General features: G+C 38.3%; 53 protein-coding genes and 3 pseudogenes (2 of these 56 cut by a window edge). 19 read left to right on the plus strand and 37 right to left on the minus strand.

What is annotated here, in order from left to right; genetic code table 11:
• Positions 1 to 422, plus strand: partial view of a lysophospholipid acyltransferase family protein gene (locus HV560_RS05435; RefSeq protein ID WP_176808044.1) — the 3' portion only. It extends 205 nt beyond the left edge of the window; the window shows 422 of its 627 coding nt (coding positions 206–627); its start codon lies beyond the left edge, outside the window; it ends in the stop codon at positions 420 to 422.
• Between the two features lie 3 nt (positions 423 to 425).
• Positions 426 to 1,349 carry a phosphatidate cytidylyltransferase gene (locus HV560_RS05440; protein ID WP_176812327.1) on the plus strand — a complete coding sequence of 308 codons (924 nt, stop codon included), beginning with the start codon at positions 426 to 428 and terminating at the stop codon, positions 1,347 to 1,349.
• 71 nt (positions 1,350 to 1,420) lie between these two features.
• Here HV560_RS05440 and ruvB read toward each other — a convergent pair whose 3' ends face one another.
• The 11 genes from ruvB to HV560_RS05495 all read right to left on the minus strand — a co-directional run bounded on the left by ruvB (position 1,421) and on the right by HV560_RS05495 (position 9,265).
• Positions 1,421 to 2,425 carry a Holliday junction branch migration DNA helicase RuvB gene (gene ruvB, locus HV560_RS05445; RefSeq protein ID WP_176812328.1) on the minus strand — a complete coding sequence of 335 codons (1,005 nt, stop codon included), beginning with the start codon at positions 2,423 to 2,425 and terminating at the stop codon, positions 1,421 to 1,423.
• 10 nt (positions 2,426 to 2,435) lie between these two features.
• On the minus strand, positions 2,436 to 3,038 hold the full coding sequence (gene ruvA / locus HV560_RS05450; RefSeq protein WP_176812329.1) for a Holliday junction branch migration protein RuvA: 603 nt from the start codon (positions 3,036 to 3,038) through the stop codon (positions 2,436 to 2,438).
• Positions 3,039 to 3,146: 108 nt separating this feature from the next.
• Entirely contained in the window at positions 3,147 to 3,773 is a 627-nt protein-coding gene (locus HV560_RS05455; protein ID WP_159629280.1) for a LysE family transporter, read from the minus strand.
• Positions 3,767 to 4,249 (minus strand): phosphatidylglycerophosphatase A family protein, encoded by a 483-nt coding sequence (locus HV560_RS05460; protein WP_176808048.1) that lies wholly within the window; start codon positions 4,247 to 4,249, stop codon positions 3,767 to 3,769. The genes HV560_RS05455 and HV560_RS05460 overlap by 7 nt, the downstream gene beginning before the upstream one ends.
• Positions 4,250 to 4,254: 5 nt before the next feature.
• Positions 4,255 to 5,235, minus strand: coding sequence for a thiamine-phosphate kinase (gene thiL, locus HV560_RS05465; protein WP_176812330.1), 981 nt, complete (start codon positions 5,233 to 5,235; stop codon positions 4,255 to 4,257).
• 63 nt (positions 5,236 to 5,298) lie between these two features.
• Positions 5,299 to 5,712, minus strand: coding sequence for a transcription antitermination factor NusB (gene nusB, locus HV560_RS05470; RefSeq protein ID WP_176812331.1), 414 nt, complete (start codon positions 5,710 to 5,712; stop codon positions 5,299 to 5,301).
• A gap of 79 nt (positions 5,713 to 5,791) precedes the next feature.
• Positions 5,792 to 7,105 (minus strand): type IV pilus secretin PilQ, encoded by a 1,314-nt coding sequence (pilQ, locus tag HV560_RS05475; protein WP_176812332.1) that lies wholly within the window; start codon positions 7,103 to 7,105, stop codon positions 5,792 to 5,794.
• Between the two features lie 8 nt (positions 7,106 to 7,113).
• A complete protein-coding gene (locus tag HV560_RS05480) occupies positions 7,114 to 7,524 on the minus strand; it encodes a hypothetical protein (protein ID WP_176812333.1) in 411 nt (136 codons plus the stop codon).
• Between the two features lies 1 nt (position 7,525).
• Positions 7,526 to 8,059 carry a hypothetical protein gene (locus tag HV560_RS05485; RefSeq protein ID WP_176812334.1) on the minus strand — a complete coding sequence of 178 codons (534 nt, stop codon included), beginning with the start codon at positions 8,057 to 8,059 and terminating at the stop codon, positions 7,526 to 7,528.
• Position 8,060: 1 nt separating this feature from the next.
• Positions 8,061 to 8,582, minus strand: coding sequence for a hypothetical protein (locus HV560_RS05490; RefSeq protein ID WP_176812335.1), 522 nt, complete (start codon positions 8,580 to 8,582; stop codon positions 8,061 to 8,063).
• Positions 8,558 to 9,265, minus strand: a complete 708-nt coding sequence (locus HV560_RS05495) for a competence protein ComA (RefSeq protein WP_176812336.1) — start codon at positions 9,263 to 9,265, stop codon at positions 8,558 to 8,560. Before HV560_RS05495 ends, HV560_RS05490 begins: the two co-directional genes overlap by 25 nt.
• A 126-nt stretch (positions 9,266 to 9,391) precedes the next feature.
• On the opposite strand from HV560_RS05495, the gene HV560_RS05500 reads away from it, so the two are divergent.
• From HV560_RS05500 to HV560_RS05525, 6 genes are all read left to right on the plus strand, one after another.
• Positions 9,392 to 11,941 (plus strand): penicillin-binding protein 1A, encoded by a 2,550-nt coding sequence (locus HV560_RS05500; RefSeq protein WP_176812337.1) that lies wholly within the window; start codon positions 9,392 to 9,394, stop codon positions 11,939 to 11,941.
• Positions 11,942 to 12,173: 232 nt separating this feature from the next.
• Positions 12,174 to 12,695 carry a shikimate kinase AroK gene (aroK, locus tag HV560_RS05505; protein WP_159629290.1) on the plus strand — a complete coding sequence of 174 codons (522 nt, stop codon included), beginning with the start codon at positions 12,174 to 12,176 and terminating at the stop codon, positions 12,693 to 12,695.
• Between the two features lie 28 nt (positions 12,696 to 12,723).
• Positions 12,724 to 13,815, plus strand: a complete 1,092-nt coding sequence (gene aroB / locus HV560_RS05510) for a 3-dehydroquinate synthase (RefSeq protein WP_176812338.1) — start codon at positions 12,724 to 12,726, stop codon at positions 13,813 to 13,815.
• On the plus strand, positions 13,816 to 14,643 hold the full coding sequence (locus HV560_RS05515) for a Dam family site-specific DNA-(adenine-N6)-methyltransferase (protein WP_176808057.1): 828 nt from the start codon (positions 13,816 to 13,818) through the stop codon (positions 14,641 to 14,643).
• 136 nt (positions 14,644 to 14,779) lie between these two features.
• Entirely contained in the window at positions 14,780 to 15,895 is a 1,116-nt protein-coding gene (gene asd / locus HV560_RS05520) for an aspartate-semialdehyde dehydrogenase (protein ID WP_176812339.1), read from the plus strand.
• Positions 15,896 to 16,006: 111 nt separating this feature from the next.
• On the plus strand, positions 16,007 to 16,933 hold the full coding sequence (locus HV560_RS05525; RefSeq protein WP_176809733.1) for a LysR family transcriptional regulator: 927 nt from the start codon (positions 16,007 to 16,009) through the stop codon (positions 16,931 to 16,933).
• Positions 16,934 to 17,002: 69 nt separating this feature from the next.
• On the opposite strand, the gene ftsX is transcribed toward HV560_RS05525, so the two are convergent.
• Genes ftsX through ftsY form a run of 3 tightly spaced genes read right to left on the minus strand, consistent with a single transcriptional unit; the run spans position 17,003 to position 19,985 of the window.
• A complete protein-coding gene (ftsX, locus tag HV560_RS05530; protein WP_176809734.1) occupies positions 17,003 to 17,935 on the minus strand; it encodes a permease-like cell division protein FtsX in 933 nt (310 codons plus the stop codon).
• Between the two features lie 9 nt (positions 17,936 to 17,944).
• A complete protein-coding gene (gene ftsE / locus HV560_RS05535) occupies positions 17,945 to 18,598 on the minus strand; it encodes a cell division ATP-binding protein FtsE (RefSeq protein WP_176812340.1) in 654 nt (217 codons plus the stop codon).
• Positions 18,591 to 19,985 (minus strand): signal recognition particle-docking protein FtsY, encoded by a 1,395-nt coding sequence (gene ftsY, locus HV560_RS05540; RefSeq protein ID WP_176812341.1) that lies wholly within the window; start codon positions 19,983 to 19,985, stop codon positions 18,591 to 18,593. Before ftsY ends, ftsE begins: the two co-directional genes overlap by 8 nt.
• Before the next feature lie 79 nt (positions 19,986 to 20,064).
• Between ftsY and rsmD the strand changes: the two genes are divergently transcribed.
• The 5 genes from rsmD (at position 20,065) to purM (ending at position 23,749) form a co-directional block, all read left to right on the plus strand.
• Entirely contained in the window at positions 20,065 to 20,655 is a 591-nt protein-coding gene (gene rsmD, locus HV560_RS05545; RefSeq protein WP_159629298.1) for a 16S rRNA (guanine(966)-N(2))-methyltransferase RsmD, read from the plus strand.
• Positions 20,656 to 20,734: 79 nt separating this feature from the next.
• Positions 20,735 to 21,046 carry an HI1450 family dsDNA-mimic protein gene (locus tag HV560_RS05550; RefSeq protein WP_176812342.1) on the plus strand — a complete coding sequence of 104 codons (312 nt, stop codon included), beginning with the start codon at positions 20,735 to 20,737 and terminating at the stop codon, positions 21,044 to 21,046.
• A 15-nt stretch (positions 21,047 to 21,061) separates the two neighbouring features.
• Positions 21,062 to 21,574: a 4-hydroxyphenylacetate 3-monooxygenase, reductase component gene (gene hpaC / locus HV560_RS05555; protein ID WP_176809737.1), complete on the plus strand. Its 513-nt coding sequence runs from the start codon at positions 21,062 to 21,064 to the stop codon at positions 21,572 to 21,574.
• 120 nt (positions 21,575 to 21,694) lie between these two features.
• Positions 21,695 to 22,567 carry an SAM-dependent methyltransferase TehB gene (gene tehB, locus HV560_RS05560; RefSeq protein WP_176808064.1) on the plus strand — a complete coding sequence of 291 codons (873 nt, stop codon included), beginning with the start codon at positions 21,695 to 21,697 and terminating at the stop codon, positions 22,565 to 22,567.
• Positions 22,568 to 22,711: 144 nt separating this feature from the next.
• Positions 22,712 to 23,749, plus strand: a complete 1,038-nt coding sequence (gene purM / locus HV560_RS05565; RefSeq protein ID WP_159629301.1) for a phosphoribosylformylglycinamidine cyclo-ligase — start codon at positions 22,712 to 22,714, stop codon at positions 23,747 to 23,749.
• Between the two features lie 101 nt (positions 23,750 to 23,850).
• Here purM and HV560_RS05570 read toward each other — a convergent pair whose 3' ends face one another.
• Positions 23,851 to 24,645, minus strand: coding sequence for a peptide ABC transporter ATP-binding protein (locus HV560_RS05570; RefSeq protein ID WP_176812343.1), 795 nt, complete (start codon positions 24,643 to 24,645; stop codon positions 23,851 to 23,853).
• A 263-nt stretch (positions 24,646 to 24,908) separates the two neighbouring features.
• Between HV560_RS05570 and HV560_RS05575 the strand changes: the two genes are divergently transcribed.
• Positions 24,909 to 26,084: a phosphoglycerate kinase gene (locus HV560_RS05575; RefSeq protein WP_176812344.1), complete on the plus strand. Its 1,176-nt coding sequence runs from the start codon at positions 24,909 to 24,911 to the stop codon at positions 26,082 to 26,084.
• 102 nt (positions 26,085 to 26,186) lie between these two features.
• Positions 26,187 to 27,263, plus strand: coding sequence for a class II fructose-bisphosphate aldolase (fbaA, locus tag HV560_RS05580; protein WP_159629304.1), 1,077 nt, complete (start codon positions 26,187 to 26,189; stop codon positions 27,261 to 27,263).
• Between the two features lie 20 nt (positions 27,264 to 27,283).
• Here fbaA and HV560_RS10525 read toward each other — a convergent pair whose 3' ends face one another.
• On the minus strand, positions 27,284 to 27,409 hold the full coding sequence (locus HV560_RS10525) for an IS3 family transposase (RefSeq protein WP_159629305.1): 126 nt from the start codon (positions 27,407 to 27,409) through the stop codon (positions 27,284 to 27,286).
• Positions 27,410 to 27,629: 220 nt separating this feature from the next.
• Between HV560_RS10525 and HV560_RS05590 the strand changes: the two genes are divergently transcribed.
• Positions 27,630 to 27,923 carry a hypothetical protein gene (locus HV560_RS05590; RefSeq protein WP_176812346.1) on the plus strand — a complete coding sequence of 98 codons (294 nt, stop codon included), beginning with the start codon at positions 27,630 to 27,632 and terminating at the stop codon, positions 27,921 to 27,923.
• Between the two features lie 145 nt (positions 27,924 to 28,068).
• Here HV560_RS05590 and potC read toward each other — a convergent pair whose 3' ends face one another.
• The 3 genes from potC to potA are packed head-to-tail and all read right to left on the minus strand — an operon-like array spanning position 28,069 to position 30,801.
• Positions 28,069 to 28,836: a spermidine/putrescine ABC transporter permease PotC gene (gene potC, locus HV560_RS05595; protein ID WP_176808068.1), complete on the minus strand. Its 768-nt coding sequence runs from the start codon at positions 28,834 to 28,836 to the stop codon at positions 28,069 to 28,071.
• Positions 28,836 to 29,699: a spermidine/putrescine ABC transporter permease PotB gene (gene potB, locus HV560_RS05600; protein WP_159629308.1), complete on the minus strand. Its 864-nt coding sequence runs from the start codon at positions 29,697 to 29,699 to the stop codon at positions 28,836 to 28,838. The genes potC and potB overlap by 1 nt, the downstream gene beginning before the upstream one ends.
• Positions 29,686 to 30,801 (minus strand): spermidine/putrescine ABC transporter ATP-binding protein PotA, encoded by a 1,116-nt coding sequence (potA, locus tag HV560_RS05605; protein WP_176812347.1) that lies wholly within the window; start codon positions 30,799 to 30,801, stop codon positions 29,686 to 29,688. The genes potB and potA overlap by 14 nt, the downstream gene beginning before the upstream one ends.
• Before the next feature lie 198 nt (positions 30,802 to 30,999).
• Between potA and HV560_RS05610 the strand changes: the two genes are divergently transcribed.
• The 3 genes from HV560_RS05610 to HV560_RS05620 are packed head-to-tail and all read left to right on the plus strand — an operon-like array spanning position 31,000 to position 32,097.
• On the plus strand, positions 31,000 to 31,257 hold the full coding sequence (locus tag HV560_RS05610) for a transposase (RefSeq protein WP_238348703.1): 258 nt from the start codon (positions 31,000 to 31,002) through the stop codon (positions 31,255 to 31,257).
• Between the two features lie 8 nt (positions 31,258 to 31,265).
• Positions 31,266 to 31,877: a DDE-type integrase/transposase/recombinase gene (locus tag HV560_RS05615; protein ID WP_238348704.1), complete on the plus strand. Its 612-nt coding sequence runs from the start codon at positions 31,266 to 31,268 to the stop codon at positions 31,875 to 31,877.
• The gene (locus HV560_RS05620) at positions 31,867 to 32,097 is read left to right on the plus strand and encodes an integrase core domain-containing protein (protein WP_176812349.1); all 231 of its coding nucleotides are present in this window, start codon (positions 31,867 to 31,869) and stop codon (positions 32,095 to 32,097) included. Before HV560_RS05615 ends, HV560_RS05620 begins: the two co-directional genes overlap by 11 nt.
• Before the next feature lie 44 nt (positions 32,098 to 32,141).
• On the opposite strand, the pseudogene HV560_RS10530 reads toward HV560_RS05620, so the two are convergent.
• The 18 genes and pseudogenes from HV560_RS10530 to HV560_RS05700 all read right to left on the minus strand — a co-directional run.
• Positions 32,142 to 32,357, minus strand: a pseudogene (locus HV560_RS10530) (hypothetical protein); the annotation flags it as partial.
• An 84-nt stretch (positions 32,358 to 32,441) separates the two neighbouring features.
• A pseudogene (locus HV560_RS10535) lies at positions 32,442 to 32,552 on the minus strand (ESPR domain-containing protein); the annotation flags it as partial.
• A gap of 144 nt (positions 32,553 to 32,696) precedes the next feature.
• Positions 32,697 to 33,077 carry a hypothetical protein gene (locus tag HV560_RS05630; RefSeq protein WP_176812351.1) on the minus strand — a complete coding sequence of 127 codons (381 nt, stop codon included), beginning with the start codon at positions 33,075 to 33,077 and terminating at the stop codon, positions 32,697 to 32,699.
• Between the two features lies 1 nt (position 33,078).
• A pseudogene (locus HV560_RS10540) lies at positions 33,079 to 33,168 on the minus strand (HNH endonuclease); the annotation flags it as partial.
• Positions 33,169 to 33,177: 9 nt separating this feature from the next.
• Positions 33,178 to 33,525 (minus strand): HNH endonuclease family protein, encoded by a 348-nt coding sequence (locus tag HV560_RS10545; RefSeq protein WP_202880332.1) that lies wholly within the window; start codon positions 33,523 to 33,525, stop codon positions 33,178 to 33,180.
• A gap of 142 nt (positions 33,526 to 33,667) precedes the next feature.
• Positions 33,668 to 34,021 carry a hypothetical protein gene (locus HV560_RS05640; protein ID WP_176812352.1) on the minus strand — a complete coding sequence of 118 codons (354 nt, stop codon included), beginning with the start codon at positions 34,019 to 34,021 and terminating at the stop codon, positions 33,668 to 33,670.
• On the minus strand, positions 34,018 to 36,411 hold the full coding sequence (locus HV560_RS05645) for a VENN motif pre-toxin domain-containing protein (RefSeq protein ID WP_176812353.1): 2,394 nt from the start codon (positions 36,409 to 36,411) through the stop codon (positions 34,018 to 34,020). Before HV560_RS05645 ends, HV560_RS05640 begins: the two co-directional genes overlap by 4 nt.
• A gap of 43 nt (positions 36,412 to 36,454) precedes the next feature.
• Complete coding sequence (locus tag HV560_RS05650; RefSeq protein WP_176812354.1) at positions 36,455 to 36,964, minus strand: contact-dependent growth inhibition system immunity protein; 510 nt, start codon at positions 36,962 to 36,964, stop codon at positions 36,455 to 36,457.
• A gap of 1 nt (position 36,965) precedes the next feature.
• Positions 36,966 to 38,096: an endonuclease toxin domain-containing protein gene (locus HV560_RS05655; protein ID WP_337790453.1), complete on the minus strand. Its 1,131-nt coding sequence runs from the start codon at positions 38,094 to 38,096 to the stop codon at positions 36,966 to 36,968.
• A gap of 135 nt (positions 38,097 to 38,231) precedes the next feature.
• Positions 38,232 to 38,525, minus strand: coding sequence for a contact-dependent growth inhibition system immunity protein (locus HV560_RS05660; protein WP_176812356.1), 294 nt, complete (start codon positions 38,523 to 38,525; stop codon positions 38,232 to 38,234).
• Between the two features lie 9 nt (positions 38,526 to 38,534).
• Positions 38,535 to 40,622: an RNase A-like domain-containing protein gene (locus HV560_RS05665; RefSeq protein ID WP_176812357.1), complete on the minus strand. Its 2,088-nt coding sequence runs from the start codon at positions 40,620 to 40,622 to the stop codon at positions 38,535 to 38,537.
• Positions 40,588 to 41,076, minus strand: a complete 489-nt coding sequence (locus HV560_RS05670) for a hemagglutinin repeat-containing protein (protein WP_176812841.1) — start codon at positions 41,074 to 41,076, stop codon at positions 40,588 to 40,590. Before HV560_RS05670 ends, HV560_RS05665 begins: the two co-directional genes overlap by 35 nt.
• A 114-nt stretch (positions 41,077 to 41,190) precedes the next feature.
• Complete coding sequence (locus tag HV560_RS05675) at positions 41,191 to 41,535, minus strand: hypothetical protein (RefSeq protein ID WP_176812358.1); 345 nt, start codon at positions 41,533 to 41,535, stop codon at positions 41,191 to 41,193.
• Positions 41,536 to 41,719: 184 nt separating this feature from the next.
• Positions 41,720 to 42,322, minus strand: coding sequence for a hypothetical protein (locus HV560_RS05680; RefSeq protein WP_176812359.1), 603 nt, complete (start codon positions 42,320 to 42,322; stop codon positions 41,720 to 41,722).
• Positions 42,312 to 44,543 carry a VENN motif pre-toxin domain-containing protein gene (locus HV560_RS05685; RefSeq protein WP_176812360.1) on the minus strand — a complete coding sequence of 744 codons (2,232 nt, stop codon included), beginning with the start codon at positions 44,541 to 44,543 and terminating at the stop codon, positions 42,312 to 42,314. Before HV560_RS05685 ends, HV560_RS05680 begins: the two co-directional genes overlap by 11 nt.
• A 57-nt stretch (positions 44,544 to 44,600) precedes the next feature.
• Positions 44,601 to 44,885 carry a MafI family immunity protein gene (locus tag HV560_RS05690; RefSeq protein ID WP_238348705.1) on the minus strand — a complete coding sequence of 95 codons (285 nt, stop codon included), beginning with the start codon at positions 44,883 to 44,885 and terminating at the stop codon, positions 44,601 to 44,603.
• Positions 44,886 to 44,894: 9 nt separating this feature from the next.
• A complete protein-coding gene (locus tag HV560_RS05695) occupies positions 44,895 to 56,375 on the minus strand; it encodes a two-partner secretion domain-containing protein (protein ID WP_176812361.1) in 11,481 nt (3,826 codons plus the stop codon).
• A 69-nt stretch (positions 56,376 to 56,444) separates the two neighbouring features.
• A protein-coding gene (locus HV560_RS05700; protein WP_176812362.1) for a ShlB/FhaC/HecB family hemolysin secretion/activation protein crosses the window boundary here: on the minus strand, positions 56,445 to 57,671 show its 3' portion. The gene runs 531 nt beyond the window's last position; 1,227 of the gene's 1,758 nt are visible here — the last part of the coding sequence; the start codon falls outside the window, past its right edge; its stop codon occupies positions 56,445 to 56,447.

The following is a 57,671-nucleotide window of genomic DNA, read 5'->3' on the forward strand; positions in this document are numbered from 1 at the left end:
ATTATTGGCAGAAAGGAGCTATTCGCCGTTTTATTGCGAATGCTGTTTTTAATGTATTGTTGGTAGAACGTAACAGTGATAATCCGCAACTTGCGATTGAAAATATGGCTAACCAGCTTTCAACAGGTGAAAATCTGATTATTTTCCCGGAAGGTACACGTAATTTAAGTGAAGAAGTACTACAACCTTTTAAAAGTGGGATTTATCATCTCGCCAAACAACAAGCTAATATTCAATTTGTACCGGTCTGGATTGATAATATGAAACAAGTTTTACCAAAAGGAACAATTTTGCCTATTCCGCTAATGTGCCAGGTTCGTTTTGGTGAAGCAATTTCATTGCAAGAAGGCGAAGAAAAAGCCGATTTTATCGAACGCACACGCCAAGCGTTGCTTGCTCTTTCCCCAACGCATAAGGAGTAAATAATGACAATGAGTACAATTTTTCTCTCTTTTTTCGGGATTTTAGTGCTAGCTTCGGCAATTGGCTTTATGCTTAAAAAACACAAGGGCAATACGAATACTATTGAGAATTTAAATGCTCGTATCTATGCCTGGTGGGTAATGCTTTTTGTGTTGTTATTTGCTTTTGCATTCGGGCAAAACGGCACAATTTTGCTCTTTTTCCTTATCTCTTTTGCGGCATTGCGAGAGTTTATGACGCTGGTCTATCAAGACAGGCACGACTATTACGCCTTAGTAGTCTGTTTCTATTTACTACTACCGATACAATACTATTTTGTGTGGACAGAATGGTATGGAATGTTCTCTATTTTTATTCCTGTTTATGGCTTTTTATTATTGCCGATTGTAGGGAGCTTAACAGGCAAAACCGAGCATTTTTTAGGGCGTTCAGCCAAAATTCAATGGGCGGTGATGATTAGTATTTTCTGTCTTTCGCACGTTCCAGCATTGCTTACCTTAAATGTTCAAGGATTAGATAAACATCAAAATATCCAACTGCTGATTTTCTTAATTGCAATTGTTCAATTAAGTGATGTATTGCAGTACATTTGGGGCAAATTAGTCGGTAAACGTAAAATTATGCCAAGTCTATCGCCATCTAAAACAGTTGCCGGCACAGTAGGGGGTATTTTAAGTGCAACTGCTATTGCAATCTTGCTTGCTCCTATTACACCATTCTCAACGTTACAAGCAGGTGTTATTGGTTTTGTGATTTGTTTAATGGGCTTTTTTGGCGGATTGGTGATGTCTGCAATTAAACGAGATTATGGCGTAAAAGATTGGGGCAGAATGATTAAAGGACACGGCGGAATGTTAGATAGAGTAGATTCAATTTGTTTTTCTGCTCCTGTGTTCTTCCATATTGTGAGGTATTATTGGGCATAGAGAACAATTTACAAGCGGTCGTTTTTGCCTAAAATTTTGCAAATTTTTACACAAAAATAACCGCTTGTGAGTTAATCAATTTTAGTCATACCAAGGTGTGCATAAGTTCTATTCGTCGCAATTCTGCCTCTTGGTGTGCGTTGTAGAAAGCCTTGTTGAATGAGATAAGGCTCTAGCACATCTTCTATTGTATCTCGCTCTTCGCCAATCGCTGCTGCAAGGTTATCCAAACCAACAGGTCCGCCGTCAAAACGCTCTACAATCGCTTGCAAGAGTTTGATATCCATAAAATCAAAACCTTCAGAATCCACATCAAGCATTGCTAAGGCTTGCTTTGCAATATCAGACGTAATAATACCGTTATTGCGAACATCGGCATAATCTCGCACACGGCGAAGTAGGCGGTTAGCAATACGAGGTGTGCCACGAGAGCGGCGAGCGACTTCATAAGCGCCATCTGCTGATAAATTTAGATTGAGGCAGTCGGCACTGCGTTTAACAATTAACGTGAGATCGTCGACTGAATAAAACTCCAATCGTTGTACAATACCAAAACGATCTCGTAATGGTGAGGTGAGTGATCCAGCACGCGTAGTTGCCCCCACTAAGGTAAAAGGGGGTAAGTCGAGCTTAATTGAGCGTGCGGCGGGGCCTTCGCCAATCATAATATCAAGTTGATAATCTTCCATTGCGGGGTAAAGCACTTCCTCAATAGCGGGCGAGAGGCGGTGGATTTCATCAATGAAAAGAACATCGTAGGGCTCAAGATTAGTCAGCATTGCAGCTAAGTCGCCAGCTTTCTCTAACACTGGACCAGAAGTGGTTCGGATATTCACGCCCATTTCATTTGCCACAATATTGGCAAGGGTTGTTTTACCTAAACCAGGTGGCCCGAAAATAAGTAAATGATCGAGAGCTTCATCACGCAATTTAGCGGCTTTAATAAAGATTTCCATCTGATCACGGACAGAAGTCTGCCCAACATAATTAGCGAGCAATTTAGGGCGAATTGCACGGTCGATGACTTCTTCCTCACGTTTTGGTGAGGCACTGATGATTCTATCTGCTTCAATCATAATTTAATGTTTATAACGAATTTTTTAATGCCTCACGAATGAGCTGTTCACTTGTTGCGTCAGATTTATTGACTTTCTTAATCATTTTTTCTGCATCGGATGGTTTATAACCTAACGAAATGAGAGCATCAAGGGCTTCATTCGCTGGATCTGGCGTATGATTTACTATAGTGTGATCTGAAGCTTCAACAAAGAAGTCAGTTTGCTCAATGCCTTTAAATTTTCCTTTTAGCTCAACAAGTAAACGCTCGGCGGTTTTTCGTCCAATTCCTGGAATTTTAGTTAATTTTGTTAACTCTTCCTGTTCAATGGCGGTCACAAATTGTGAAACTGACATTGCTGAAAGAATAGCGAGTGCAAGTTTTGGACCGACTCCATTAGTTTTAATCAGTTCACGAAATAACGATCTATCTTGTTTTTGCGAAAAACCAAAGAGCAAGTGAGCATCTTCACGCACTACTAAATGAGTAAAAATAGCGGTTTCATCACCTATTTGTGGCAGGTTGTAAAAACTCGTCATTGGGAGCAGTAGCTCGTAGCCTACACCCTGCACATCGAGTAAAATTTCTGGTGGCTGTTTTTCAATAATTTTGCCCTGTAATCGTCCTATCATTGTTTTATCCGAAAGTTAGAGTTGGCAGTAGCATAGCAGAAACTGTATAAAATAACACTGTTTTTTCTGTGCGGATTTTGCAAATTTTTTGTCAAAAACGACCGCTTGTTATTTAATGAGATGGGTAAATCCTTCATAAATCAACATCAGCCCAAACAGCATAAAAATTATGCCTGAGATGTTATCAATATAGCGGCTATATTTGGCATAGAATTGTCTTATTGGGCGGCGAGAAAAGAGCAGTGCAACCACACAAAAATAAGCCAATGTGCTGATAACAAATAAAAAGAGTAACTCAAACATTTGTGATGTTTTTGTAAAATTGCCTAAATAAGCAGAAATAACGCTGGTAAAGTAAATTCCTGCTTTAGCATTGAAAATGTTGATGAATAGGCCTTTTCGGATTTCTTCACAGTTCTTTAGCGGTGTGAGTGTGGTTTTATGTTCTGTAAAAGTAATGCTTGCAGTTACTCTTACCATTTTTGAGCCTATATAAATAAGGTAGCAGCCACCTATCAGCATAATGCTATATTGGAAAATTTCGCCGATATTTTTGCTTAACCAACTTAATCCGAAAATGGCGAAACTTGCCCAGAAAATAATGCCAAGAGAAATGCCGATTGCGGCTAAAAAGCCTTTTTTAATTGAATGGCTTGCAGATTGCCTTACAACATAAAAGAAATCAGGGCCAGGGCTTACTAGCCCTGCTAAGTGAATAAATAAAATCGTCAGCATAGTGAGATAAAATAGTACAAAATATACAGTGAAGCGAGTGCGAAAATAGCGGCGAGAATATCATCTAACATAATGCCTAAGCCGCCTTTTAATTTTTCGTCGAAATAGCGGATTGGGAACGGTTTGATAATATCAAATATTCGGAAACTGATAAAAGCCAGTACATAGCTTAATAGATTATATTCAGGTAAATAAGCGAACATTAGAAAGATAGCCGTAATTTCGTCCCAAACAATTCGCCCATCATCGTGAATATTGAGGTCTTGGCTGGCTGTTGTACAAATATAGCAACCCGCAATAAAACTAACCAGCGTTAGAAAAATAAAAAATAAGCTAGATTGAGCGATTGTCCATAAGATAATGGAAAGTATTATGCCGACAAGGCTTCCCCAAGTTCCTGGAGCAGGCGTTAGCAAGCCTGAGCCAAATCCAAAGGCAATAAAATGAATGGGATTTTTAAGATCAATTGGTTTCATTGTATTTATTTTTTGAAATGGTCAAATCCACTTTTAGCGGGCAATCTTACTGCTTCATTATGACGTAATAAGGTTAATCCTTCTTTGGCTGAGCGAATTTGCCCGATGCAAGTATAATTTACACCGATGTTAGTTAAGGCTTTTTCTAATTTTTGTTTGTTATCGTTATGAACAGTAAAGCAAAGCTCGTAATCTTCTCCACCACTTAATGCAAACTGTTCGGCTTTTTCTTTTGAGTAGCAATTTAATAGCGATTCAGAAAGTGGCAAATCATCGAGGTTTATGATGGCACCACAGCGACTGCGTTTTAGAATATGGCCTAAATCAGAGAGTAAGCCATCTGAAATATCAATTGCTGCATTAGCAATAGAGGCAATAGTCAGACCAAGCAATACTCTAGGTGTTGGACGTAAATGACGTTGAATAAGGTAGCTTTCATCTTTATTCCAATTTACGTTGTCTGTTTTTTGATTGAGTAATAATTGTAAACCACCTGCACTGTCACCAAGTGTTCCTGAGACATAGATCCAATCGCCAATTTTGGCATTATGGCGAAATAACGCTTTATCTTGTGGCACAATCCCTTGTGCGGTAAGAGTTAAGGATAAATGCCCTTTAGTGGTGTCGCCACCAATCAAGTCAACATTATAATGATCTAAAATATTAAAGAGATGTTTACTAAATTCAGCAAGCCAGTTATGATTAATTTCAGGTAAGGTTAAGGCTAAAGAGATCCAAGCAGGTTCTGCACCCATTGAAGCAAGATCGCTTAAATTTACCGCTACACATTTATAAGCAAGATCGGCTGCTGAAATTGTAGGGAGAAAATGAGTGCCACAAACTAAAGTATCTGTTGTGATTGCAAGTTGTTGATTTAGTTTAAGTGAAGTAACAGCACAGTCATCGCCAATAGCCAGCACCACATCTCTACGGGCTGGGCGTTGAGACGCATTGAAATAACGTTCGATAATATCAAATTCACCCATAAAATATCCTTAAATTTTATGCTCAACAAAATCCCCAATTTTAGCTAAAAATTGGGGAATATTTTATTTCCTACCGAGTGCGGGTGCTAATTTATCTAAAATACCGTTGATATATTTGTGGCTGTCATCGGAACCGAATACTTTTGCCACCTCAATACCTTCATTGATTGCCACACGGAAAGGCACATCCTCTTCAAATTTCAGTTCATAGCCAGATAGGCGAAGAATGGAACGCTCGATAGGATCAATGTCGTTCTCGTGACGATCTAAAAAAGGACGCAATGCCTCATCAATTGCCTCAACATTATTTACAACACCACGAAAAAGTTTACGGAAATAAGGCATATCCACACCTTTCATATCCTGATCGGCAATAAACGCTAATTCCACTTCTTCAACTGTATTTTTAGAAATATACCAAGAATAAATGGCTTGTATTGCACACTCTCTTGCACGACGACGTGGGGAAACTTTCATAAAACCTCTAAATCTGTAACACAAAAAATGACGGCTGATTTTATCACAGTTCCCCTATTTTTGCTCACGTTTATCTTGGCTATTTTGATTTTTTCACACCACCTAATTTTTCATTTGATTGAATAATGTAAGGGGTAACAAAAATCACAAGTTCTCTTTTGCTAATTTTATCTCGAGTTTGGCTGAATAAGCGTTTGATAAACGGAATTGAACCTAAAATAGGTACTTTATCTTCTCCTTTTTGCGTTAAATGTTGGAAAACTCCGCCTAAAACGATCGTTTCGCCGTGTTTCGCAAAAACTTGTGTATTCAATTCTTGTTTATCAATAGTCACTAAGCCACTACTGCCTGATTGCGAATTAGGAGAATTTTGAGTAACAATCAGATCGAGTAATATTTGATTTTCAGTCGAAAGATGAGGAATAACTTCTAAGCCCAGCACGGCTTCTTTAAATTCCACATTAGTAGCTTCCGATTTTTTATTGTACATCACATAAGGAATTTCTGTACCTTGTTTGATACTCGCTGGTTTTTTATTCGTAGTCAAAAGGCGAGGGCTGGCGATAATTTCTACACTATTTTCTTGCTCTAAGGCACTCAATTCCAGATCCAGTACTCGGCTATTAATAGAAGCGACTTGTAAAACTGCTGAAGCACCATTCGTAACAGGAAAACTCACATTGAGATTATTAGCAACATTGCTTAATCCGTTACTTTCAAGTCGCCCACCAAATTTATAGTGATCAGCCCCTTTTGAGAACATTCCCCAACGCACCCCCAATTCTTGTAAATGTTCACTGCTGATTGTGACAATGCGTGCTTCAATTGCAATTTGCTCAGTTGGTTGGTCAAGCTGTTTAACTAACTTTTCTATGTGTTGAAGTGATTTTGTACTGTCTTTGATAATTAAACTATTACTTCGCTCATCAAAATGGATATAGCCATTTTCAGATAAAAAAGTACCGCTGCCTTTTGTTAAAGATTCAATCACTTCTGAGGCTTTAGCATAATGTAGTTTTATTGTTTTAGTAATGAGTTTGGGTGTGGTAACAAGCGGTGTATTTTCTATATTATTTTGCAAATGAGCGATTGGAATTGTTTTTAAATCGGTCAATTTTTCTTCTTTTTTACTGATATAAATAACATCACCTTCTTGATGTAGCGATAATTTATTCATTGTGCTTATTACTTTGAATATATCGTCAATGGATTTATTTTCTAATCTTAATGTTGATTTTGTTTGAATATTATCATCTAAAACAATATTTTTTCCTATTTCTTCGGATAAATAAGTCAAAATGGTTGCAGTGGGTGCATTTTTCACAGCAAGAGAAATTGTGTTAGCAAATGCTAATGAGGAGCTAATAAATAAAAAAAGAAAAATTCTAAACATACTAACCTCTATAATTTTAAGGTGATTTCGTAAGGCATATTACAATCTTGAGTTAATTTCCAATTAATATAAGTTATTGATTTAAGATTAATATTTTTTATTTCAATTTCTTTATTAACTAAATCCGTTTCTTTAAATTCAAATAACTGCTCTTTTTCATCAATAAATAAGGCACTAAAATTTTGATTGATCTTAATTATTCCAATAAGTTTCAGCTTCTCAAAATCTGCCTCTAAATTTAAGTGAGATTTTCTTTCTAGAGGCTGACAAGCGGTTAATTTTTCCAAATTTTTTGTAATTTCCAACGTCGTGTTAATTGTATCGGATTCATTTTTTATATGAGATTGTTCACCGAAAAATGGATCTATAGCTAATACACTCGAACTAATAAATAAAAAAGAGAGTAAATAGTTACGCATATTATTCCTTATTTGTTACAACCACTAATATGGCATTTAATTCAATTTTTTTGTTTTGAGTAGATTTGGTTAAAGTGAGTAAGTTATATTTCAAATAGTTGGTTTTATTTATTTCATTAATAAAGCTAAACAGTAAATGACTATTGCCAACTATTTTTAACTCAATGCTTTTCCCTTGTTCTAAATTCCAATTTAGGCTATCAATGTTAAGTTGATGTTTTTGAGCAATTTTCTTTATTGTATTATTAATGGTGGTTAAGTTATAGTCTGTTTTTTCACTTTTGCCTTTATTAAATAAACTCTTGTATGAGGTCTTCTGATACTCAAGTTCTTTATTTTGGATTTCTATTTTTTCTAATAAATTATTAATTTCTAAGTGATTTTTTATTATGTAAGTGATTGGTAGTACTATAAATGTAATAAATATAGATAATTGTATGATTTTCTGATATTTCTTAATGAGATATATAGCTTTAAAAAGGTTACTGCTTGGGTTGGAGTAAATATCGTTAATTTTATTTTTAATTAAGATCATATTAGTTCGCTTTATACTTTATGTTAAAAATAAAGGTGATTTCATTTTTATGATTTACACTCACGGATTCTGTTTTTGTTTCAACAAAATCTTGGTTATATAGATATTGTTCTAACTTTTTAAAATCATCTTCCTCACTTAAATTGCCACTCATTTTTAAATGTAGCTCGTTTTCTTGATGGATTTGTATTACTTCTATCCCCCCTCTTTTTAATGGTAATTTATTAATGAGTGTTAGTAATTTTGCTAGTTTATTATTTTCAGCAAAAGATAAACTATTATTTTCTCCACTTTGCAGAAGTAAGATTTTATTTTTAAATTCTAATACCTCATTCTTTTTCTGCTCTAACTGTTGTGTGAGAATATTCATATCTTTATCTTGCCTTGAACCATAAAAGATAAGGTATAAGCTGATAATGCCCGTGAATAACACAATGTAAGTGATATTTTTGATACTGCTATAAGCAATGTGTATCCATTTTCGTTTTTTATTATCGCTTAAATCAATACCTTGCCATTCCATAAACTTGCTCCAAGTGCGAGACAATAAAGTTGTTTATCATCATCAGATTGTATATCAATATCAGTAATGGAAATGTTAGATAAATAAATACAATCTTCAGGTGCTATTTCATAAAAATAGAGCTCTGTTTCAGTAAATTGGCATATTTTTTCCTTAAAAGAGAAACTAAAAGATTTTTTAGTGTCATATTCACTCATTAAATAAAAAAGACCTCTCATATAACAATGAAGCTCGCAATCTAATATACTGCTAAATTGGTTTAAACTTTCGGCATACTTTTTATTTATTGCATAGATGATAATTCTATCAAGATTGTTATTACTACTCGGAAATCGCTGATAATCAAAATTAAGTAATTCAATAGCAAGCGGCTGTTCATTTTTTAAAATCAGAATAATTTGTCGATGTAATTGGATCTCATCAAGATTTTTCGACATAAAAACAGTTTTTCTCCAAATGTATTGGTAGGGAATAGCACGTACGAGGCTAAAATTTTTACCGGATTTTGCCATATCTTTTTGCATTATTGTTTGAATAGAAGATTCAAGTCCTTCTCTCTTTTTCTGCCAAAATACATTGAATGTATTTTCCTCATTTTTGACTAAACAATAATATTGTTCATTTTCGCTTAAGCCAATAATAGTAGGCTGTAAAGGCTTTTTTGATGATTTAAGTAATTTCATAATCGCTACAGTTAAGTAAAATTTATGGTAATTTAGTTAGGCTAAATCAGCGTTTTCGCTTATACTTAGTAACTTAATATTCGCTTTAAATTTATATTTAGTCATTAACCAAAAGAGATTTTTTCGATGCGGATCGCAAAAATAATATTTAGTGCTTTACTTTCACTGCTAATTTTAGGTGGGGTAATTGGCGGTTTACTTTATATGCACATCAAGTCTGATTTGCCTGATGTGGCAACACTTAAGAATGTTCAGTTGCAGCAACCAATGCAGATTTTTACCTTAGATGGTAAATTAATTGGTGAAGTAGGGGAAGAACGCCGTATTCCTGTCAATCTTGAAGAGGTGCCTCCAATGCTGATAAAAGCGATTTTAGCTACAGAGGATGCGCGTTTTTATGAACATAAAGGGATAGATCCTAAAGGTATTATGCGTGCAGTTTGGCGTATCAGTCAGGGTGACAGACAAGGTGCGAGTACTATTACTCAGCAGTTAGCGAAAAACTTTTTCTTAACACCTGAGCGTAGCCTTGAGCGTAAAGTGAAAGAGGCTATTCTTGCATTAGAAATTGAGCAAGTGCTAACGAAAGACGAAATTTTAGAGCTTTACTTAAATAAGATTTATTTGGGATATCGCTCATATGGTGTTGTTGCAGCAGCAAAAACCTATTTCAATAAAGCGTTGAAAGATTTAACACTTTCTGAAATTGCAATTATTGCAGGTTTGCCAAAAGCACCATCAACGATGAACCCGCTTTATTCCGTAAAACGTGCTGAAGAGCGTCGTAATATCGTTTTAGGACGAATGCTTGAAACCAGAGATATTACCAGAGATGAATACGAAAAAGCGAAAGCAGAGCCGATTGTTGCTAATTATTATGGTGCAGCGTTAGAGTTTCGTGCTGATTATGTTACAGAGATGGTTCGTCAAGAAATTGTAAAACGTTATGGTGAAAATATTGCTTACAATAAAGGCTTAAAAGTTTATGCAACGGTGCTTTCAGCTGATCAAAAAGCGGCACAAGATGCATTACGTGATAACTTGATTGATTATGATCGTAAACATGGCTGGCGTGGTGCTGAAAAATTATGGACAGGAAGTGAAGCTTGGGATGATGAGAAAATTATCGAGTATTTAAGTAAATTGCCAAAATCAGAGCCTTTTACGCCAGCGGTAGTAATGCAAGCAGATAAATCGAAGTATGCTATTTTATTAGCAAATGGAGATACGTCCACTTTAAAACGTACTAATGCTTCTTTTGCTCCTAAAGGGCTAAAAGTGGGTGAACAAATTTGGGTGAGACAAAATAAAAACAAAGAGTGGGCTTTAGGTCAAATTCCAGAAGTAAACTCTGCTTTAGTTTCAATTAATAGTGAAAATGGAGCCATTGAAGCTATTGTTGGTGGTTTTAGTTTTGAGCAGAGCCGTTTTAATCGTGCAACTCAATCTGTAGTGCAAGTGGGATCTGCGATTAAGCCATTTATTTATACAGCAGCAATGAATAAAGGTTTAAGTCTTTCTACTACAATCAGCGATGGTCAGATTGTCATTAAAAAGAAAGGACAGAAAGAATGGAGACCTAAAAATGCCGATGGAGTTTATGGTGGACCAGTAAGGGTAAGAGTTGCGTTAGGTAAGTCTAGAAATATGGTGGCAATTCGCGTGTTACAAATGGCTGGAATTGATTATGTCGCCGACTATTTACAACGTTTTGGCTTTAACCCTAATCAATATGTAGCGACAGAATCTCTGGCATTAGGTGCCGCTTCTTTCACGCCATTAGAAATGGCCCGAGCTTATGCCGTATTTAATAATGGTGGTTATTTAATTGAACCATATATTATTGATCGCATTATTGATGCTCAAGGCTATGAGCTTTATCAAGCGAATCCTGTTGTCGCTTGTTTACTTTGTAATCATCCTGTTATTTATTCTGAACCGCAATATTTCGATTCCGTAAAAATTCACGATGAAACACAGGTTGGCACTATGCCTACAACAACATCTAATAACAATGAAGAGGTTGTTGAAGATATCACTGATATAGAACCTGAATTACAAGCCGATAACGCTGAAAAAAGTGCACCTAGTTTAATGGCAGAGTCTTCTCACCACATTAAAGGATTACGCTATGCACCGCATGTTATTAGTAATGAATTAGCATTTTTAATGCGTAGTGCTTTAGCTACCGCTGTTACTGGCGAGCCTGAATATGGTTGGAGAGGGACGAGTTATAAAATGTTAAACACAATTAAGCGTGCTGATGTAGGTGGTAAAACAGGTACAACTAATAATGCAAAAGCAACCTGGTATGCTGGCTTTGGTGCAGATATTTCAACCGTAGTTTATGTTGGCTTTGATAATAATAAACGTTTAGGTAAAGGCGCTTCAGGCTCAGCCACAGCATTGCCAGCTTGGACGAACTATATGAAAGTTGCATTAGCGGATAAAAAGGTTGAAAAAGAGATTGTGCCAAAAAATATTGTTGAGGTGAAAATTGATCCTAGCAGTGGTTTTTTAGGCGATGGTCGTAAAGAGTTCTTTATTAAAGGAACTGAGCCCACAAAACGCTATGTGATTGAAAGAGGTTATACGGAAAAACCTCCAATGCAAACTTCTCCAGATCAATTAGGGCTTCCGCCGTCGGGTGGAGCACAAAGTGGTGAGTTATTCTAAAAATTACAAGGAATATGCTCTTAAAAGTTGAAAAATAGGGGTGTTTTTTGCGATAATAACGACCAATTTTACTTTGGGCGATTTGTGAGTTTATTTGTATATTCTTTAGTCAATAAATCAATTTTATTGCAATTTTTATAAGAAATCAGACCGCTTGTATAACAAGCGGTCATTTTTTCTTTTAATTTCACAAATCAGATGTTTATAAATTTTAATAATAGAAGAAGAAATAATGGCTGAAAAACGTAATATTTTTTTAATTGGGCCGATGGGTGCTGGAAAAAGCACAATTGGTCGTCAGCTTGCTCAAACATTGGGTATGGAATTTTTAGATTCTGACAGTATTATCGAAGAAAGAGCTGGTGCAGATATTGATTGGATTTTTGATGTTGAGGGAGAAGCTGGTTTTCGAAAACGTGAAGAGCGTATTCTAAATGAATTAACGCAAAATTATGGTATTGTGCTTTCAACGGGCGGTGGTTCTATTTTATCAAAAGATAACCGCAATGTGTTATCAGCTCGTGGGATTGTAATCTATCTAGAAACAACAGTAGATAAACAATTCGAGCGTACTCAGCGTGATAAAAAACGCCCGTTATTGCAAACCGAAGATCCACGTAAAACCCTTGAAGATCTGGCAGCGATTCGTAACCCTCTTTATGAAGAAATTGCAGATATTACTATCCACACGGATGAACAAAGTGCAAAAGTAGTCGCAAACCAAATTATTGATATGATGGATAATTTACAGTAAATAAGGCTTGAAAAGCAGGAGCTAAGTTATGTTACAAGTTAATGTTGAACTGAAAGAACGAGGTTATCCAATTACTATTGGTGAAGGGTTACTCAAGAATCCTAATAGCTATAGCCCTTTAAAAGCAGGCGATAAAGTGATGATTGTCTCCAATCCAACGGTTGCTGAGTATTATCTTAGTCTTGTTACTGAAGCTTTAACTAAATTAGGCTGCAAAGTAGATTCTGTATTAATTCCGGATGGTGAAGAACATAAAACGCTTGATTCATTGAACCTAATTTTTACTGCATTGTTAGAAAAAAATCACAACCGTGATAGCACTTTAATTGCTTTAGGTGGCGGAGTCATTGGTGATGTGGCGGGCTATGTGGCGGCTTCTTATCAGCGTGGCATTCGTTTTATTCAAATCCCTACTACTTTATTAGCACAAGTTGATTCCTCGGTTGGCGGTAAAACAGCCGTTAATCATCCTCTTGGCAAAAATATGATTGGTGCTTTCTATCAGCCTGTTTCGGTGATTATTGATACCAACACACTTCACACCTTACCAAAAAGAGAAGTGAGTGCAGGTTTAGCAGAAGTTATTAAATATGGTGCCATTTTTGATATTGCTTTTTTTGAATGGCTAGAAAGCCATATTGATGGTTTAGTTAGCTTAAAACAAGATGATCTTGAATATTGTATTCAACGTTGTTGTCAATTAAAAGCAGATGTTGTTGCTCGTGATGAAACAGAAAAAGGTGAGCGTGCTTTACTTAATCTTGGGCATACTTTCGGTCATGCTATTGAAGCTCGAATGGGCTATGGTGTATGGCTACATGGTGAGGCCGTCGCTGTTGGAATGCTTGAAGCTGCTGCTTTATCGCATATTCTTGGTGATTTAACAGAGGTAGATGTCGCTCGTTTAGAAAAATTACTGGCGAGATCAAATTTACCCACCATTTCGCCAGATGGTATGGAGCCTATGGAGTACTTGCCTTATATGTGGCGGGATAAGAAAGTGCAATGTGGTCAATTGCGTTTAGTTTTACTGAAATCGCTAGGGCAAGCGTATGTTTTTGCAAAAGCAACGGAAGAGCAAGTATTAGCAGCTATTGAGCGTTTTACTCAGCGAAATTAAATGAGCCATTCTAAACACCGAGCCTTTTTAAAATGGGCTGGCGGTAAATATCGCCTAATTCCAGATATTCAGACACATTTGCCCCAAAAGGCTTGCTTGGTAGAGCCCTTTGTTGGTGCTGGCTCGGTGTTTCTTAATACTGACTTTGAACACTATATTTTAGCTGATATTAATCCTGACTTAATCAATCTATTTAATGTAGTAAAAGCAGATATTGAGCATTATATCGCTCAAGCAAAATTACTTTTTCTACACCCTCAAGCAAATACAGAAGCCTTTTATAAAGCACGTCGTGCCGAGTTTAATCGTTCTAAAGATATTTTTCGCCGCTCGGTGATTTTTCTCTACTTAAATCGTTTTGGTTATAATGGGCTTTGTCGTTATAACCAAAAGAAAAGGTATAATGTGCCATTCGGGCGTTATAAAACACATTATTTCCCTGAAAAAGAATTACATTTTTTTGCAGAAAAAGCACAGAAAGCAACTTTTATTTGTGCAGATTTTGAACAGGTTTTTGAGATGGTAAAAAATAGCTTAATAGATTGTGCTATCTATTGTGATCCTCCTTATGCTCCTTTATTGCAAGAGAGCAATTTTACCCAATATGCAGGCGGGGGATTTAGCTTATTACAGCAAACTCGTTTGGCAAATTTAGCTCAAGAAATGAAAGATCAGGGAATTCCTGTATTGATTTCAAATCACGATACTGATTTTACTCGCTTGCTCTATCAATCGGCGAAAATTACGGAAGTACAAGTTCAACGCTCAATTGGGCAGAAAGTAGATTCTAGGATTAAAGTCGGTGAATTATTTGCGTTGTTTAATTAAGTGATTGCAAATTTTTTTAAAAATATGACCGCTTGTACAGCGATATAAAACGTGGTCAATAAAAATATTGATTTTTAAGTTAAAATCCTGTATCTATTCGAGTTTTAATAACAATAACTTTTTAGGAGCAAACACAATGCAAAACGTAGGTTTTATCGGCTGGCGTGGAATGGTCGGTTCAGTATTAATGGATCGTATGGTAGAAGAAAATAATTTTGCCAATATCAATCCAATTTTTTTTACAACATCGCAAGCAGGTCAAAAAGCCCCTGTATTTGGTGGTAAAGAGGCAGGTGAATTAAAAAACGCCTTTGATATTGAAGAACTAAAAAAATTAGACATCATTGTAACCTGCCAAGGTGGTGATTATACAACTGAAGTGTATCCAAAGTTAAAAGAGAGTGGCTGGAATGGATATTGGATTGATGCAGCCTCCACTTTACGAATGAAAGATGATGCAATTATCGTATTAGATCCCGTAAACCAGCACGTTATCGCTGAAGGCTTAAAAAACGGTATTAAAACTTTCGTAGGGGGTAACTGTACCGTTAGTTTAATGCTAATGGCAATTGGTGGCTTATTTGAAAAAGATCTAGTGGAGTGGGTTTCTGTTGCAACCTATCAAGCTGCTTCTGGTGCTGGTGCGAAAAATATGCGTGAATTACTTTCACAAATGGGTGAATTGCGTGATTCTGTTGAGACTGAATTAGCAAATCCTGCTTCTTCAATTTTGGAGATTGAACGTAAAGTCACGGAAAAAATGCGCTCTTGCGATTTCCCAACAGAAAATTTTGGTGCAGCATTAGGCGGTAGCTTAATTCCTTGGATTGACAAATTATTACCTGAAACAGGGCAAACAAAAGAAGAATGGAAAGGCTATGCCGAAACCAACAAAATTTTAGGTTTAAGTGATAACCCTATTCCAGTTGATGGTTTGTGCGTGCGTATTGGTGCATTGCGTTGCCACAGTCAAGCCTTCACGATTAAGCTGAAAAAAAATCTGCCACTAGCGGAAATTGAGCAAATTATTGCTGCGCATAATGAGTGGGTTAAAGTTATTTCAAACGATAAAGAAGCTACATTACGTGAATTAACACCAGCTAAAGTAACGGGGACATTAAATGTGCCAGTAGGGCGTTTACGCAAATTAGCGATGGGAGATGAGTACTTGGCGGCATTCACAGTAGGTGACCAATTATTATGGGGGGCCGCTGAGCCTGTACGCCGTATTTTAGTGCAATTAACTCAATAGTTTATTTTAAGAATTTATACAAGCGGTCTGATTTTGTCATTTTTTTGCAGAATTTGACCGCTTGTTTGTTATAATTATTTTCATCTTATTTGACTTTTAGATGAATAAATTATGAAACCCATTTTCCTCGAAATCCGCCATTTACGAACATTAGTTGCTTTAAAAGAAAGCGGTAGCGTATCCCTTGCGGCAAAGCGTGTGCATTTAACCCAATCGGCACTTTCACATCAAATTAAATTATTAGAAGATCAGTACGATCTTACCTTGTTTGAACGTAAAAGCTCACCTATTCGTTTCACTCAAGCGGGAGAACGCTTAATTAAACTTGCCTATGATATTTTGCCACAGGTTATTGAGGCGGATTTAGATCTGGCTCGTGTGAAACAAGGTGAGGTTGGGGAAGTGCGTGTTGCAGTGGAATGCCATACCTGTTTTGACTGGTTAATGCCTGCAATGGACACTTTCCGCCAGCACTGGCCTTTGGTAGAGTTGGATATTGTATCGGGCTTTCATACCGATACAGTGGGGTTATTGATGAGCCATCGGGCTGATCTCGCAATTGTAGCGGAAGAAGAAGATAATGCAGGCATTATCTATAAACCGCTGTTCTCTTATGAAATGGTGGCGATTTGTTCGAAAGATCATCGACTTGCAGCAAAAGAAGTTTGGGAAGCAGAAGATTTTAAAGACGAAACTCTCATTACTTACCCTGTACCTGATGATATGCTGGATTTATTGCGTAAAGTGTTAAATCCTGCTGGAATTAAAGTTACTCGCCGTAATAGTGAATTAACGATTGCGATTATTCAGCTTGTAGCAAGCCGTCGTGGCATTGCTGCTTTGCCTTATTGGGCAGTGAAACCTTATTTGGATAGAGGTTATGTAGTGGCAAGAAAGATTACTCAAAAGGGTTTATATAGCAAACTCTATGGTGCAATTCGTGAAACAGATGCCGCTCTTGCTTATCTAGATGATTTTAATGAAACCATAAAAACGCAAAGTTTCGCGACTCTGCCAGGCTTAATGGTATTGGAATAAATAACAAGCGGTCTATTTTATCTATTATTTTGCTATTTGAGAAAATAGGCCGCTTTGATTTTAAAAAGATTATCGACTACCGATTCTTAAAATATTTCGCATAGTTGCAATTTTGGCAGATAACCAACCAATAAATATGCAAAGTACGATTAAGAAAAACGCTTCGCTAAAATTTAAATTACTCAATTCAAATTGAACTACAAAGATATCCGTAACATATTTAACCACACCTGTAAAATAGCTAATCGTTACGGCACTAAATAATACTGCTAATAGACTGCCGAAGAACCCGTAAATCATTCCTGTATAAAGAAATGGTCGGGCAATAAAGTGATCAGTTGCTCCTAGAATTTGTTGAACTTCAATCATTGCTTTGCTGGTTGCGACATCGGTTCTTACACTATTGCCAATCACTAAAAAGACAGCTAACAGCATTAATAATCCACAAACAATGGCCACTCTTGCGATTAGCCAGGTTAAGGCTGTTAATTTCTCTAACCAGCTGTTATCTAAACGGACTTCCTGAACACCTTTGATCTGTTGTAAACCGTTGCGTAATTCAATCATCGCCTCATTATGATTAAAATTCGCTTTCGGTTTTAGCGTTACTACTGCAGGTAGTGGATTTTCATCTAAAATATCTAACGCTTCTTGAAAACCCGACCAAGAACGAAATTCTTCTAAGCTTTGTTGGCGAGAAATATAATGAAACGAAGCAATTTTATCTGATTCATAAGCACGAATTCGATCCACAACCGTATTTGCACTATGCTCTGTCAAGTTTTTATGTAAATAAACCGTTAATTGTGGTTCAGGATAAAATTGCGTTGCAGCAATGTGAGTGTTTTTCCAGAGTAAATAGCTTATCGTTGGAATGGTAAGAGAGACGGCAATCACTAACACCGTCAAAAAAGTACCTAGCTTACGTTTCATTAAATCTTGCCAAGCTGCTCTTAACGAGTAGCTAGTTTGAGCACTTAATTTAGTAAATGAACGAATCATAATCTTTCCTTAAAATTTAAGATGTCCTTGTTCCAACACTAAACACGGCTGTGGGCGTTTTGAGATAATATTCGTATCGTGAGTCGCAATCAGTATTGTTGTGCCTGTTTGATTAAACTCCTCGAATAAACGAAAAATTTCAAATGAGAGCTTTTCATCTAAATTGCCTGTTGGTTCATCTGCTAGTAAAAGAGTTGGGCGATGTACAATTGCTCTGGCAATATCTACACGTTGCTGTTCGCCACCAGAGAGATGTAATGGACGATAATTTGCTTTATCTGCCAAGCCTACACGCTCTAGTGCAATTCGAGCTTCACGTTCTACAATTGCTTTATTCATACCTAAAATAATCAAGGGTAGTGCAACGTTATCTAAAATAGTTCTATCTGTTAATAGGCGATAATCTTGATGCACCATACCGATTTGACGGCGTAAAAACGGCAATTCGTGATGAGAAAGTCGTGTAATATCATATCCGTTAAACAAAATTTGTCCGCCATTAGCTCGCTCAATGCCCATAATTAATTTCAGTAGCGTACTTTTACCCGCACCAGAGTGCCCTGTAATATAAGCCATTTTTCCAGCGGGTAGGTGGAAATCAATGCCCTGTAAAGCCGGTTGACCACCTTTGTAAACCTTGTTCACGTTGGTGAATTTAATCATTGTATTCGTCCTCGTGACTAAATAAGGCTTCGATAAATTCTTCGGCATTGAATGGACGTAAATCTTCGATTTTCTCGCCTACGCCAATAAAGCGGATAGGAATATTGAACTGATCCGCAATAGCAAAAATGACTCCTCCTTTGGCAGTACCATCTAATTTAGTTAAAGTAATACCAGTTAAACCGACTGCTTCGTTAAATAATTTTGCTTGGCTAATGGCATTTTGACCTGTGCCTGCATCAAGGGTAAGCATAATTTCGTGCGGTGCGGTTTCATCATATTTTTTCATCACACGCACGATTTTCTTTAATTCATCCATTAAGTTATTTTTGTTTTGTAACCTACCTGCCGTATCCGCAATTAATATCTCAATCCCTTTTGCTGCTGCAGATTGCATCGCATCAAAAATCACAGAGGCTGAATCTGAACCTGTATTTTGTGCTACCACTGGAATATTATTTCTCTCGCCCCATACTTGTAATTGCTCCACAGCAGCAGCACGGAAAGTATCGCCAGCAGCTAACATAACTGACTTACCTTCATCTTGGAATTTGCGGGCGAGCTTACCAATTGTTGTCGTTTTGCCTACACCATTTACCCCAACCATTAAAATCACATACGGTTTTTTCTCTTCAAGTACTAAAGGCTGAGCCACGGGTTTTAAAACGTCACTTAACTCCACTTTTAACTGTTGATAGAGCAAATCAGCATCGTTTAACTGCTTTTTCGTGGCGTGTTGGGTTAAATTATGGATGATTTTTTGCGTTGTTGGCATACCTAAATCTGCCACCAGCAACTGCTCCTCTAGCTCTTCAAACAACGCATCATCAATTTTTTTTCCGCTAAAGAAATGACGGAAACCTGAACCAATATTTTGCTTGGTTTTAATTAAGCCTTGAATTAAACGGCTAAAAAAACCGCCCTGACTTGGTTTTTCTTGGTATTTGGTTTGAATGGTTGGCGTTTGTTGAATTTGCACATCGGTAGGCATTTCCTCAATAGCAACTTCTTCTACTTGGTAGATGACTTGTTCTTGTTCGTTGAGATCTAATTGCTCAGTGGCAATATTTTGTAGATTTTCGACCGCTTGTTCAGCTTTATCTTCTTCTTCAAATGTTTGTTCAATTTTGTCTTCCACATCATCAAAGAATGATTTTATATCTTCAACTTTATCTTCAACAAATTCTTTGAAATCTTCAGCTTTTTGCTCAATGTTATGTTCAAGATCATCTAACTTTTTAGAAAATGATTTCTCAGCTTCCCGTTCGACAGCTTCGGGCTCTTCTGGTTGAATAATTTCTTGTGTATGTGGAACCTCTTCCTGTTTTGCTTCTTCTTTCTTACCGAATCCAAGCCAAGACCAAAACCCTTTTTTATTCTCTGACATATTTTTCTCTCATTTATAATGAAAATAGACTAAACTTATATAGTCTATCAAAAAAATCCTTTATTTTCCTTTAGTGAGTATGAAAAAAAATCGAAATTCTCCGCAATCGGTGCATCAAATGGGTGAGGTGCGTATTATTGCGGGTCTGTGGCGGGGTAGAAAATTGCCTGTATTAAATGCACAGGGGCTGCGTCCAACGACAGATCGTGTGAAAGAAACCCTATTTAACTGGTTAATGCACGACATTCCCTATTCTCGCTGTTTGGATTGTTTTGCAGGTAGCGGCTCTCTAGGTTTTGAGGCACTCTCTCGTCAAGCACAAGCGGTTATTTTTTTGGAAAAATTTGCAAATGCGGCTAATCAATTAAAAAAAAATCTGCAAACGCTAAAAACAGAAAACAGCACAGTTATTCAGACCGATACCTTGCAATATCTCGCAAATAAAAATAGTGGCAAGTTGTTTGATATTGTATTTATCGATCCGCCTTTTCATCAAAATTTAGTGCCACAAGTATTAAATTTATTAAAAGAAAACAATTGGTTGGCAGAAAATGCGATTTTGTATGTGGAAACCGAGAAAAACCATAGCCCGTTAGATTTGCCTGAAGATTGGCAGATTTTAAAAGAGAAAGTATCTGGAATGGTCGTAAGTCGCCTAATTCAAACATAATCTTTTTGTTTTTTATAACTAAAAGATATAGAATAAAGGCTGTCTATATAACATTTTTGTAACAATACAAAGAATTAATATGAAAAAATTAACACCTGATGAAGCAATTGATATTGCTTACGATATCTTCTTAGAAATGGCGGGCGAAAATTTAGATCCTGCTGATATTTTTCTGTTCAACCTCCAGTTTGAAGAGAGAGGTGCAGTTGAAATGGTCGAAACCTCGGAAGATTGGGATCAGGAAATCGGTACATTAATTGACCCAGATGCTTTTGCTGAAGTCTGGGTTGGTTTAGTTAATGAGCAAGATGAAATGGACGATGTGTTTGCCCGTTTTTTAATTTCTCACGATGAAGAAAATCGTGAATATCACGTTGTTTGGAAAGAATAAATAATAAGGAAAAATATGTCGAACATTGATATTTCTCAACCAATAGAAGCTTCATTACAATTTCGTGAAGCAATGGCTCATTTATCATCAGCGGTCAGTATTGTGACGACTAATGGCGTGGCAGGCAAAGCAGGGCTTACGGTGTCGTCTGTTAGCTCAGTAACGGATGCTCCACCAACAATTTTGTTTTGCATTAATAAAAATAGTCACGTACACGATATTATCAAACAAAATGGGAAGGTTTGCATTAATGTATTAAGCCACGAACAAGCCGATATTGCTAAGCATTTTGCGTCAATTCTTGAAAGCACGATGGAAGAACGTTTTAGCTGGGATATTTGGGATAATGGCTTTGATGATCAGCCTGTTTTACGCAGTGCGATTTCTGCTTTGCAAGGTAATATTATTGATGCTCATGCAGTTGGAACGCACACTATTTTTGTCGTTGAGATAAGCCATATTGATGTAAAACCAAACCATAGTCTCATTTATTTCGCTCGTCAGTTTAGATGTGTGAATATTGATTAATAAAATATATTTCATATAAATTTGATCAAATCCGACTTTTTTAGTCGGATTTTTTATTGTCTGTTATTTAAAAGTGGTAAAATTTCGACCGTTTATATTTTAACGAGAAAGGAAAACGCAATGGAAAACTTAATTTGCTATAAACAAATGCCAGTGTGGACAAAAGAGACCTTACCACAAATGTTTCAAGAAAAACACAACACTAAAGTAGGTACTTGGGCAAAGCTTACCATTTTAAAAGGCTCACTTAAATACTATGAATTAACTGAAGAGGGTGAGGTAATTAAAGAAGATATTTTTGATGTCAATCACCAACGTCCAATGGTTGAGCCACAATTATGGCATAAAGTGGAAGCTCTATCTGATGATCTAGAATGCCAGCTCGCTTTTTATTGTAAGCCTGAAGATTATTTTGCCAAAAAATACAATCTCACCGCCACCCACTCTGAAGTATTAAATGCCGTCAATTATGTGAAAGGTGGAAAAGCCCTAGATTTAGGTTGCGGACGAGGGCGTAACTCTCTTTACCTAAATTTATTAGGCTTTGATGTTAGGGCAGTTGATCAAAATCAGGAAAGCATTGATTTTCTCAATTATATGATAGAAAAAGAGCACGCTCAGCACATTACGGCAGATATTTATGATATTAATGAGGCGACGATTGGCAATCAAAATGGCGAATATGATCTTGTTATTTCAACTGTGGTAATGATGTTTTTAAATCGTGATCGTATTCCCGCGATTATCGAAAATATGCAGAAAAATACTAAAGTAGGTGGTTATAATCTCATTGTTTGTGCGATGAGCACTGAGGATTATCCTTGTCCATTGCCGTTCTCTTTTACTCTTGCCGAAGGCGAGTTAGCAAATTATTACAAAGGTTGGGAATTGGTAAAATACAATGAAGATTTAGGACATTTGCACAAAACTGATGAGCACGGCAATCGTATTCAGCTTCGTTTCACAACAATGCTTGCGAAGAAATTAGTTTAAAATCCTTTATCAGACGGGGTAAATGATAATTTGCCCCTAAATTCATATTATCAATAATGACATTTCTTTTAAAATCCGCGTTTCGCAAACGTTTGCTTATGCTATAATACACTCGTTTTTTATTCATTTACTGTTGAGGTTAAAGTGAACAACACACAACTTAGTTACAAAGATGCCGGCGTTGATATCCACGCAGGAAACGAATTAGTAGAGCGAATTAAAGCTGATGTTAAACGAACTCGTCGCCCTGAAGTAATGGGAGGATTAGGTGGGTTTGGTGCATTATGTGCTTTACCAACCAAATACAAAGAGCCAATTTTAGTTTCAGGCACAGATGGTGTTGGCACAAAACTGCGTTTAGCGATTGATTTGAACAAACATAATACTATCGGTCAAGATTTAGTTGCTATGTGTGTAAATGATTTAGTAGTACAAGGTGCCGAGCCCCTTTTCTTTCTAGACTATTACGCAACAGGCAAGTTAGATGTTGATGTTGCTGCAAGCGTTGTAAAAGGCATTGCTGATGGTTGTGAAATATCAGGTTGTGCATTAGTGGGTGGCGAAACTGCAGAAATGCCAGGAATGTATCACGAAGGCGATTACGATTTAGCGGGTTTTTGCGTTGGCGTAGTTGAAAAATCAGATATTATTGATGGTTCTGCAGTAAAAGCAGGTGATGTGTTAATCGCATTAGCTTCAAGCGGCCCACACTCAAATGGATATTCATTGATTCGTAAAGTGCTAGAAGTAAGCAAAACCGATGCCGCAACTGAATTATTAGACGGTAAACGACTTAGCGAACATTTACTTGCACCAACCAAAATCTATGTAAAATCGGTTTTAAAATTAGTAGAAGAAGTGGATGTCCACGCTATTGCTCACTTAACTGGTGGTGGTTTTTGGGAAAATATTCCACGCGTATTGCCAGAATCGGCCAAAGCAGTCATTGATGAATCAAGTTGGCAATGGCCTGCGGTGTTTAAATGGTTACAAGAAAAAGGTAATATCAGCCGTTATGAAATGTATCGTACCTTTAACTGTGGTGTTGGAATGGTGATTGCCTTATCTGATACTGATGCAGAAAAAGCCTTAAAGATTCTCGGAGACGCTGGCGAGAATGCTTGGATTATTGGCAAAATTGAAGAATTAGGTGCAGAAAAAGAGCAGGTAGAAATCAACTAATTTGCAAAATAAATCACTTTTTTGACCGCTTGTAGACAAATTACAAGCGGTATTATTTTTATCAGAGAGCGTTATTTAACGCTTCTCTTTTAATTTAACGTTTAACCAAGCCACGCCGATTGGGTGAGTGGTTTACCAAAGTGGCTTTCAATCAGCCTTTTTGTAATTTGATGCTCAGGATTGAGTAGCACCTCTTTTGTTTTACCATATTCTACTACTTCTCCATTTTGCATAACCATAATTTTATCTGCAATATGCTTAATCAGCCCAATATTTTGCCCAACATAGATGTAAGCGACTCTTTGCTTTTGCTGTACATTGAGCATTAAATTAAGCAGCTGAGTTTTTACTGAGAAATCGAATGAGTTAATTGTATCATCAGCAATAATAATTTCTGGTTCTAAAATTAACGCTCTGGCAAATGCAATACGCTGTTTTTGCCCGCTCGAGGTGTCAGAAATTGGAATAAGTGCGTGCTCGGGGTACATACCAACCAATTTTAGCGTATTAAAAATACGCTCATTTCTTTCCTGCTCGTTTAAATCCGTGGCTAATCGCAACGGGGCATCTAAAATTTGTCCAATATTATAGCTTGGATCAAAGGCATCATTTGGGTCTTGAAACATCATTCGGATATGCTTCGCCCGATATTTGTAATCGCCAAAGCGGAGTGGAGTGCCTCTAAAAATCATTTCTCCTGAAGTTAGTTCAACCATACCCGCAATCATTTTTGCCAGCGTGGATTTACCTGCCCCATTTTCGCCGATAATGGCTAATGTTTCTTTCTGGTTGAGGGTAAAGTAAACTTTTTTTACCGCATAGAAATCTTGTTTATGAAACAGGCTGGTTCGTTCAACAAAACGCTTGCTCAGATTCTGAACTTCAAGTAATGCCATAATATTTAATAGAGAGAAATAAAGTCATAGTGTACCGTAAAAAATAAATAAAAAAAGACCGCTTGTATGATCTGCCCCAAAACCTAGGTACCTAATTTTTCAAATTGAGACATAACCTAGAAAGGCGTCGTGTTCTCTAGCGGCTATTTTCCTTAGAATAAAAATAATCAATTTATTTGATCTAGGTTAGACCAAAATGATTAGAAGCTGATATAATCCAAGCGTTATCACGTTTTAAATTCTAATCAAAAGAGGAACAAACTATGTCTGTTATTAAAATGACTGATCTTGATTTAGCAGGTAAACGCTTATTTATTAGAGCTGATCTTAATGTACCCGTAAAAGATGGCAAAGTAACATCCGATGCTCGCATTGTAGCAACCATTCCAACGTTAAAATTAGCGCTTCAAAAAGGAGCAAAAGTAATGGTGACTTCACACTTAGGTCGTCCGACAGAGGGCGTTTTCGAGGAGTCTAACTCATTACAACCTGTAGTAGATTATTTGAACGCATCAGATTTAGGTGTTCCTGTGCGTTTAGTCCGTGATTATTTAGACGGCGTTGAGGTAAACGAAAATGAAGTTGTTGTACTTGAAAATGTGCGTATTAATAAAGGTGAGAAGAAAAATGATCCTGAACTTGCGAAAAAATATGCAGCATTATGCGATGTATTCGTAATGGATGCATTTGGTACCGCTCACCGTGCAGAAGGCTCAACTTACGGTGTGGCAGAGTATGCCCCTGTTGCCTGTGCAGGTCCATTATTAGCCGCTGAATTAGAGGCTTTGGGTAAAGCATTAAAAGAGCCACAACGCCCAATGTTAGCAATTGTAGGTGGTTCAAAAGTATCCACTAAATTAACTGTTCTTGACTCTCTCTCAAAAATTGCCGACCAATTAATCGTTGGTGGCGGCATTGCAAATACCTTTATCGCAGCAGAAGGGCACGCGGTTGGTAAATCATTATACGAAGAAGATTTAATCCCTGAAGCAAAACGTTTAGCACAAGCAACTAATATTCCTGTTCCAGTTGATGTGCGTGTCGGTACCGAATTCTCTGAAACTGCACCAGCAACAGAAAAAGTGGTAAGTGAAGTGCAAGCAGAAGAATCTATTTTCGATATTGGTGAAAAATCGGCAGAACAATTAGCAGACATTATCCGCAATTCAAAAACAATTCTTTGGAATGGCCCAGTAGGCGTGTTTGAATTCCCTAACTTCCGTAAAGGAACTGAAGTGATTTCAAATGCGATTGCTGAAGCAACCGCAAACGGTGCATTCTCTATTGCAGGCGGTGGCGATACCTTAGCAGCAATTGATTTATTCGGCATTAAAGATAAAATTTCTTATATTTCAACTGGCGGTGGAGCATTCCTAGAATTCGTTGAAGGTAAGGTATTACCAGCGGTCGAAATTTTAGAGAAACGTGCAAACGGCTAATGAGTTACAAGCGGTTGAAATTGCAAAAAATTTTGCAAATTTGACCGCTATTTATTATTTATTTTAACAGTGTGTTTCACACTTTATATAAGGAAGCAAAAAATGTCATTATTAAATATCGTAAAACCAGGTGTTGTTACAGGCGACGATGTACAAAAAGTTTTCGCTTATGCTAAAGAGCACAATTTCGCAATCCCTGCGGTAAACTGCGTAGGTTCAGACTCGGTAAATGCTGTATTAGAAACAGCCGCTCGAGTGAAATCGCCAGTGATTGTCCAATTCTCAAATGGTGGTGCACAATTTTATGCAGGTAAAGGCATTAAACCCACTTCAGGTGCTCGACCTGACGTATTAGGGGCAATTGCAGGTGCAAAACACGTTCATCAATTAGCTGAAGAATACGGTGTGCCTGTTATCCTTCATACTGACCACGCAGCAAAAAATTTACTTCCGTGGATTGATGGCTTACTCGAAGCGGGCGAAAAACACTTTGCGGAAACGGGCCGTCCGTTATTTTCATCGCATATGATCGATTTATCAGAAGAACCAATCGAAGAAAATATGGAAATCTGCCGTGAATACTTAGCGCGTATGGATAAAATCGGTATGACCCTTGAAATTGAAATCGGTGTAACTGGTGGTGAAGAAGATGGCGTTGATAACTCAGATGTAGATGAATCCAAACTTTATACCCAACCGTCTGAAGTATTATATGTTTACGACCAATTAAGCCCAATCAGTAATCGTTTCACGATTGCAGCAGCATTTGGTAACGTACACGGTGTTTATAAACCAGGTAATGTAAAATTAAAGCCATCAATTTTAGGCGCATCGCAAGAGTTTGTATCTGCTGAGCGTAATCTTCCAGCGAAATCATTGGACTTCGTGTTCCACGGTGGCTCAGGTTCAAGCCGTGAAGAAATACGTGAAGCAATCAGCTACGGTGCAATCAAAATGAATATTGACACAGACACCCAATGGGCAGCTTGGGACGGTATTCTTCAATTTTACAAAGCAAATGAAGCATACTTACAAGGTCAATTAGGCAATCCATCAGGCCCAGATGCACCAAACAAAAAATACTACGATCCGCGTGTTTGGTTACGCAAAATGGAAGAATCTATGTCTAAACGCTTAGAGCAATCTTTTGAAGACTTAAACTGTGTGAACGTATTATAATTGGTAAAAAATGAACAAATTCATACCGCTTGCGTATGATTTACCACAAAGTTAGACAGTTTATTAACTAAATATTGAGCTCGGTATTGTACTGGGCTCAATCCTTTTAAATCGCATTTAATGCGTTTTTGCTTGTTAAACCACATATTCTTCAATTTCTGCCTGTAATTCGGCGATGGAAGTATAAGTGCGTGAGTATTGCGAGAAGTTTATTGTGCATTTTATAATGATAAAAATGAGAATGCCTAAGAGAGATAAAATAAAATTTGATTTAGGTTATAAAGTGTTGGTTTTAAATATTATGCCAACACTTTTTTATTTCTAGCCATTACAATATAATGATATTCTCTTTAAAGGAGATAGATTATGTCAATCAAAATACAAAATACACCTCGTAAAATTGTTCCAGAACAAGTAACTTTTTCTAAAAATTCGCCAGTCTATATTCCTCTTTTTTTCTCAGATAAAACCATAAAAGTGCAATCGGTTTGGGAGTTAGAACTTGAAAATGGTGAGCGTGATGCAGGCAAGGTAAAGCGTAATCGTATTCAATTTAACTGTTTACCTGTAGGTTGTCATAAATTAACCGTTATTAGTGGAACCCCTCTTTTAGGGCAAGGCACAAAGATTTGTGAGTGTTTATTATATATTAATGAATAGTAATGAACCGTGAATTTAAGTATAAAATGTGAATGGCTAAAGCGGTCATATTTTCTAATTAATTTGCAAATTATGTAAAGACAAATAATAAAAAAACCTGATTTGCTAAGATAGCTAGTCAGGTTTTTATTTTAGTCAAATGAGTTTATGCTTTTTTTCTTACTACTAACTGGCTTAATAATACAAGCGTTAATGAGAATATAATCATAATTGTTGCTAATGCATTTACCTCTGGGGTTACTCCTGTTTTAACCAATGAGAAAATCTTCAATGGTAAGACTTCGTAACTTGGGCTTGTTACAAATGAGGATACGATAACGTCATCTAATGAAATCGTAAAACTCAGTAACCAGCCTGAAATAATTGAAGGTAATGCCAGTGGTAAAATAATTTTGCGTAAAATCGTTACTTCGCTTGCACCTAAATCTTTCGCTGCTTCTAACATTTTTCCATCAAAGTCGCTTAAACGTGATGAAATTGCAATCACGACATAAGGTAAACAGAACGTAATATGAGCAATTAAGAGCGAAATAAAACCTAGTTTAATACCTAAGATCATAAATAATACAAGCATAGCTACTGCCATTACGATATCAGGCGACATCATTACCACAAACAACATACCGCCTACTAATTTTTTACCACGGAAACGGTAACGATAAAGTGCAATTGAGGTTAGTGCACCTAAAATTGTAGAGAGTGTTGCGGCAAAGAACGCAATCGTTAATGAGTTCAGTGTCGCTTGTACCAGGGTGTCGTTGTTGAATAAACGCTCATACCAATTCCAAGTAAAGCCTTTCCAGTTCAAACCAAAGCGGTCTGCATTAAAGGAATTTAGCACTAAAATAATAATTGGAATATATAGATACGCAAACACCGCTAACATAAAAAGGTTTTTAAACATCTTTTTCATTATTCAAGCTCCACCTTTTTATTTAACAATTTATTCGCACGGTAGTAAACATAGAGCATTAATGCCATTAAAAGAGTTAAGGCAATACTGACTGCAGAGCCTAAAGCAAACTGATTAGTATTTAAGAACAAGCTCTTAATAATATTCCCTACCAATGGAGTTTTACCACCGCCTAATAAGTCTGCTACGTAGAACATTCCCATTGCCGGGAGTAAGACTAATAAGCAACCAGCTACAATTCCTGGCATTGTAAGTGGAATAGTAATTCGAACAAAACGTTGGAATGCATTTGCTCCTAAGTCTTTTGCAGCTTCTAATAAGCGATGATCAATTTTCTCAATTGATGAATAAAGTGGCAAAATCATAAATGGTAATAGGATATAAACTAAACCAATAATAATGGCAATTTCTGAGTTTAATAAACGCAGAGGTTCATTGATTAGCCCAATTGCTAGCAAGGTTTCATTTAAAACCCCTTTCACACCTAAGAAAATTTTAATACCGTAAATACGAATGAGTGAGTTAGTCCAGAAAGGTAACACTACTAAGAAAAGTAAAAACGGACGCAATTTTGCAGGCATTTTTGCGATGAACAACGCAAAAGGATAACCAATAATTAAACAGAAAAACGTTGCAGTACCTGCCATATAAAGCGAGTTCCACAATACGGTTGCGTAAGTATCATTAAATAATGATTTATACGCATCTAAACTAAACGCAAAATCAACAAAGTATTGGCTTTGACGATTTTCTGTTAAGAAACTGATAATTAAAACGAGTACGTTCGGTACTAATACGAAAAGTAATAACCAACCGAAAATAGTTGCGACCGCACCATTTTGGAATTTGTTATTCGCCTTCATCGTTTAACACAACCTCCCAGCCTTCATACCAAGTTAGAGCCACTTTTTGACCAACCTCGTGGTCAATATTGGGGTCATCTTCATTGAAGAACTCACTGACTAATACATTCATACCGTTATGATCTAACCTCACGCTAGACTCTAACGTCATACCTTTATAGTTACGATCGATAATATGGCCGATAATCGCTTTAGAGCTTTCGTTTTCATCTAACTCTTCAATTAAGATATCTTCAGGGCGTAATAATACTTTTAATTTTTGGTTCGGATGAACTTCCAAATCTTCAACTTTAATGTTGCAAATTCTACCTTCTACATTTGCTTTTACATTTTTTGCATCAACTCGTTCAATTACTGTTGCATCAAATACGTTAATTTCACCGATGAAGCGAGCGACGAATAAGTTGCTTGGTTCCTCATAAATTTCACGAGGTGTGCCGTCTTGTGCTATCTTACCCGCATTCATTACGATAATACGATCAGACATTGTTAATGCTTCTTCTTGATCATGGGTAACGAAAATAAAGGTAATGCCTAATTGGCGTTGCAATGCTTTTAACTCATTTTGCATCTCTTTACGTAATTTATAGTCTAATGCAGAAAGTGATTCGTCTAATAACAACACTTTAGGTTTATTAACCACTGCACGTGCAATGGCAATACGTTGTTGCTGACCACCAGAAAGCTGTGCTGGCTTTTGTTGTGCTCTATCATCTAAGCGAACCATACGTAATGCTTCCATTACACGAGGCTCAATCTCTGAATTTGATACTTTCTGCATACGCAAGCCGAACGCCACGTTTTCGAAAATAGTCATATGTGGGAAAAGAGCATAGCTTTGGAATACTGTATTCACAGGACGTTGTTCTGCTGGAAGGTTAGAGACATCTTGCCCATCAAGAATAATTGAACCCTCTGTTAAATCTTCAAATCCAGCAATTAAACGTAACGCAGTTGTTTTTCCACAACCTGATGGACCTAAAATTGTTAAGAATTCACCATCATTAATAGTTAAATTTAAATTTTTAAGAATCGTTTTACTACCGTAGCTTTTTGTTACATTTTTAAGCTCAATGATAGCTTTTTTTTCTAATTTTTCCATCTACTATTATTTTCCCTTAAATTAAAAAGAAAAGGACTAAAAAATCAGGCATTCTGCCCCCAAAAAATCAATTGATTATAATATAGCTAAAGGTGCAAGATTGAAAGGAAAAATTTGTGTTTTCTGGATTTTTCTCAGATTGTAATGGTCTAACCCACTGCAACAAACCAAAGACTATTTTTGATAAATTCTCTCAAAATGGAGAACAGCAAAATGGTTAAACTTTTTACCCCTGAGTATAAAAAGCAATGTGTTGAAATGGTGTTAGACGGCAAACATAGCGTCAGTCAAGTGTACAAAATGATGCGAGTCAGCCAATCTGCCTTGAATCGTTGGAAGCAGCAATTTCTCGCCGAGCAGCGGGAAATTCAGCGTTTACGGGCGGAGAATGAGCCGTTGCGTAGCGACAATGCCTTACTAAAAAAGGTGTCCGCCTTCTTGCTCGAGAAGTCTTGAAATCCTGTGTGGTAGATTTACGGCGAGAAGGCATTTCCCTCGCACAACTGTCCCGTTGTTTTTCGTTGAACCGTTCTACCAGCCATCGTTGGGAAAAATCGCCACCTAATCAAACGTTGATGAGCTTGCAGGAAACGTTGCTATCTGTCTTTGAGGCAAGCGGTGAAACCTATGGCTCACGGCGTTTATCACAGGCGGTGACGGATTTAGGGATAAAAATCGGGCGGTTTAAAGCTCGCCGTTTAATGCGGGGGCTTGAGATAAAAGCCAAGTGCCCGAAAGCTAAAGTTTGGCGAAAACAAGCGGTCGATTTTGCGGAAAATAGTGCAAATGGGCAGTGTGCAATGATGCCCGACACCATTTGGGCAGGCGACATTACCTACATTCCCACTGATGAGGACTGGCTCTACTTGGCGATTGTCATTGATTGGTTTTCACGGTTAATTGTCGGCTGGGCGGTATCGGATACGCCAGATAGCCGCTTATGCGTTCAAGCCTTGCGACTTGCCATTCACCGCCGCAAGCCCCCTGCGGACGTTATTTTCCACTCAGACCGCGGCTCCCAATACAGCCAGCCAAGCCTTTCGGAATGTGCTAACAGAAGCGAAAATGGTGTATAGCCAAAGTAGGGCGGGGAAATGTACGGACAATGCGGTAACAGAGCGTTTTTTCCGCAGTTTAAAGGTGGAGAAACTCAACCGCTACCGATTTAAGACACGCGAGCAAGCATTGCTTTGTGTGGCGGAATACATTGAAGATTTTTACAATCCGAGACGACTGCATTCTGCATTAGGAAATCGCTCCCCAATGCAGTTTGAAATGGATTGTTTAAGGATTTAAATGTGGTTGTGTCTTTGGAATGTTGCAAGGAATTGAACTATTACAAGTAGAGTAGCATTACCAGTAATATCGCCTTTTTTCGCCATAGCATACACTTTCGGTACAAGCACTGTTTCAACCTTACCGTTTGGTAGTCGAACAGACTGATTTTCAAACCAGACAATATCGGTGGTGAGTTTTGCAACTTGGCTTGGCGAAAGGGTAATGCCTGGGCGTAAGTTGAATTTTTGGGCGAAAGTAACGCCTGCATCAATTAAGTGGCGGTATTTTTGATCGATTGTTGAAAGTGAAAAATCAACAAGCGGTCTTTTTTCAGAAAAATTTTGCAAAATGGAAACAATATCTACCGAACCGGCAGAAACCGCTTTTGGCTTTCCAGCTGATTTAGCTAGTTCCGAAACTACAACAAATTGTTGAGTGGATTTGTTGAAAATAACTTGATGGATGTTGTTCATACCTACGTTTCTAAAATTTGTAAAATACCTAATATAATTAACCGCTTGTAATTTGTGTTAGATGGCACTAGAGTGGAAGCTAGTGCTAGCTGGGGTATTGTTAATAATTCCAGAAATACAGAAATACAGAAATACAGAAATAGATTATATTTTTATAAATGGAAAAAACCTTTCAAATCTTTCTAAAATATATCTATTTGAATTTAGTAAAATAACAGCCCTATCTTTGCCAATTGGGCATTCATAAATAGGATTGTTTCTTAAATATGCAATCCCATATATACTATATTCTTCCGATTTAGATAAATCATTAATAATATCAAAACCAATGACCTTTGATATATGATACAAATCTCCATCAAAATCAAGCATGTCATATATATACGCTGGTATATCTTCTAATTTTGAGCTAGATATAACTAGCTCTATCCAATATTTAAATTCATCTATATTTATCGCATCACAAAATAAACATCCAATAGCAAAATTGAGATCTGAGTGATCATCTTTATAAATACTCCACATATTATTTTCCTTTCTGAATATAATCTCCGCCGATATGGCCTGTTTTAGAATGTTGCCATTCAGGAACTAACTGCATTCGCCCCGTATCTTGATGATGATGCTATGTAAATCCAGGAATTTTGCTATTACCACTTTTAATAGCATTAATCTGTTCTTTATTAAAATGCTTTTCCAGTCCTTGTTCTCCTAAATCCTTGTATAATTGTTTAGTTGCTATTCTCATCTGCTCTACATAGCTTGCTTCTCTAAAAGATTTAATTTCCAATCTTGTATCGTATTTAGCTATATCATCAAAAATCGGATAACCTTTACTATCAAATGGCACACCTGTCTTAGGGTGTCTCTTATTTGCTAAATCTAAATTTCTTGTTCCAGTTGGAGCAATTGTTGTAGATTTTACATTTTCCTTACCGAATTCCTTCTCTAATTTTTCCCTTGTCTTCGCCAAAACAAGCGGTGGACTTACAGCTAAAACTCACAAAATTCTCAACATATTAACTGCTTGTAACCAATAAGAATTAACACTCCGTCAGGAGACGAGTGCCATCAGGAAAAGAATCGTAGCAAAAACTGTTTATATAGCAAAATTTCTATTTTTCAGGATTAAAAATAGAAATATCATCTAAAACGTCTTCTATAGTTCCATTAAGAATATCTTTATGTTTCATATTTTTGATTTTTTCAATTAGTTCTCCTTTATCAATATTACGAAAAACTCTAGCCATATGAGATATAGATAACAGAGAGATGCGTTCAAGTTCAACATCTCCAGATGATAAAAAAGAAAACAATATATCTTTTGTTTTAGAAGGTTCATCGGTGTACATACCTAACGACAAGATTACTTTATGCTTTATATAATTCTCAACTTCAGGAGAAGTTAATATTACCATTCCATCTTTAAAACTAATCTTATCTAAATTTTTATATATTAATTTACTCATTTTATTTTTCCTTTATCATTAACTAAACCTGCTTCTTTCAATGCATTCTTCATCTCTGTTGTTAATTCATTCCAATTTCTTACATGACCGTGATAAATATTTTTCTCTGTTTGATCAAAAACTACATATTCTCCCGTTAATTTATCAACTCCAACTCTTCTAGTTGAAGTAGCTTTCACCTGAATTGATTCATTTAAAACCTCCTGTCCAAAAGTTGGATTAGCTGATTTGATAGAATTTCCAACCTTTGAATGATAAGGAGCTTTATCAAAAACGAAATTATTGGTTTTATGAGCGCTAATTCTCTCCGTTATATCAACAGCCTTTCTATCTGGCTTAGTATTTTTCTTCGCAAAATTACTGTGGATATTAGAGTTACTAAGATTATTCTCTTTGGTAAACAATCGAGAAGTATCCATCGCCAATTCAATACCTTTCTCTATCCCAGTCTGTTTTTCTTTTATCGCTTCAATAGTTTTCAGATTTTCTGCTTCAACCAATTGATAGAATTTGCCTTGTTCTTCAAACGGCAAACCTTGAACCCAGCTATTCAATGCGCCTGATAAATCATCGGCAAGACTTACTGCACCTAATAAGGTTTGTGGCACGGTAACTCGACAATCTATCTCACAATCAGCCAATAATTCCGCACGTTGTTTTTCGCTTAACTCTTTAAAATACTTATGCACCTCTTCAACGCTTTCACCTTTCTCAATCGCTTTTTTGAGTGCGCGTTGATAAGCATAAACATCACGATGAGATAAATAGTTATTCTCCACTGCCCGTTTCCCAATCTCCGCCCCTGAGATAAAGTCTGCCGTGCTGTCTCCTGTTACCCCACCTGCCAACCCAGCCGCAATTTGGCTTAGATTAGCAATGTTTTGTTTTTGGCTCTCCGTGAGATTTTCAGCTTTGTCCGTATTGTAGAGCGCTTGCATTAAGTAAGGGGCAGCTGCCTCCGCCGTAAATGCACCCAACGCACCAGCTGTTGCATTGTTGCCCGTGATATGGGCTTCCACTGCACCTAATACGGTGTGGGCTATTAAATTGGCTTCGGTGTTATCACCTGTTTGCTCTTTTATCAGCTTATTCGCATAAGGTGAAAGTAACCCAACTGCCGCGTGGTTCGCATTGCCTGTTGCTAAGCCTTGCAGTGCTGCTGTCGCTGCACGAATGCCCATTTGTAGATTGCTGCCTAAGCCGTATTCCGCCTCAATCGCTTGGGCTTCTGCTTTAAGTTGGGCCGATTTCAGTGGGTCGGATTTTTCAATCTTTTCTGCCTCTTGCCGTTTTTTATTCGCTTCTTCTAAATGCGGTTGCACCAAGCGGTTTGTCCAAGATTGAGAGAGCTCTCCAATAACTTGTACCGTTTCCTGTTTCTCCTGAATTGCAACTAAATCCGCTTTTTTGACCGCTTGATTGGCGTTTTCGGTGTCTCGGTTTAGGCTTTGGAGTGTCTCTTCTGCGGTTTTGCCTGTTTTCTGTTTTTGGGCTTCGCTGTCGGTAATCGTGAGATTGATGTTATCGCTTATCGCTGCCTTGGTTTGGCTGCGTTCGCTTTCACGCATATTCCCCAACGCACTTAATGCAGCCCCGATTGCAGACGTGGCTATTTTCGACATCTCCGAACTCATACTCACTGAGACCGAGCTGACTTTCACATCACTGCGGTTCTCAATCTCTTCCGTGGTGAGTGTGCCAGTTGTCATTTGGTGGTTTGCTTTGTCGCCTTGAGCATTAATCATTCCACCTTTGATATGCGTGTTTTCTTGCACATTAATGTTGGCGTTTTCTTGAATGTTAAAGCCAGATTGTTGATTGACTTGGGCATAGTTGACCTTGGCTTTGTTTTGGCTTGCCTGTGAAGATAACCCCCACCCACTACCATAAATCGCCACCGAGCCACTTACGCCTGCTTGGGTCTGTTTGCTGTCATATTTTTCTGTGTCTTGCACACTTTCAATATGCAGATTTTTCGTATCAAGTGATAAATGCTTAACATTCGCGACCGCCCCTTTAAGTGTGGTGGTCTCTTTGGTGTTGATTTTTAGGCTGTCACTGTTAATCTCCGTCAAGTTTTGAACGGTGGAATCACTGTTGGAATGCCCTTTGCCGACATTCACTGCACCCTCCACACCAAAGCCAGTGGCGCCTTGTGATTTACCCACAAACACACCAACGCTCCAACTACTGCTTTTATTGTCACTTCGGTTGGTTTGGCTGTTTGTTGTGCCAAGCGGTCTTTTTTCAGAAAAATTTTGCAAAATGGAAACAATATTCACCGAATCAGCCGAAACCGCTTTTGGCTTTCTGGCTGATTTAGCGAGTTCAGATACCACAACGAATTGTTGAGTGGATTTGTTGAAAATCACTTGATGGATGTTATTCATATTTTTATACATTTTATTTGAAAGGTAATTTCAAAAATAAAATTTATTTTCTCTTATAAATACTTGTGCAATATTTAAGCGCTTCCATTACAGCCGCCCCTAACTCTTCATCAGATAAATTGGCTGGGTATTCAAACTCGATAGCTTTTCCATCTTGTCTATTTACCGAAGTAAACCCTCCTAAACTATCTTGATGATGAGGGGTTATAGTTAATTTACATCCTTCTATATCTATAGAGACAAAATCCATATCCTTATATATTAATTTTTTATTCCTATAGTTAAATTTTTTTTTCAACTTCATCTCTAGCCTTTCAGTGAAATCTTTTATCTCATTAGAATAAAAAAGTTTATTAAATTCTTCTGTATTTATAATTCGACTATTTTTTAATTTTCTGGAGATATAATTACCTAATTCTAAATCCTCTATATCACAAGGGAGAAAATTAAAATCTTGAGTAGGGTCTGAAATGCTTATACGCCCAATCAAATAATGGCTAACAAAAATAAAGTCCTTGTTTTTCCTAATTAGTACGCTTTTCCTGCTATTCATTTTATTTAACCTCTTTAACTATAATTTTAACACCCTGAGACCTCGCGTAATCAACAGATTTTTTAATTGCTTCCATTTGTTTTTTAGTGGTTGAATGAGGTATCGCTAGATACATTTCTCTGTTATTAATATCTGTTGATGTAATTTTAAAATCACCTTTACCATCCCCCCTAAAATTAACCATTTCATCAACATACTTATTCAATTGATAAGTAATGCGTTTTGGATCTTGGTAAGTTTTAGAACCTACAGTATCCATTGTCTTCGCACTAATTGCTGTACCATCAGGCAGTAAATGGTCAAATGTTTTAAAACTTGGTTTAATTTCATTCAAATTCAACGTACCTTCAGGAAGTGAAGTAGTTTGTAAATACTCTTCCCAAGCCTTTCCTTGTTTTTGAATACCTTTACCCCATTTGATATTAACTTCTTTATTGGATAATACCCCCTCCTTAATCGCTAATTTACCAACATTTCTTATACCTGAATGAGCTAATCCAGCAATACCTGAAAGAGCACTAATTGCTGTCAATTCATTTGACAAATAAACTTTCATTCGAATTAAATCGGCTTCATCTCGATAGCCTGCGGTTTCTAATTTATCTGCTTCATTTAATTCTGCTCGGGTATTTTCAGATAGAGTATCAATCGGTGATAGCACCGATTTTTTAATTTCGTTGCCAATTTCTCTTAATTGCTCTTTTGCCGTTTCATCTCCTTTTAAAGCTTCTATCGTAATTTGTGTTAAAATAGCAGCGTTCTCAACAGGTTCTTTTACGGAAATTTCCATTAAAGCCTGTTTTGCAATATTTTCCATTCTTTGGCTTTGCATTTCACCATGAAGTCTGGAAGCTTCTTGGAATTCAGCATTAACCAAATGATTATAATTTTTTTGAGAAGTATAGTTTTTGAAACTGGGATGAGCGGCAGAAAGCGTAACAAGCTGTTTGGCACATTCGGTTGTCATTTTGTTGCGACAAGCCTCGTCCAATTTGTGATTTCTTTCTCGATCTAACACTCCTAATTCGTTAATTCTTGCTTGTAATGCCGAGCAATCACCGCCTTGAGCTAAACACTGACAACAAGCGGTAGATTTACCGCTAAAATTTGCAAAATACTTAACATAATTCACCGATTGTAACTTATATTAAATAGCACTAGCGTGGACCCTAGCGCTATCGGGGCTCCTGCCTAATAAATCTTTTATTTATATTAGCCATCTTCTCTTCTTTTACCGATTTAGCGACATAATTATTTAATAGGCACTTCATGATTTATCTTTTTCTACAGATAAATATTCCCTTATTCTTTTCAACCAAGAAATTACATTACCATTAACATCTGCACTAGGTATCATAAAACAACCAAGAGAATATATATAATGCTCATCCACATATCCCTCCTTTATTAATAAATCTAGCTCTAAAATAACCTCTTGACAAATTTTGTGCATTTCATTTTTTTTGAAATTACTCAAGACATCTTCTAATGTTTCTCCCTCTAAAAGAAACCAATCTTGATGAAAATAAGTGCTAAAAAAATATCTTAACTTAGGGTGCATATGTTTCTCCTATTTATCTGGAAATGCAGTAAGAATTCTCCATCCTTTAGGCTCAAGAGAGTCTTTAACAATGATAACTGTTGCCTTGCTAGATATTGTTGAAGACGAACTTCCTCTATCCATTATTCGCCCTATAGAGAAGCCAACATCTCCTGCCAAAGCTAACCTACTTTGACTACTGACCATAAATTCAGATAGTAAATTAGAATTATTATGAACAATAGTCGATATAGCTTTTTCAGCAGTCTGAATATCGGTAAATGAAGAAGACATTCGTAAATTAGGCTCCAAATTTAATCTATTTGCCAATTCAATATCTTGTTTACCAACATGCCTACTAATTGTATGACCACCAATGTTTTCATGATAAATTAGGGTTCTACCCACATTTGACTTAAAATCAGTTAATTCATAATCTGACATTTTTCCAATAATTGGTGCCTTATTATTAGAATTAACGTCGCTTGGAATTTTCCTAGAAAAATCACTTAGCTTAGAATTATTTGATACAACTTTCGTTGGTAATAATAATCCTGTCAAAATACCAGAGAAATTCTCCAACGCTTGTTGATCTCCTGCATAAGCTTGTTTAGCAACTACTTTTACACTTTCCCAATATTCTCCCGTCATTAAAGCATTTAATGTATTTGATACAGCCTGGTTCTTACCTGCTAAATCAGTCTTTGCTTGATTACAATAACTATCTCCGACAGCACAAGTAGCTAACAGAGCAAATGTATCAAATACTGTATCACCAACGAATAAAGCAGAATCAGTTCCTTCCTCAACAACATCAATTACACCATTAATAAACTGTGATGCAGTATTATTGCCAAGTTTCTCTCTGACTTTTATCTTCCACTGTTCAGCATCTGCTCTTTTATTTTCTCTCAACCTATCAACTACAAGAGAATTATTCTCCACCGCCCGTTTCCCAATCTCCGCCCCTGAGATAAAACTTGCCGTGCTGTCTCCTGTTACCCCACCAGCCAACCCCGCCGCAATTTGGCTTAGATTTGCAATGTTTTGTTTTTGGCTATCCGTCAGATTTTCAGCGTTGTCCGTATTGTAAAGAGCTTGCATCAAGTAAGGAGCTGCAGCCTCCGCCGTAAACGCCCCCAACGCACCGGCTGCGGCATTGTTGCCCGTGATATGGGCTTCCAATGCTCCTAAAACAGCGTGTGCCATTAGGTTAGCTTCTTTGTTGATTGAGCCGTCTGCGTTGGTGGTTTGTTCTTTAATCAACTTATTCGCATAAGGGGAGAGTAGTCCGACAGCGACTTGATTTGTATTGCCTGTTGCCAAGCCTTGCAATGCTGCGGTTGCTGCACGAATGCCCATTTGTAGATTGCTGCCTAAGCCGTATTCCGCCTCAATCGCTTTTGCCTCAGTTTTCAGTTGAGCCGATTTCAGCGGGTCGGATTTTTCGAGTTGCTCCGCTTCTTGCCGTTTTTTATTCGCTTCTTCTAAATGCGGTTGCACCAAGCGGTTTGTCCAAGATTGAGAAAGTTCACCGATAACTTGTACCGTTTCCTGTTTCTCCTGAATTGCAACTAAATCCGCTTTTTTGACCGCTTGATTGGCGTTTTCGGTGTCTCGGTTGAGGTTTGCTATTGTTTCTTCTGCGGTTTTGCCTGTGAGTGCCTTCTGTTTGTTGCTATCGGTAATACTGAGATGGATATTACTGCTTATCGCTGCCTTCGTTTGACTGCGTTCGCTTTCACGCATATTCCCCAATGCACTTAATGTAGCCCCGATTGCAGACGTGGCTATTTTCGACATATCCGAACTCATACTCACTGAGACCGAGCTGACTTTCACATCACTACGGTTTTCAATCTCTTCCGTGGTGAGTGTGCCAGTTGTCATTTGGTGGTTTGCTTTGTCGCCTTGAGCATTAATCATTCCACCTTTGATATGCGTGTTTTCTTGCACATTAATGTTGGCGTTTTCTTGAATGTTAAAGCCAGATTGTTGATTGACTTGGGCATACTTGACCTTGGCTTTGTTTTGGCTTGCCTGTGAAGATAGCCCCCATCCACTGCCATAAATGGCCACCGAGCTACTCACACCCCCTTTGGGTCTGTTTGCTGTCATATTTTTCTGTGTCTTGCAGGCTTTCAATATGCAAATTTTTCGTATCAAGTGATAAATGCTTAACATTTGCGACCGCCCCTTTAAGCGTAGTCGTCTCTTTAGCTTTGATTTTTAGGCTGTCGCTGTTAATCTCCGTCAAGTTTTGAACGGTGGAATCACTGTTGGAATGCCCTGTGCCCACATTCACCGCACCTTCCACACCAAAGCCAGTGGCGCCTTGTGATTTACCCACAAACACCCCAACATTCCAACGGTTACTTTTGTTATCGCTTCGGTTGGTTTGGGTATCTGTTGTACCAAGCGGTCGTTTTTCAGAAAAATTTTGCAAAATAGAAATAATATCCTCTGAACTGGCTGAAACAGCTTTGGGCTTTCCGGCTGATTTGGCAAGTTCAGATACCACAACAAACTGTTGTGTGGATTTGCTAAAAATAACTTGATGGATGTTATTCATATTTACGTTTCTAAAATTTGCAAAATATTTAGCATAATTAACCGCTTGTAACTTATATTAAATATCACTAGCGTGAACGCTAGTACTATCGAGGGCTAATCTACTACAGTCCCATTATTTATGATAAACATAATATAATGTTAGCCCTACTATAATGACTAACCATTCTTTTAAAGATGACTTTCTGTTTTTGGGTGTGTTCTCATAACACTCTATTATTTTTCCTCTTGATAAACTATTCCTATAACTTACCACTGCTGATATAGCTAAGACAATACTTCCAAAAAGTGTAGGCAAAGTTATTAATGCCACTTCAATAATTGAAAGTTTTTTAAATATAATTAATTCGCCTGCATATATAACATTTAGAATATTTCTTATAAGAAAAACCCCAAAAAACATAAATAGTAAGAAAATTATATAACAACGAAAAAACACAATAAAAAATAACTTTATCATTTTTTATCCCCGATGGTGCGAGCGTCCTCGCTCGTACCAAACAAGCGGTTGATTTATCACTGAAATTTGCAAAATACTCAATGTAATTAACCACTTGAAGCAGATAAGCATTGACACTCGTCAGAGACGAGCGCCATCTGGGGGGCAAAAATTTTTAGCTGAAAGTAGCATGTTACCATTCCCTTTAATCCTCTAAAATTTGCAAAATATCTTCTGATTTTTTCATAATCACTAGTTCACAAGCGGGTTCAATTCCTAATCCTAAAAAAAATAAAACCACTCCCCCACTATCCAATATATAATTAATCCAATCATCATATGTTTCTATCTTGTAATTATCTCCCCCTCCTATAGAAAAATAAACAACGTCTATGGTATCTAGTATTTTTTTTATAATATAATAGTCCTGAATGCTAATTCTTCCTTCTAAAAAAAAATCCAGCTTTTCTTTTTTTTCAAACATAATTTCTTTTTTATCATTTATTTTATTGATATCAATATGATGCTTTAATAGCCCCCACCCTCCTTTATATTTGATAACTCTAGTATTGGGCTGATCACATAAATACATCATAACCCTTATAGAGATTGCCTGATTATTTATTTTATGACACAAATAAGATAATAATTCATATCTATCTTCTGATAATTTCGTATATTCATCATTTTCAACACTAATGGCAGACACTCCATTAGAAGGAGAAAAGTATATAGAACTGAAATCGGCTATCTCATTATTAGATGAAATATCACTAGCCTTTCGAATAATCAATTTTTTAGTAATCATAGTGTCCTCCCTTGGGATCATTAAAGTGAGGACCTCTATTTTGAGGATCACTGTCGCCAAAAAAATGACCTTTAGTATCATCTCTAATTATAACTTTTCGGACTCCGCCTCCTTCTTTAGGGAGTTCAAATTCATACACTTTACCAGGCTGCTGAGTGCCTCTCCTGTCTATATTAGGATAAACTTTACTAGGCTGCTGGCTTGTTGGTATTCCTGATTGACGTTTAGCCTCATTAAAGGCCCCTTGCCTTTTTGCCCCTTCTGGAGATAAATTTTTAGGTTTTTCATCTAAAGTATATTTATTCTTTTTAGCAAAAGAAGCAATCTTAGGAGAAACTTTAACTCCCTGATTTTCCCGCCCTTCAACAAAAGTATCTACCAATGAAACAATCGCTTTTTCCATCGGTGTTCTTGCCCCATTGATAAAATCTATCTCTTTAGCATTTTCTTCAATGACAAATTCAATAAATCTTTCCTGAGTAGTGCCTGATAGTGTAGATAAACGAGAGTTAAAGAATCCTACTAACTCTAATGCTTTTTTGTTTGCTTCCTCATTAAGTTTCTCAACGCCATATCGACATACTACGGAGTCGCAATTTTCTTGAATATCTTTAAACTGATTATCACTGAGTTGTTTATATTCAGTAAAAATCTCTTCTAGAGATTTCCCTTCTTTTTCGGCGTTTTCTAATTTTCTAAATAGATCCGATACTTGAGAATCCAATAGACCATTATTCTCCACCGCCCGTTTCCCAATCTCTGCTCCCGCGACAAAACTACCTGTACTGTCGCCAACCAAGCCACCTGCCAACCCAGCCGAAATCTGACTTAGGTTTGCGATGTTTTGTTTTTGGCCGTCCGTCAGATTTTCAGCGTTGTCCGTATTATAAAGGGCTTGCATTAAGTAAGGTGCAGCTGCTTCCGCCGTAAATGCACCTATTGCACCTGCTGCGGCATTGTTGCCCGTGATATGGGCTTCCAATGCTCCTAAAACAGCGTGTGCCATTAGGTTAGCTTCTTTGTTGATTGAGCCGTCTGCGTTGGTGGTTTGTTCTTTAATCAACTTATTCGCATAAGGTGAAAGTAACCCAACTGCCGCTTGGTTGGCATTGCCTGTTGCTAAGCGTTGCAGTGCTGCTGTCGCTGCACGAATGCCCATTTGTAGATTGCTGCCTAAGCCGTATTCCGCCTCAATCGCTTGGGCTTCTGCTTTCAGTTGGGCCGATTTCAGTGGGTCGGATTTTTCAATCTTTTCTGCCTCTTGCCATTTTTTATTCGCTTCTTCTAAATGCGGTTGCACCAAGCGGTTTGTCCAAGATTGAGAGAGCTCTCCAATAACTTGTACCGTTTCCTGTTTCTCCTGAATTGCAGATAAATCCACTTTTTCGACCGCTTGATTGGCGTTTGCGGTGTCTCGGTTGAGGCTTTGGAGTGTCTCTTGTGCGGTTTTGCCTGTTTTCTGTTTTTGGGCTTCGCTATCGGTAATACTGAGATGGATATTACTGCTTATCGCTGCCTTGGTTTGGCTGCGTTCGCTTTCACGCATATTCCCCAATGCACTTAATGCGGCCCCCATTGCAGAAGTGGCTATTTTCGACATCTCCGAACTCATACTCACTGAGACCGAGCTGACTTTCACATCACTACGGTTTTCAATCTCTTCCGTGGTGAGTGTGCCAGTTGTCATTTGGTGGTTTGCTTTGTCGCCTTGAGCATTAATCATTCCACCTTTGATATGCGTGTTTTCTTGCACATTAATGTTGGCGCTTTCTTGAATGTTAAAGCCAGATTGTTGATTGACTTGGGCATAGTTGACCTTGGCTTTGTTTTGGCTTGCCTGTGAAGATAGCCCCCACCCACTACCATAAATTGCCACCGAGCCACTTACGCCTGCTTGAGTCTGTTTGCTGTCATATTTTTCCGTGTCTTGCAGGCTTTCAATATGCAGATTTTTCGTATCAAGTGATAAATGCTTAACATTTGCGACCGCCCCTTTAAGCGTGGTGGTCTCTTTGGTGTTGATTTTTAGGCTGTCGCTTCGGTTGGTTTGACGGTCTGTTGTGCCAAGCGGTCGTTTTTCAGAAAAGTTTTGCAAAATGGAAACAATATCTACCGAACCGGCAGAAACCGCTTTTGGCTTTCTGGCTGATTTAGCGAGTTCAGATACCACAACGAATTGTTGAGTGGATTTGTTGAAAATCACTTGATGGATGTTATTCATATTTACGTTTCTAAAATTTGCAAAATACCTAACATAATTCACCGCTTGTAAATTATATTAAATAGCACTAGCGTGGACGCTAGCACTATCGGGGGTATCACCTAATCTAATCCCATCTACTAGTTCTTCGTTAAGATTCATATCTAAAATTAATTCTAAAATTAAATTTTTAGTATGATGGTCTATAGCTTTATCATATTCATACAACTGAACACATATTAACTCTAGTGCAATGCCATATTCTTGATAATTAATAAAATCATCAGCATTATTAATATCTTCTATAGGAAGAACTCTATCAAGATATCTTAATAACTTCTTCATTTTATTTTGTACTCTCACTATCACCTCCTATTTAATTGGGAATGCCGTAATAATCCCTTCACCAGCTGGTTCAACAATAACTCTAATTTTAACTCCATCAATATAGCCTTCTACTTTGAATCTACTCGGAACACCTTTTTTAGTATATAAACTTCCTTGAGTTCCCGTTTGTTGAATCCATTTCAAGCTTGGATCTGTAGCCACATTAGAGACAGCATCAAGAATTTTCTTTTCTCCCCAATGTACAGGAAATTTAGATTTTTCATTAAAGATTCTCATTAAACCAAATTTATGACCACCACCTGTTTCATCGCCATATAACATATGTTTTGCTCTTTGAGTATTTACAAGGGAAGCCATATTTTTTCTAGCATCAGTAAGACTAGATATTTTTGTACTAACGATTTTTCCTGCTGGATAGCCTGTTGCCCCCAGAACCATATGAAAACGGTCCAAAGATATAACTAAATCTCTCGCTTCTTCAACAGAAATGCCTTTCCCTTTTGCAACTAATTTAGCTCGTTGCTCAAAATCTAAAGCAACACCTGTTTTGTCATATAACAGTTCATTAAATTTGTGGTAGTCACTCACCAGAATATTGCTATAGTTTCTCCAAGTTTCATTTGGATAACCTTTATGATAGCCTTGTTGAATAACGAGTGCTTCAGCAACAGCATTTTGACAACCATTGCTTGTAATATCGCTCTTACAAGCGGTGATGACTTTTTGGTCGTTTGCAATATCTTCTGTGTCTAAAACTTGCTTACGAGCTAAATCCACTTCTGTAGCAATACCCAATTTAATTCGGTTTTCAATTTCAAAACGCTCTTTGGCTTTATCTGCACTCAGATAATTATTCTCCACCGCCCGTTTCCCAATCTCAGCCCCTGAGATAAAGTCTGCCGTGCTGTCCCCAGTCACGCCACTAGCTAACCCAGCCGCAATTTGGCTTAGATTTGCAATGTTTTGTTTTTGGCTATCCGTGAGATTTTCAGCGTTGTCCGTATTGTAGAGCGCTTGAATTAAGTAAGGGGCAGCTGCCTCTGCCGTAAATGCACCCAACGCACCAGCTGTTGCATTGTTGCCCGTGATATGGGCTTCCACTGCACCTAATACGGTGTGGGCTATTAAATTGGCTTCGGTGTTATCACCTGTTTGCTCTTTAATCAGCTTATTCGCATAAGGTGAAAGTAACCCAACTGCCGCTTGGTTGGCATTGCCTGTTGCTAAGCGTTGCAGTGCTGCTGTCGCTGCACGAATGCCCATTTGTAGATTGCTGCCTAAGCCGTATTCCGCCTCAATTGCTTGGGCTTCTGCTTTAAGTTGGGCCGATTTCAGTGGGTCGGATTTTTCAATCTTTTCTGCCTCTTGCCGTTTTTTATTCGCTTCTTCTAAATGCGGTTGCACCAAGCGGTTTGTCCAAGATTGAGAGAGCTCTCCGATAACTTGTGCCGTTTCCTGTTTTTCTTGAATTGCAGATAAATCCGCTTTTTTGACCGCTTGATTGGCGTTTTCGGTGTCTCGATTTAGGCTTTGGAGTATCTCTTGTGCGGTTTTGCCTGTTTTCTGTTTTTGGGCTTCGCTATCGGTAATCGTGAGATTGATGTTATCGCTTATCGCTGCCTTCGTTTGACTGCGTTCGCTTTCGCTCATATTCCCCAACGCACTTAATGCGGCCCCCATTGCAGACGTGGCTATTTTCGACATCTCCGAACTCATACTCACTGAGACCGAGCTGACTTTCACATCACTGCGGTTCTCAATCTCTTCCGTGGTGAGTGTGCTAGTTGTCATTTGGTGGTTTGCTTTGTCGCCTTGAGCATTAATCATTCCACCTTTGATATGCGTGTTTTCTTGCACATTAATGTTGGCGTTTTCTTGAATGTTAAAGCCAGATTGTTGATTGACTTGGGCATAGTTGACCTTGGCTTTGTTTTGGCTTGCCTGTGAAGATAGCCCCCATCCACTGCCATAAATGGCCACCGAGCCACTTACGCCCCCTTGGGTCTGTTTGCTGTCATATTTTTCTGTGTCTTGCACACTTTCAATATGCAGATTTTTCGTATCAAGTGATAAATGCTTAACATTTGCGACCGCCCCTTTAAGCGTAGTCGTCTCTTTAGCTTTGATTTTTAGGCTGTCGCTGTTGATTTCGGTCTGGTTTTGAACGGTGGAATCACTGTTGGAATGCCCTTTGCCCACATTCACCGCACCTTCCACACCAAAGCCAGTGGCGCCTTGCGATTTACCCACAAAAAACCCAACATTCCAACGGTTGCTTTTGTTATCGCTTCGGTTGGTTTGGCTGTTTGTCGTGCCAAGCAGATTGACATTGTTGCCCTCCAGCTCAGTATGAGTGGCATTGATTATTGAACCTACAATGATATTATCGCCCTCTGTGGTTCGCACAATGGCTTTTCCTGCATTCAACTCACTGCCTTTGTGCGTGGTTTGTTGCGTGTGGCTGGTGGAAACCGATTGATTTGAGCCAATGCTGACTGAGATTTTAGCCTCGCTATTTGCCTGTTTTTCTACGCTATCACCATTTGATTTCAGTGCGTCAATTACTTTTGTTGCGTGCTGTAACGTCTCATAGGCTTCATTCGCGGCTTTTACTTTTAACACGTTACTTAAACGTTCATCTTGTACTTTTTCAGCACGGTTAAGTGCTTGTCTTACAGCCATCACGCCATCGGTTACGGCTGAACTAAAGGTAATACTTAAGCCCGATTGTTTCTGTTCGTGGCGTTCTTTTGAAGAAAGCGTATCTTTGCTCGCACCAATATAGGTCGATTTACCTTCCACTAAAATCTGTTTGCCTAGCTCTTTAGAAACAATCGCATCTACACCGGCAAGCTGTGCGTGATTACCGGCAGATACCGTAATATTGCCGTTTAAACTCCCCAAGGTGCTACGGGCTGCACTGCCTTGCCAGCCTTCTATTTCGTGCTCGTGTGTTTCTGATTTCTTGCCAAAAGTAATGCCAATGCCGCTGCCAGAGAATACGCCCGATTTGGATTTTTCTTCAAAATGTGTTGTTTTAAAGCGATTGATGTCACTACCTATCGTCACATTATTGCCGCCTTGAATAATCAGGTCGTTATCGGCTATTGCTTGTAGATTGTGGGCTTCTACATTATTACCTGCGGAAAGAATAATTTCTCCGCCCCCTAATTTAGTCCCCACTTTTAAGGTTTGTTGGTCTGTGTCTAGCGAGGTTTTCTTCGAGCTGCCGAAAGCACCACTGCTTTTTATGCGGTGATACTCCGCATAATCACTGGAACGTGTCGCACTGCCTAGCATGATGTCATTTTCAGCCAATGCAATCAGTTTCTCTTTAGCTGCTAAATCAGCCCCTTCGGAATAAATATCTCTAGCAACCAGTGTCACATTGCCATTGCCTCTAATATTAGATACAACCACATCATTCACCGACTCATTGCGATAGTGGTTTCCTCCGCCCATTTTCTCATTAAAGCCCACCTGTAAAGCGGTCAGATTTAACAGATTTTTTGCAGAAAGATAAGTGCTGCCTTGCCCGTCATTAATGACATCAGCCCCAGATATATCAATGTTGTTCGTATTAATCTGTAATCTGCCGTCCTTGCCTTTAACGTGGAGTAGTCCTTTGCGGGCAATTGTCGTATCTGTACGTTGGTAGTCTGCCTCGTTCACTTTTGTTGTATGGGTGGCGCTACGGTGGGTAAAGTTACCGGCTATATTTAATAAAATGGCTCGGTCTGCTTCAATCGTGCCGCCGATATTCTCAACCTTTCCACTGATATTGCCAGTAATTGCCCCTGCTTGAATTGTGCCACTGTTACGGATACTGTTGCTGTCAAACTGGACTAATTCACGGCCGGCAACGGTGCCGCTATTAATAAACTCACCGCCTTTATGGGTAATTTTATTGCCAGAGAGTAGAGTAGCATTACCAGTAATATCGCCTTTTTTCGCCATAGCATACACTTTCGGTACAAGCACTGTTTCAACCTTACCGTTTGGTAGCTGAACAGACTGATTTTCAAACCAGACAATATCGGTGGTGAGTTTTGCAACTTGGCTTGGCGAAAGGGTAATGCCTGGGCGTAAGTTGAATTTTTGGGCGAAAGTAACGCCTGCATCCATTAAGTGGCGGTATTGAGTATCAAAGTCTGTATAGTTGCCTACAAATTGTCTGCCGGTTAAGCGGTTGATCTGCTCACGGATTAAACGTTGCTCGTAAAAACCATCACCAATACGTTTTTGCATTTGGTTTGGCTCGTAACGGAGAGCATTAAACATATAGTCAGAACTTAGCCAACGTTTTTTATCCGTAAAATGAGGGTCGGTTTCAATTAATACGCGGCTGCTTGGCTCAGGATTTAGCCGATAAAGCACGTTTTGTGGAATAGCTAAATTAGGCTGAATGCTACGAACTTCAACATTATTTGCTAAGCTAATTCGCTCTAACTGGCGTGTATTCGGTTTTTTCGAACTCAAAAAACCAATTTCTCCTGCTAAGTCTTGTGAATGTATAGGTTGTTTTTCACCAGACCACACTTGGGCTGTATTCACATTGTGGTTGCTACTTAACGTTAACGGCGTAAAGGCAATATTAGCTTGACTTTCTAATTCACCGAATGCCTGTTTGCCTACGCCAATCAGCTCTTTACCGCCCTCAACCTTGATTTCAGTGAGAGAAAGACGATGATTTGTGCCTAATTTAAGTCCTTCGGAAGCTTGTTTGTGTGCGTTAAAATTAACATTCTCCTCAACTCGATAAACGTCCATATCGAAAGGAGTGTCAATAATCCGTTTATACGTTCCGTAATTTTCCCATTTACGCTGGAAATAGCGCTTAAGACCTCCACGCCATTTATCAAAAGTAAACACTTTTTCACCTGTATCAGTAATGCGGTGTAGCCCTTCTTCTCCAATATTTTTAATGTCATTTTCTAATAACATCGCTTTCCCTGACATTACCGTACTACGTGCATTAGTGAATGATTGGCTGTTAGACTTTAACTCCCCGCCTGCCAAAATTTGCCCTGCAACGGTTTTAGTCACTTTACTTTCATCAACACGGTGATTATTGATATGTAATTGCCAAAAATCACGATAATATTTATTTGCTAAATCACCGAGTCTATTACGATTATGCTTTTCTATTCCAGCATCCACTTTATTGATACTATCTGCATTTTCTCTTTCCCAATCTTCTAAAGGCTTGATGTGCTCTACATAATAGCTCCATTTTACTTTTTGAGCCCGATAACGTTTACTACTTGAAAATCGTAATGGTCGAGAGGGTCTTTTAAATGCACCATCTTCATCAAACCATTCTCTTTCAACAAACCAAGGTTGCTCGGTTAAATCATCAAATGGGAATTTGGGTTGTGGTGTTGTCGGTGGAGTAGCCCCAAAATAACCCCAAATTGGGCTATCTTTACCATATTGTCCCGCTGGAGTGTAACTACAACTTTCTTTTCCATTAATGTAATCACAATTTACTTGATTGCGAATCGCTAATGGTGTATCTGGGGTGATTACATCACTAGCTTTTAATACTACTGGCTCTGCACCATCACTTTTATAAACTAATTGTCCAGCACGGCTCCAGCCTGCCCAACGCAGTAGTTTCATCGGAATATGTGGGTCGTGATGATTAATACCTGATTTATCGCCATTTAACGCATTAGTAAATTTTTCGACTAAATTACCTCGTGCATCACGATGCATTGGCACAATATAAGTTTCACTTATCCGTCTATCTTCTAGTTTTGTTACTTCTGTGGGTTGCCCATCTTGTTGAACGTGTTCAACCTCGAAATGTCTATTGTTGTTGTGAATCTGTTTCACATTTAGTGCAATAGTACCTTCAGATTCAATAAGACTGCTGCTATTAAGCAATGAATCTGCCTGACCCTCCGCGCGCTCTTTTGCATTTAACTCCCGACCAAAGGTCATATTACCCACACTAAACAAGGTTGAGCCTACTTGGTTATCCGATAAATAATGTGCCGTATCATTGATAATTTCACGACCAGCAATATCTAAATTACCACGAGCAGCCACCACTGCCGATTTAATCATTTCATTACCATAATCTTTATCACGGTTTTCAATGATGTCTGCCTGCAGGGCGACATCATCGCCGTAAATTCGTCCATTACCTATATTTAAGAGGTGTCCGCCTGCTTTCACAAGGGTTTTTGCATTATCTGCTAATCTAATACTGTTAATTAGCCCTTCATTTGTTACATTTCCCTTGGCAGTCAGTCGAGTCAAAGCACTACTGATTCGTCCATCAAGTCCGTTGATAATGTGATAAGCATTTAGTGTCACACTTTCATCTGCGTACAAATCGTGTTGATTAGTTAGATTGCCCAAAGTCGTAATTGAAAGGCTATTTTTAGCATTAATATGCTTACCCGTTACAAAATCTTTTTGCTGAGTAAGCAGGATATCGCGTCCTTCAATATGCCCATTCGTTGTCATCTCATTTGCAAAAATCGACAAAAAATTGACCGCTTGTAAGCGTCCATCTTGATTATTAACCAGTAAACCCTCTCCTTTAATTGCCAGATCCTGTTCGCCTGTGATCTTCCCTTGCTGATTGTTCAACACATCTTGAATGTTAAAACGACTGCGTACACGGCTATGAATTTGACCTTGTTGGTTATCAACCCTTTTTGCAGAAATATCCAATACAGAGGCTAACACACCCTGTGTCATTATTTCTGATGATGATTGAGTATGACGGTTATCTAGTTTTTCAGTATGAATCGTTAGCTCATTACCACTTTCAATTAATGAGCCTGTGCTTCCTACTTTTTGGTTGTTAATTTCTTTTGTGATATTTAAGGTCAGTTTATCTTTTGTGCGAACCTCGCCATCACTGTTATCCAACTGATTAGCGTTAATTGCCATTTCACCTAATCCGTGAATTTTACCGTTATTTTTGTTATTAATTAGTCCTGTAATCTGTAACTTGCCTTGATTTTCTGCATAAATCACCCCTTCATAGTTGGTGATCGTCCCTGCCTCCATTTTGAGGCTATCTTGACTAATTATTTTCCCTTGTTGGTTATCTAATGCGTGTTGTTGTAAATCAAGATGAAGTAAACCTTGTTCGTTATAAACTATACCTTGTTGATTATTTAATCCATCAGCAAGAATATAAGTAGCCTGTTTCGCCGTGATATTACCTTGAATATTATTGATTTTTTCAACCATTTTGAGTAATACGTTGCCTTTTATTGCTCCAATATTTCCCGTTTGGTTGTTTAAGTGATGAGATTTGATTTCAAGCCTATCATTCGCCTTTATTTGACCTTTTTGGTTATTTAAAGTGTCTTTAGCGTCAATATTCAGTGAGAGGTGGGCTTGCAGTAGGCCAGATTGGTTATCTACGGATTGTGCACTGATCGAGGTTGTCTCAGCATTCATTCTGCCTTTTACATTGCTAAGATGCTGGCTTACGATTGCCTTTTGTGAGGCGAGAGAGGCAAGCACACCAGCGTCATTACCAATAGATTGTGCATTAATAGTTTGGCTATTTCGGCTAAGCACATAGCCCTCTCTATTTAAGAGTTGCTGTGTGTTTAGTGCTAATTGCCCCAACGAGATAATACCTTTTATTTGTGGTACTTGTGAGTCAGTTTTAGTTTGCTGGTTATTTAAATGGCCTTGATGTGTGTTAATCACCATATCTTGACGACTCTGAATTAAACCTGCTTGGTTATTAAGTTCGCTACTTTGAATGGTCAAGTTTGCACCTGCACTTAATTTACCTTGTTGGTTTATTAATGAGTGTTGCTGAGTGTCAATCTTCAAATCGCCTTGTTCAGCCATTAGCACAGCATCACGATTATTCAACTGTTTACTACGAATAACCGCATTCTGTTTTGCCACAATTTCAGCATGCTGATTGTCTAAGTTCCCCGCTGTAGTAATATAGACATTTTTTCCACTCAATTGGCTTTGTTGAGTTGAATAAGTTTCTCCATCCACTTTAACATTTAATGACTGCTCAGCTTTTACTACACCGTTTTTTTGGTAAAGATTACTGATAGTTGCAGTAATATTATGCTTAGAGGCAATCGCGCCTTCATTGTTACGGACTGTGCCCGCATTTAAGTTTAAATCGGAACCTGAAGAAATGACCCCTTGCTGATTAAATAGCGCAGCTGAGCCTAGCTGAATACTCGCTTGCTGTGCTGATTGCAGATAGCCTTGTTGATTATTTAGCTCTCCTGCAGCAATCTTTAAGGTTTGTTGGCTTATAATCGTGGCTAAAGTGTTGTTGATAGAGTGATGATGAGTATTGAGGTTCACACCTGTTTTTCCTTGCACGACCCCTTGTTGATTATTTAACGCACCACTCTCAACACTAACGGTTTGCCCTGAAACGATTTTACCTTGCTGATTATTCATGCTTTGTTGCTGCGTATTAATGCTTAGATGACCTTGCTCTGCTAATAATAAACTTTGCTGATTATTCAAGCCTTGGCTTTTCACGTTCAAATGATGAGTCGCTGAAATCTCGCTATTCGTATTGACAAGACTACGAGTAATCGCAAGTGTGACATTATCCGCTGTAATCACACTTTGCTGTGTAGAGTCTAATTGACCTGCATTGATGATTAATTCTCTTGCACCTATTTTGCCTGTTTGTTGTTGTAAACTACCTATTATTGAAATATTCGCATTTGATTTTGCTGAAATAATGCCACGATCATTTTTAACGGACTGTGCAATAAACTGGATACCTTGATTAGTTTTCATCAAACCCTGAGTATTATTTACCGCCAATACATTCATCTTTAAATGATGTTGGCTTGCAATATAACCTTGCTGATTAGCTACATTACCGCTATTAAGCGTTAGATTGCCAAGTGCAATAATGCCTTTATTCGGAGAAAGGGTATTATCATTTGTCAGTTTTTGGGTATGCGTATTCAACACAATGTTATTTTCACTATGAATTGCACCTGTTGTATTATCTATTTCACCACTATTAATAGTGATCTCTGATTTGGCGAGAAGCTTGCCTGATTTGTTCGTCAATTTTTGCTTAGCAGTATTGATCATAATCGCATCTTGCTGACTTGCGATCTCGCCACCCGTGTTGTCAAGTTGCTGGCTTGAAATGACGATATTTTGTTTATTTGCTTGAATGAGGCTATTTAAGTTTTCTAGCTGATTAGCCACATTTAATGCAATGCTGTCTGCAATAATTTGACTCTTATCGATACTTTTAATCTGTTGAGAGGTAACATTTATATGCTCTGCCTCAATAACCCCATTTTGCTGACGTAAATTCCCTAAAAGGGCAATCTCTGCGTGCTTATTCGCTTTGATTTTACCGCCGCTATTGATAATATTCGCACTATGTAAAGTTAAATTTTGTTGGGTATAAATTAGACCTTGTTGACTATCAATATCCGCCGTGTTTAGATGTTGCTTACCACCACTGACAATCCGCCCTTGTTGATTAGCTATATTGGCTGAGCGAATATCAAGCGTACCCCGTGCCACAATCCCTTTATCTTGAGTGTCTGTTAAAGTTTGTTTATTAGATAAGGCTTGTTCCTGCGTATGAATAGCAATATTGTGATGAGATTGAATTAAACCACGCTCATTAAGTAGCTCACCAGAGGTTATCGTGAGATTTTGATTCGATAGCAATATACCATCGCTTGAATCAACCTTGCCCTTGCCTGCATAAATATCAAGTCTGCCATTTGCCAATAAACGGCCTTGTTGGTTATTCAGCCCATTCGCTTTAATGGTTAAATTACCTTGGGTTTTAAAGGTGCCTCCGTTATTTTGTAACGTATCAGCCACGTCTAGCGTTAATTCATCTGTGCCAGTTTGTTCCCAAGTAGCATTTTGGGTATTAAGAGAACGTTGCTTGGTCTTAATGCTTTCTGCTTTTAAGTAGCTGTGTTGGGTTTCCAGTGCTGTTGGTGTGGTTAAGGTTAAATCCTGACGTGCCATCACAACTGATTGATTGGCTTGAATAGGACCTTGAGATGCCGTGACATTGATTGAATAAGCCGATGTGTGGCTGTTATCTAAATGGGCGTCTGAGCTAGAGATATTAAGTTTACCCGAGGCAATGTTTTTGCCTTGTAAAGTGGTTGTGCCTGAAGTGGTAATGGAAATATGCTTACCCTGTGTAGATGTATGTTCAAGCGTACGCACTTCACCCTGTGCACTATCTTGTACATCAACACCTGCCGCGATAAGTGAACGCGTTGACGCAGTGAGGGTGGGGGTTTTATAGGTGATATTGCCTTTTGCCACGGTTTCACCGTGTTGGGTAATGCCTTGTTGTGCCGTTTTATGAATGTGACCTGCACGTGCAACAATTGAGCCATCTTGCCGAATGTCCGCAAGGGTATTGAGCGTAATATCCCCTTGGCGGTTCTCCATTTTGCCACGGTTTTCAATCCCTTGACTGGCGGTAAGTAGCATCGGTTTAGCTGCATTAAGTGTACCGGTATTGACAATTCGCCCTTGGCTATCAATTTGCAGGGTGTCGGCACTCGCACCAATATGCCCCGCATTACGTACACCCACGCCATTTTCCGTGCCGATAAGATGAATTTTGCCCGAGTACATTCCGCCCAACTCACCCACGTCAATCGCCCATTGTGGCTTAGCCTCTTCTGCAAGCGGTTGTTTTGTGTGGACAATTTGCAAATTTTTGTCGTTTTCTGACCGCTTGATGGTATTTTTACCCGTGATAACGTTAGTCTCTTTTTTCGACCAAATGCCTGCATTAACCTCGGCTTCTCGGGCGAGAATTTCAGTGTAATCCACACGGCTATTATCCATTCCTTTGCCTGAGACGCTTACCTTGCCTTTTTCCACCACAAAACTTTCAAGGTTGCCACTCACAATCTGTGGCTTGCCTGTGGTAAAGGTTGCTCGGTTTGAATGGATAATGCCGCAGCCCTCACAATGTAAGCCTGACGGGTTGGCAATAATCACCTCCGCCTTTTTACCTGCCACTTCCACATAGCCTTTTAACACAGAAGGGTCGGACGAATTCACCTCATTTAAAATCACTTTCGCCTCACCGCGTGCCAGGTAAGGGTTGCCGGTAATATAGCCTGCCAATTGAGTTTGAGTGTGTGTGTGGCTGTTGTTGAGAATCGCCCCTCGGGTATCGACATCGAATTTTGAATATTTATTATGCGAAAGCCCTTTATCGTTTGGGGTTTGGATATTGATTTGAGGCAGACCATTTGCGGTTTGCAGAATAATGGGTTGCTCACTTTTAGGGGCGGATTTATCCGCTTGAATAATGAGATTCGCCAGCGCTGAATCTGAAAATGCCACAAAGCCCAAGGCACAAAATAGGCTAAAGACAAGCGGTCGGATATGGGCAAAAAGTTGCAAAAACGTGGAAGGGGATTTTTCAGTTGATTTACCCTCAGACTTTGCGAGTTCAGAGGTCACCACTACGCGCTGTAAGGTTTTGCTGAAAATCACACGAAAGCATTGTTTGTTCATATTCAATTCCTTTATGTTGTAGAAATAGTGGGTAAATCCACCCTACGAGAAATATAAAACCCTATGTCATTAAAAAGGGTAATTTAAATTAAAACCTGCCACGGTATCGGAGGTGCTAAACCCTTCTGGTTTACGCACAGGTTTACCCACAAAAACATCATAAGACATCCCTTTGATATTGCCTCGCAAGCCTAATGCTGCCCCCATTAAATGATGCCCCAACTGATTTTTAGTTGACCAACCCATTACCCGCCCGCTGTCTAAAGCAAAATAAAGTTGATGACCTAGGCGATTGACCTGCCACGCTAATTCATTACGCCACAACCAACCGCGTTCGCCTGTAAGGGTTAATTCGCCATCAAAACCACGCACGGTATAACGTCCACCAAGCGAAAAGCGGTCTTGCAAAATGAGAGGGGTTTTATTCCATTGAGCATTCACACTAGTTTGCCATTGCCACGATTGTGTTCCCCATTGAAAAGGCTTCGTTAAACTCACACTTGCCGTGATGATTTTGGGGCGGGAAGTGCCTTCGCCAAATAGCTCTTCGGGGGAAGATAACGCACCACGAGCCGCCGTTCCCCGTTTGAAATTTGCCGAAAGTTCCAGTGTAGCTGTAGGGAAATATTCTTTATGATTAAATCCGGCTTCCCAACCGGCCATTCGCCGTTTTTGCACCTCAATTTCCGCACCGTCAATATAGTTTTGCGATTGGCGAGACCAAAGTGACGCGGAAATCGTCGTTTTACGCACACTATCACGGTAAAGCAAATAAGACAGCGTGAGTTTGTCGTTATCACTTACACCTGAATAACGATAGCTATTATCAAAAGCACCAAACACTTCTTGGTGATAACGGCTTTGGTTGTGAGAGAGGGCTAAATGCCAATAGCCAAACGGAATAGAGTAATACAATGTTAGATTTTTGCTGGCACGACTACCTTTATCATCGCCTTTTTGCTTGAGGCTGTGGGTAAATGAGGTGTAAAACAGGTCGTTGGCTGAAAAAATATTATCTACAGAAAGGGTCGCTGAAGCTTGCAGTTTACCTGTTGATTTTGAGCCAGCATCATCCAGCCCTAAATTCAGCCTAAACGGAAAGGCTTGTGCATAGCTGATTTTTAAATCACTGTCACCGACTGAGGCTAAATCCCCTTCACTCGGTAAAATCTCAATATTGGCTTCTGCTGTGGGGACACGTTTTAAATTTTCAAGCGATTGCTCAATATCTCGGATATTGAGTAAATCACCAGAATCAAAGGTAAAACCCGTTAAAGCATGCAAGGTAGTAAAACG

Source organism: Mannheimia pernigra (assembly GCF_013377995.1).
Classification (GTDB): domain Bacteria; phylum Pseudomonadota; class Gammaproteobacteria; order Enterobacterales; family Pasteurellaceae; genus Mannheimia; species Mannheimia pernigra.

Excerpts from the sequence above, each read along its gene's own strand:
- HV560_RS05440 (WP_176812327.1), top strand. The coding sequence starts at position 426 with ATGACAATGAGTACAATTTTTCTCTCTTTTTTCGGGATTTTAGTGCTA.
- ruvB (WP_176812328.1), bottom strand. The coding sequence starts at position 2,425 with ATGATTGAAGCAGATAGAATCATCAGTGCCTCACCAAAACGTGAGGAA.
- ruvA (WP_176812329.1), bottom strand. The coding sequence starts at position 3,038 with ATGATAGGACGATTACAGGGCAAAATTATTGAAAAACAGCCACCAGAA.
- HV560_RS05455 (WP_159629280.1), bottom strand. The coding sequence starts at position 3,773 with ATGCTGACGATTTTATTTATTCACTTAGCAGGGCTAGTAAGCCCTGGC.
- HV560_RS05460 (WP_176808048.1), bottom strand. The coding sequence starts at position 4,249 with ATGAAACCAATTGATCTTAAAAATCCCATTCATTTTATTGCCTTTGGA.
- thiL (WP_176812330.1), bottom strand. The coding sequence starts at position 5,235 with ATGGGTGAATTTGATATTATCGAACGTTATTTCAATGCGTCTCAACGC.
- nusB (WP_176812331.1), bottom strand. The coding sequence starts at position 5,712 with ATGAAAGTTTCCCCACGTCGTCGTGCAAGAGAGTGTGCAATACAAGCC.
- pilQ (WP_176812332.1), bottom strand. The coding sequence starts at position 7,105 with ATGTTTAGAATTTTTCTTTTTTTATTTATTAGCTCCTCATTAGCATTT.
- HV560_RS05480 (WP_176812333.1), bottom strand. The coding sequence starts at position 7,524 with ATGCGTAACTATTTACTCTCTTTTTTATTTATTAGTTCGAGTGTATTA.
- HV560_RS05485 (WP_176812334.1), bottom strand. The coding sequence starts at position 8,059 with ATGATCTTAATTAAAAATAAAATTAACGATATTTACTCCAACCCAAGC.
- HV560_RS05490 (WP_176812335.1), bottom strand. The coding sequence starts at position 8,582 with ATGGAATGGCAAGGTATTGATTTAAGCGATAATAAAAAACGAAAATGG.
- HV560_RS05495 (WP_176812336.1), bottom strand. The coding sequence starts at position 9,265 with ATGAAATTACTTAAATCATCAAAAAAGCCTTTACAGCCTACTATTATT.
- HV560_RS05500 (WP_176812337.1), top strand. The coding sequence starts at position 9,392 with ATGCGGATCGCAAAAATAATATTTAGTGCTTTACTTTCACTGCTAATT.
- aroK (WP_159629290.1), top strand. The coding sequence starts at position 12,174 with ATGGCTGAAAAACGTAATATTTTTTTAATTGGGCCGATGGGTGCTGGA.
- aroB (WP_176812338.1), top strand. The coding sequence starts at position 12,724 with ATGTTACAAGTTAATGTTGAACTGAAAGAACGAGGTTATCCAATTACT.
- HV560_RS05515 (WP_176808057.1), top strand. The coding sequence starts at position 13,816 with ATGAGCCATTCTAAACACCGAGCCTTTTTAAAATGGGCTGGCGGTAAA.
- asd (WP_176812339.1), top strand. The coding sequence starts at position 14,780 with ATGCAAAACGTAGGTTTTATCGGCTGGCGTGGAATGGTCGGTTCAGTA.
- HV560_RS05525 (WP_176809733.1), top strand. The coding sequence starts at position 16,007 with ATGAAACCCATTTTCCTCGAAATCCGCCATTTACGAACATTAGTTGCT.
- ftsX (WP_176809734.1), bottom strand. The coding sequence starts at position 17,935 with ATGATTCGTTCATTTACTAAATTAAGTGCTCAAACTAGCTACTCGTTA.
- ftsE (WP_176812340.1), bottom strand. The coding sequence starts at position 18,598 with ATGATTAAATTCACCAACGTGAACAAGGTTTACAAAGGTGGTCAACCG.
- ftsY (WP_176812341.1), bottom strand. The coding sequence starts at position 19,985 with ATGTCAGAGAATAAAAAAGGGTTTTGGTCTTGGCTTGGATTCGGTAAG.
- rsmD (WP_159629298.1), top strand. The coding sequence starts at position 20,065 with ATGAAAAAAAATCGAAATTCTCCGCAATCGGTGCATCAAATGGGTGAG.
- HV560_RS05550 (WP_176812342.1), top strand. The coding sequence starts at position 20,735 with ATGAAAAAATTAACACCTGATGAAGCAATTGATATTGCTTACGATATC.
- hpaC (WP_176809737.1), top strand. The coding sequence starts at position 21,062 with ATGTCGAACATTGATATTTCTCAACCAATAGAAGCTTCATTACAATTT.
- tehB (WP_176808064.1), top strand. The coding sequence starts at position 21,695 with ATGGAAAACTTAATTTGCTATAAACAAATGCCAGTGTGGACAAAAGAG.
- HV560_RS05570 (WP_176812343.1), bottom strand. The coding sequence starts at position 24,645 with ATGGCATTACTTGAAGTTCAGAATCTGAGCAAGCGTTTTGTTGAACGA.
- HV560_RS05575 (WP_176812344.1), top strand. The coding sequence starts at position 24,909 with ATGTCTGTTATTAAAATGACTGATCTTGATTTAGCAGGTAAACGCTTA.
- fbaA (WP_159629304.1), top strand. The coding sequence starts at position 26,187 with ATGTCATTATTAAATATCGTAAAACCAGGTGTTGTTACAGGCGACGAT.
- HV560_RS10525 (WP_159629305.1), bottom strand. The coding sequence starts at position 27,409 with ATGTGGTTTAACAAGCAAAAACGCATTAAATGCGATTTAAAAGGATTG.
- HV560_RS05590 (WP_176812346.1), top strand. The coding sequence starts at position 27,630 with ATGTCAATCAAAATACAAAATACACCTCGTAAAATTGTTCCAGAACAA.
- potC (WP_176808068.1), bottom strand. The coding sequence starts at position 28,836 with ATGAAAAAGATGTTTAAAAACCTTTTTATGTTAGCGGTGTTTGCGTAT.
- potB (WP_159629308.1), bottom strand. The coding sequence starts at position 29,699 with ATGAAGGCGAATAACAAATTCCAAAATGGTGCGGTCGCAACTATTTTC.
- potA (WP_176812347.1), bottom strand. The coding sequence starts at position 30,801 with ATGGAAAAATTAGAAAAAAAAGCTATCATTGAGCTTAAAAATGTAACA.
- HV560_RS05610 (WP_238348703.1), top strand. The coding sequence starts at position 31,000 with ATGGAGAACAGCAAAATGGTTAAACTTTTTACCCCTGAGTATAAAAAG.
- HV560_RS05620 (WP_176812349.1), top strand. The coding sequence starts at position 31,867 with ATGGTGTATAGCCAAAGTAGGGCGGGGAAATGTACGGACAATGCGGTA.
- HV560_RS05630 (WP_176812351.1), bottom strand. The coding sequence starts at position 33,077 with ATGTGGAGTATTTATAAAGATGATCACTCAGATCTCAATTTTGCTATT.
- HV560_RS05640 (WP_176812352.1), bottom strand. The coding sequence starts at position 34,021 with ATGAGTAAATTAATATATAAAAATTTAGATAAGATTAGTTTTAAAGAT.
- HV560_RS05645 (WP_176812353.1), bottom strand. The coding sequence starts at position 36,411 with ATGAATAACATCCATCAAGTGATTTTCAACAAATCCACTCAACAATTC.
- HV560_RS05650 (WP_176812354.1), bottom strand. The coding sequence starts at position 36,964 with ATGAATAGCAGGAAAAGCGTACTAATTAGGAAAAACAAGGACTTTATT.
- HV560_RS05660 (WP_176812356.1), bottom strand. The coding sequence starts at position 38,525 with ATGCACCCTAAGTTAAGATATTTTTTTAGCACTTATTTTCATCAAGAT.
- HV560_RS05665 (WP_176812357.1), bottom strand. The coding sequence starts at position 40,622 with ATGACAGCAAACAGACCCAAAGGGGGTGTGAGTAGCTCGGTGGCCATT.
- HV560_RS05670 (WP_176812841.1), bottom strand. The coding sequence starts at position 41,076 with ATGAATAACATCCATCAAGTTATTTTTAGCAAATCCACACAACAGTTT.
- HV560_RS05675 (WP_176812358.1), bottom strand. The coding sequence starts at position 41,535 with ATGATAAAGTTATTTTTTATTGTGTTTTTTCGTTGTTATATAATTTTC.
- HV560_RS05680 (WP_176812359.1), bottom strand. The coding sequence starts at position 42,322 with ATGATTACTAAAAAATTGATTATTCGAAAGGCTAGTGATATTTCATCT.
- HV560_RS05685 (WP_176812360.1), bottom strand. The coding sequence starts at position 44,543 with ATGAATAACATCCATCAAGTGATTTTCAACAAATCCACTCAACAATTC.
- HV560_RS05695 (WP_176812361.1), bottom strand. The coding sequence starts at position 56,375 with ATGAACAAACAATGCTTTCGTGTGATTTTCAGCAAAACCTTACAGCGC.